A 57,671-nucleotide genomic window follows, 5' to 3' on the forward strand; every position below is an offset into this window, starting at 1 on the left:
GTCACCGCGATTCCGCTGAGCGCTCCGGCCATCGGTCCGCCCGCACCCTGCGTCGTAGCGGCTGTGCTGTCGGCTTCGGATTCCGGTGCCTGCGGCCACAACTGCTCGGTTGTCGGCTCGCTGCGGTCACGTCCGAAAGCATCGGAGTCGACGTCGTCGAGTTCGGCCGGTAGTTCCGGCGGCGAGGAGAACAGGGCACGAAAGAGCGGACATCGCGCTTCCAGTTCGTCCACGGTTCCGGAGTCGATGATCCGTCCGCCGTCGAGAACCGCGACCCGGTCTGCGAGCGTCAGGGTGGACCGCCGGTGAGCGAGGATGAGCGTGGTCTGGCGCCGTCTGGCCCGGAACGAGTCGAAGATCGCGGCTTCGGTAGCCGCATCGACTGCGGAGGTCGCGTCGTCGAGGACCAGGATCCGTGGGTCGACGAGCAGTGCCCTGGCAAGTGCGATGCGCTGACGCTGGCCGCCCGACAGCGTCAGACCTCGTTCACCGACAACGGTGTCGTATCCGTCCGGGAGTGCCTCGATGAACGAATCTGCCTGTGCCAGTGCTGCTGCGTCGCGGATGTCCTCGTCGGAGGCGTCCTCGCGACCCAGTGCGATGTTGGCGGCAATGGTGTCCGAGAACAGGAAAGGTTCGTCGAAGACCAGGCTGACGGCGGCACGAAGCTGCTCACTGCGCAGTTCGCCGATGGGGAACGTCTCGCCCGCGGTATCGACGGTCACTACACCCGAAGTCGGGGCGTAGAACCGGGGGAGAAGCAAGGACAACGCGGTCTTGCCCGACGCGGCCGGCCCCACGACGGCGACGGTCTCGCCCGGTTCTATGCGGAGGTTCAGCCCGGTCAGGACGTCGCGTTCGGTGTCGAACCCGAATGCGACGTCTTCGAAAGTGACGCCGAGCGGACCGTCGGGCAGGTCCACCGGATGGTCAGGATCGGCGATGTCCGGCTGAGCGTTGATGACGTCGTAGACACGCTCGACAGCGGCGCGCGCAAGCTGCGCCATGACGATGACCGACGACAGAGTTCGGGTGACGCCGGTCATCGTCACGATGTAGGTGGCGAACGCGAGAAACGTTCCCACGGTGATCTTGTCGTGCAGTGCGAGATACCCGCCGAGGGCGATCACTCCCACCTGCCCCAGCTGGGGCAAGGCGGCCATGGTCGGCGCGAATTTCGCGTTCAACCACGCGGCGCGAAGACGCTCCGAATACAGCGTGCGGCTGTGCTTTTCGAGTTGGTCGACGGCTCGTTTTTCCTGCCCGAATCCCTTGACGACGCGCACGCCCGTGACGGTTTCCTCGACATGTTGGGCGAGGTCGGCGGCCCGCTGCTGCGCGGACCATGTTGCGGCGAAGAGCATCGGTCGCATCAGGAACACCACCAGCCCTACTGCGGGGATGACGGCGACAGCGACGAGAGTCAACAGCGGCGAGAGCCACGCCATGATGCCGATCGCGAGCACGAATTGCAGGAGCGCACCCGCGGACATGGGCACCATCGCGAGCAAACCCTGGACGAGTTGTAGATCGGTGATGGACCGGGATACCACCTGGCCTGTGCGGATCTGATCCTGCCCGCGTCCGTCGAGGCGTTGCAGCGAGCCGAGCAGGGCGAGCCGCAAGTCGTGTTGAACATCGAGCGAGAGTCGGCCGGCAAGCATCCGTCGGCCGTACTGGCACGCGAAGCGCACGACCGCGAGCAGCGCGATCGCCAGCGCGGCGAACCCGATCACCTTGCCTGGGTTCTCCTGGCTTGCGGCGTCGAGCGCATAGCGGGTCAGAAGAGGAAACGAGATGTCGATCGCCGAAGCGATGACGGTCACCAGAAGCGCGCCGATGGCAACTCTTCGGTGCAACCAGCATGCGTGCGCCAAGCGGCGGATCCAGCCCGGAGCTCGATCGTCCTCTCCAGCTACCGGACTGTCCGTGTTGATCGTGTTCATCGAGATCCACGGTAGACCCGGCCCCAGACAGCCTTTTCAGGTGATGTCGCGGGTCCTGGTCCGCAGCCAACCGAGCCCGCAGAACAGAACCACCCAAGCTGCCAGCATCATCGGGCCGCTCGGCCAGGACGCAAACGCGTCGACGTCGATCGACGGGGCCGCATTGATGATCGTGCCGATCGTGGCCGACACCGGAAGCGCGGCCCCGACCCCGCCGAGATCCATCGCGAGCAGCACTGCGCGGACGATCCATTCACCGAAGACGAACCACAGGATGACCGAGAGGGCACCGGCCATCGACGAACCGGTGAGCAGTGCCACCCCGGCGCCGAGCAGTGCCCACAGAGCGCACGCCAGAATGCCTGCGGCGCAGATGGCGAAGAGATCGGTGGTGAAGCTGAAGTCCCGGCCGAAGAGCAACATCGCGCCGATGCTGACTACTTCGACCGCCAATGCGTAGCCGACGGCGAATACCGCGACGACGGCAAGTTTTGCGCCGAGAACTCCGTCACGGCCGCGAGCTGTGAGGAACGTCGTGGTGAGAGTTTTGTAGCCGAATTCGGATCCGGCGGTGAGTGCTCCGAAGACAGCCGCGAACACCAGGACAAGCGTGTTGGAGACACCGAGGCTGACGCCGGTGGACACGACATCGACGTCGAAGGTGGTGTCAGCCGAATCGGCCACGACTTCGACGAACGTCCGAGTCGAGGCAGCAATCAGCACGGCCACGACGACCGGTGCGATGGCCAGTGCCCACCAGTAGCGCAGGGTGAGAACTTTGAGTGTCTCCGCGCGCACGAGCGTGGTCATCGGTGTCCTCCGGAAGGTCCGTATGCGGCAGGGCCGTAATAGCCCGGTCCGGAACCGGGACCGGGTGGGCGGTGGTATCCGACCTGGGGGACGGCATATTGCGGCGTTGTCATGGCCAGGAACAGTTGCTCGAGATCTGCGCCTTCGGTTGCGACACCGAAGATCGTGACTCCGGCGGCGGATGCCACCGGTGGCAGTACCGACGTGTCGGTGCCGCCCACGGCGAGCCGTCCGTCCTGGGTGATCTGGGCGTCGATGATTCCGCGAGCGGCCAATGCCGTGGCGAGGAGCGCTGGGTTGGAACACGAGACGAGCAGTCGACTGCGCTGCGAGCGGCGAAGTTCGTCCATGGTCCCTTGGTAGACGAGTGAGCCGGCGCTGACGATGACCACGCTGTCGACGGTCGCTTCCACTTCACGAAGCGCGTGACTCGAGATCAGAACCGTTCGGCCGGAACCGGCGAAGGTCTGCAGGAACTGACGAAGCCACGCCATGCCCTCGGGGTCGAGTCCGTTCGCGGGTTCGTCGAGCACGAGGATCTCGGGATCACCGAGCATCGCGGTGGCAAGGATCAGGCGTTGGCGCATCCCGAGCGAGAAGGTGCCGGTCTTGTGGGCTCCGACCGATCTCAGACCGACCATGTCCAGCACCTGCGCCGCGCGCTGAGTCGGCATGCCGATAGCGGCCGCGTAGATCTCGAGGTGTCCGAGGGCCGTTCGTTTCGGATGGAGACTGCCGACGTCGAGTACTGCGCCGACGGTCCGAGCCGGGTTGGGCAGCAAACGCATCGGGGTGCCGTTGATCGTGGCCGATCCCGACGTCGGTGACACCAGTCCGAGGAGCATCCGCAACGTGGTCGTCTTGCCCGAACCGTTCGGACCGAGAAACCCGGTGATCGAGCCCGCCTGAACGTCGAAGCTCAGGTCGTTGACCGCGCGCGCCGCCTTGAACGTCTTCGTCAACCCACGAATCTCGATGGGGGCAGAGAAGGATCCCATTGCGGTGTTCGTCAATGCTGCTCCCGGGTCGGCGGCGAATACGTGATGCGAGCCTACGGCCCGGACAGCTATCTGCGGATGGCCCGGCGTGTCTCCGTCTGGGGAAGCACTGCGGCATCGTCGGCAGGCATCACGATCAGGTGGTCGGTCCACCTGGCCGGTGCCGGTCCGAAGGCTTCGCGCGCATTCTTGACGACGCCCTTGCCGATTGCACGGTTGCCCGCACCGCCGATGACCGCACCGATTCCGGCCGGAACGAGCTTGCCGAGGATCAGTGCGCTGCGCTTCGCGGCGTACTTGGTCACGAATTTCCGCACGAGGGTGCTGTTCATTCCCCTCATCGTGGGTCCGGGAATCTTGCTCGTGATTGCCGTTCCCCAATTCTTGGCTGTGATTCCGGTGGCCTTCTGCACGATCTCCATACCGGATTCGCCGAGGGCGACTGCCAGGACCAGGGCACGTCGTTGCTGGTGATCCTGTACGGAGATTCCATGCACTGACGCAATTGCCAACGTCAGCAGCGCTGACGCCTCGAGGAAGAAAGCCGATTCCGCACCGACGGCAGCGATGGACGCGACCGTTCCGACGCCCGGCACGGCGGCGGTGGCGCCGACGGCACTGCCGCTTCCGGTCACGGCGAGAATGAACATCTTCTCCATCCGCTCGACGATCTGAGCAGGTGACTCGTCGGGGTGGGCCTTACGGACATGGTTGACGTATTTGGCCACTGCGGGCGCTTGCAGGCGGCTTCCGTTGTCGAGAACGGAAACGAGGACCTTCTCGATACGCCCGCTGTCGTTGTTCGTCGACTTGCTCATTGCTGCCCCTCCACAGTTGTCCTCCTCTGAAGCGAGGTGGACCGTATTTCGAGAATAGGTGAAGTTTTCGCTGGCGGCGGTGATCACCGGGGCCATAGGCTCGTACGAGACTCGGTTTTCTTCGTGAGTTTTCCCAGGCAGGAGTTCGAGTGTTATGACCGCCACTTCGGAATCTCGTTCGACGACCATCTGGCCGACGCTGCGCTACCTCGACGCCCGTGCGGCAATCCACTTTCTGGTGAGCACCTTCGGTTTCGTGGAGAAGGCCGTCTACGGAGAGGGAGACGTGGTGGACCACGCCCAACTCGACTGGCCGGGCGGTGGCGGCATCATGTTGGGTTCGCCGCGCACCGATTCGGCGATCGCCGGCCTGCCGCCTGGAATCGGTTCGGTGTACATCGTCGTGGACGACGCGGACGCCGCCGATGCACTCCACGAACGCGCTGTCGCGGCGGGCGCCACGATCACGCAGGGATTGCGCGACGAGGACTACGGTTCGCGGGGGTTCACCTGCCGTGATCCCGAAGGTGTGTACTGGAGTTTCGGCACGTACGCAGGGGAGTAGCCCCCCGCGACCTACCTGGTGGCCCAGTGCTCTGCCGGAACCACTTCCGACGGGATGGGCGGATGAGGTGGTGTGCCGTCCCCGAACGGTCGGCCACCCAACTGTTCGCGTCCGTGGGGTTCGAGCCAGTGTGTCAATTCCGGTCCCTTGGGCACGATTCCGGAGGGATTGATCTCGGAATGCACGATGTAGTAGTGCGCTTTGATCTGTGTGAAGTCGATGGTGTCACCGAATCCGGGGGTTTGGAACAGATCGCGCGCGTAGTCCCACAGCACCGGCATCTCGCTGAGTTTGCTTCTGTTGCACTTGAAGTGGCCGTGATAGACGGGATCGAACCGCGCCAGCGTGGTGAACAGGCGCACATCGGCTTCGGTGATGGTGTCGCCCACCAGGAAACGTTGCCGGGCAAGACGTTCGGTGAGCCAGTCGAGGCGGGCGAACAGCGTGTCGTATGCCTCGTCGTACGCCTGCTGTGAACCGGCGAAACCGCAGCGGTAGACGCCGTTGTTGACGTCGCGAAAAACGTACTCGGCCACTTCGTCGATTTCGTTTCGCAGAGGCTCCGGGTACAGATCCGGTGCGCCTTCGCGGTGGTACTTCTTCCATTGCGTCGAGAAGTCGAGGGTGATCTGTGGGTAGTCGTTCGTGATCACCTTGCCCGTGGCGATCTCCACCATGGCGGGCACCGTGATTCCCCTGGGGTAGTGGGGATCTCGGGCGAAGTATGCGTCCTGCAGTCGCGGGATCTTCAGTACGGGATCGACGCCGCCCGGGTCGAGATCGAAAGTCCAGCTTCGCTTGTCGTGAACCGGACCGCAGATGCCCATCGACAGTACGTCTTCGAGGCCGAGTAGGCGGCGGACGATGATGGCGCGGTTTGCCCACGGGCAGGCACGTGCCACGATCAACCGGTATCGCCCGGGTTCGACGGGGTAACCGTCGCGGCCGTCCTCGGTGATCCGGGTCGGGATGTAGTTGGTGTCGCGTTTGAATTCACGACCCTCTTCGACGAATGTCGGTTCGCTCGCGCCGTCTTCCGTACTCATCTGCGGTCCCTCTCGTTCGAGTGTCAACTGGGCAGGTGCACGTGTACCCGAGCGTATGCCCCCAGAACGTCGAATTTGGCTTTACGTGGAAGCGTCGCGCCGATCGCACTGCCGCGACTTGTGCGTAGCTGCGGGATCAAGCCGGAATCGAGAGCGTCCTCCGCAGCGAGAAGCGTTACTGCGCAGCCGATTCCGTGACGGCGATGCGCTGGAGCAGTCAGGGTCGTGAGATCTGCCACGAATCCCTGAAATTCGGAGTACGCCGCGCATCCGAGCACCTCGGTGGAATCGGTGAGGGCGGTGAACCACCGCGTCCGGTTCCCGAGGTCGGCTGTGGTGCTGTCGTCGGGTGGGCACAGCGCAGCGACGGCGAGGGCGTCGTCGATGTCGTGGGAAATCAGTAGTTGCTCGTCGGGTGGCGCGTCCGTGTAGTCGCCGAGGAAAGCGAGATCGACGGGGCCGGTGATTCGGCCGCCGTGATCGCCGGCGATCTCGAGCAGGCGCGCCGGTTGCAGCAGGGCGTCGACGGAGATGTCCTCGGTGCGCTCGATGAACCACTGCGGCCCGACGATTGCACCTGAGCCTGCCAGATCGAGAACGTGGATGTTGTCGCCGACGACACGGGCCGTGTGTGCCGGCCGAAGTGCCGAGTCGCCGAGGCCCAGTTCACGTGCCCAAGCGAGTCGGATGATGTCGAGGTGATGTTCGTCCACTCGCTACAGGCTAGTCCGATTCGAACGGGTTGATCGAGATGGACAGAGGTCGTATATTCCATGTGGACTATTTCAGGTGGAATAGTCAAGAAATAGTCAATTGCGGCTTGTCAGGGAGGGGGACTCATGGGTGACGTGTCACTGACGCCTCTGGGAATCACCGTTCTGGGCCTGCTGTCCGAGCGTTCGATGCATCCGTACGAGATGTATCAACTTGCCTCGGTTCGCCGGGGCGATCAGTTGGTGAAGATCAAGCCGGGATCGCTCTATCACACGGTTTCCCGGCTGGAGAAGCAGGAACTTCTGGCTTCGATCGGGACCGATCGTGAGGGCAACCGGCCCGAACGGACCACGTACGAGATCACCGCCCGGGGCCGTGAGGCCCTCGAGCATCAACTACGTGAGATGTTGGCGGTTCCGGTGCGGGAGTATCCGCGGTTGCCGCTCGCGCTCGCCGAAATGCACAACCTCTCCGCGTCCACCGCGTGTCAGATGCTTCGAATTCGTCTCGCGCACCTCGACAAGACGATCGCGAAATTCGAGGCCGACTACGAAGCGCTGAAGGCGGCGGAAAAACCACGAATCTTCACGGTGGGCGCGGACTACGCCCACGCACTGACCGTCGCCGAAAGAGAGTGGATCGGCGCGTTGGTGACAGACATCGAGAGCGGCGAAATGCCCTGGCTCTCACAAGAACTTCTCGACCGGCTGGCCGGCTCCGCAGGCTCGTCCGCACTACCTAAGGACTGAAGATGGAAAAGCAGGTCAATCCCTGGCACGCGCTGTGGGCGCTGTGTATCGGGTTCTTCATGATTCTGGTGGACAGCACCATCGTCGCTGTCGCCAACCCTGCGATCATGGAGGACCTCGGCACCGACATCAACAAGGTCGTCTGGGTCACCAGCGCGTACCTGCTGGCGTACGCGGTGCCGCTGCTCGTCACCGGCCGGCTCGGTGACAGGTTCGGACCGAAGAACCTGTACATGATCGGCCTCGTACTGTTCACCGGCGCTTCACTGTGGTGTGGTCTGTCCGGCAGCGTCGAGATGCTCATCGTGGCAAGGGCTTTCCAGGGTCTGGGCGCCGCAATGATGACGCCTCAGACGATGGCCGTCATCACACGCACGTTCGCGCCGAACAAGCGTGGCGCCGCAATGGGCCTGTGGGGCGCGGTTGCCGGTGTTGCGACGCTGGTCGGTCCGCTTGCCGGTGGTGTGTTGGTCGACAATCTCGGCTGGGAATGGATCTTCATCGTCAACGTCCCGGTCGGTGTCATCGCCTTCCTCCTCGCGTGGAAGCTTGTTCCGTCGTTGCCGACCAGCGAGCACAAGTTCGACATCCCCGGCGTGATTCTCAGCGCCGCAGGCATGTTCCTGCTCGTGTTCGGAATCCAGGAAGGCAGTTCGTACGACTGGAACGGATTCGTCTGGAGCCTGATCGGCGCCGGTGTGGTGTTGCTCGCGGTGTTCGTGTTCTACCAGTCGCGCAACAAGAACGAGCCCTTGCTCCCACTCGAACTCTTCAAGGACCGCAACTTCTCGCTCGCCAACGTCGCGATCACCGCGATGGGCTTCGCGATCACGTCGATGGTCCTTCCGCTGATGTTCTACACCCAGGCAGTTCGCGGACTCTCCCCGACGCAGTCGGCGCTCCTCCTCGTTCCGATGGCCGTGCTGACCGGCATTTTTGCGCCGATCATCGGCAAGCTCGTCGACAAGACGCATCCGCGCTACATCGCGGGCACCGGCTTCCTGCTGTTCGCGATCGCCCTGGGCTGGCTGGCATTGGTGATGTCTCCCGACGTCGCGATCTGGGAACTGCTCCTGCCGATCGGCCTGATCGGCTTCGCCAACGCATGCATCTGGTCGCCGCTCGCGGCCACCGCCACACACAACCTGCCTCCGATGCAGGCCGGCGCCGGGGCGGGCGTCTACAACACCACCCGGCAGGTGGGTGCGGTTCTCGGCAGTGCCGCGATCGGAGCACTGATCACCGCACGATTGGCGGCACAGGGTCTGACCGGCGGCAGTTCCGAAGCCGGAGTGGGTCACCTACCCGAGTTCGTCCGTGAACCGTTCAGCACGGCGATGTCGGAGTCGATCTGGCTGCCCGCAGGCGTGCTGCTCATCGGCTTCGTCGCTTCGGTGTGCTTCGCTCGGCCTCTGCGCGGCGACGCACACGACGACGCGATGGCCGTCAGTGCCGAAGCGCGTCGGGAAACATCACTGCACGATTGAGATAGTCGCTCGGGTCCAGGGCTCGCTTGATCGCCCACATCGTGGCTATGTCCTCCGCAGAGAGGGCCAGGTTCAGATAGTTGCGTTTGAGCGAGCCCACCCCGTGCTCGGAACTGACGTTTCCGCCGTGATCGCGAACCAGTTCGAGGACGCTGCGGTACACGGTGTCGGCGTTCGGGCAGTTCAGGACGTTGAGGTGGATGTTTCCCTCGGCGACATGTCCGAAGAGGATCGGAATTGCCTCGGGGGCACGACTCGCGATCACCGCCGCGGCGTCCTCGGCGAAGGTGGCAAGCGAGTCCAGCGGCAGCGCCGCGTCGAATTTCAGTGGGGGACCGAACAGTCCGACCACTTCGGCGAAACACTCCCGCGCCGCCCACAAACGCGTCGAGCCGGGATCGTCGACCGCCACTGCCGGGGTCTGCGGTGGGTCGATGCGTTCGAGCAGCTCGGCCAGGTCTTCCAGCGGATCGTGGGCCGCGGACACCTCGGCGAGCAGGTACCACGGTCGCCCCGTCGGCACCGCGGCGTTCAAATGGCGTGCGGCCAATTCGAGTCCACGGCCGTCCACCAACTCCAATGCGTCGACCCCGTCGAGAGTGCGCAACGTGCGCCCCGCGTCCACGACGTCTTGCAGTCGGTCGAAACCGGTCAGCGTCGTGACCCGGTGACTCGGTACCCGTCGTAGTTTCAGATCGACTGCCGTGACCACACCAAGAGTTCCCTCGCTGCCCACCCACAGTGCGGGCAGGTTGTATCCGGAATTGTCGGACAACACTTTCGGTGACCGACGCACCGTGGTCCCGCCGGGGAGCACCACCTCGAGGCCGAGCACCTGTTCGGCCATGTTCCCGTATCGAACCGTGTGCAGCCCACCGGCATTGGTGGAGACCATGCCGCCGATCGTCGCCGTATCCCGTGAAGCTATGTCCACGCCGAATTTCAGGCGGGCGGCGGCGGCCGCCGAATGTACCTGCGCGAGTGCCACTCCCGCACCGACGGTGATCCGACCGGCGGCAACATCGACTTCGCCGATCGCCTCGAGGCGTTCGGTGGAGAGCAGGACGTCGTCGTGCTCGGGCACCGTCCCGGCGACCAGACCGGTTCGCCCGCCCTGAATGGTGACCGGTACGCCGCGCGAGCGGCACACGTTCAGCACTGCCGAGACTTCGGCGGTATTTCCGGGTCGGACCAGAGCGCTGGCGCGCCCGCTGTAGCGCCCTGTCTGGTCGGTGGAACGGGTCGCCAACACGTCGGCGTCGTCGACGACGAACCGGTGTCCCACAACGTCCGCGAGTGCATTTCTCAGACCGTCCACCCGACGATCGTAGGCCGGTTCGATGTGGCAGTGTGGCGGCATGACTGCTCCCGAATCGCATCCCACCCGTCTCGAGCGCTTCACCACCGATGGTGGTGCCGAGGTGGCTGTCCTGACGTTCGCGCACGGACCACTCAATCTGTTCGATCAGGCCATGTTCGACGCCGTCATCGCCGATGTTGCAGCGCTGACCGAAAACCCACCGCGCGCTGTGCTTCTGCGCGCCGAGGGCAAGGTCAACTCGGCCGGCGTCGACGTCCATGTGTTCGACGGACTGAACCCGGAGCAGGGAGCGGAATTGTGGCGCGAACTGTTCGCCCAGATCTGCCATCCGCTCGAGGCGTTGCCGTGCCCGGTCATCTACGCGGCGCACGGGCTGACGCTGACTGCTGCCTTCGAGATCTCCTTGGCCTGCGACATCATCCTCGCGGCGCCGAAGGCGAAGTTCGGACTGGTCGAGACAGTGGTCGGTCTGACGCCGTCCATGGGTGGACCGCAGCGTTTGGCCGAGCGCGCCGGTTCCGGACGGGCTCGGGAGTTGGTCATGACCGGCGATCTCTACGACGCCGCAACTCTGCACTCGTGGGGCGTCGTCAATGCCGTTCACGACGATGTCGATGCTGCGGCGCGTGCCCTGGCGGCCCGGTTGGCGGACGGGCCCACGCGAGCCCACGACGCCACCAAGCAGATCGTGGCGGCCTGGCGTTCCGGCGGGATCGCCCACGCTGATTCGGTGACTCCCGGGGTGTCCGGTGCGCTGTTCGCCACCGATGACCTACGCGGCGCTGTCCGCAGTTTCCTCGAGGTCGGACCGGGCAAAGCGGTCTACTCCGGAAAGTAAGTTTGCGACGATTATCGCCAGAGACCTCCACGAACTGTGATCCACGTCATATAGTCGAATGGCCGGTGGGTTGTCAGTGACGTGGAGGTATCGATGCGGTCGACGCTTGTGGAATACCCGTGTTCGACTCAGCTCCTCGCCGACGCCCGTGTCACCCGTGCGGGTGACGGGGTGCTTCGGTACAGCCAACTCGACCCGTCGCTGTCCGAACTCCTCGATATCGCCGTTCATCGATTCTCCTCACGCATCGCGGTGGAGGAGGTCGACGGCGAGCAGGTCACCTTCGCGGAGTTGTGGGCCGAGGCGTCGCGGGTCGCAGGCGGGCTGAAGTCGCGAGGCGTCGAGATCGGTGACCGTGTGGCCATTCGCGTCGCCGCCGGGGTGAGGTGGATGGAGGCGTGCCTCGGCGTCATTCTCGCCGGCGGTGTTCCGGTCTCCGTGGGTGTTCATCTGAGCGACGACGCGGCGGACTTCGTCATCGCGGACAGTGGCTCGGTGTTGGTGCTCGACGGGGAACTCCCACACGGTGTTCCGTTCATCGACGACGGTGCCGCCCCGGAGGAGATGGCGATCCTCGCGTACACCGCCGATTCTTCGGGCGAAATGCTGGGCGTCGAGTTGAGCAACGAGAACGTGCTCTCCGCCATCGTCGGCATTCTGCACTCGCGCGATTACGGCGTCGAAGGTGTGCGAAATCTGTTGGTGGACAATGACTTCAAGTCGGTGCGGCAATTCGTGCACGTGCTCGCGACGTTGGTGGTCGGTGGAACGGTGGTCCTCGCCGGCGACTTCTGGCGTGAGAGTGTGCATACCGTCGACATCGTGACCGGGCGGCCCGAGGACCTGCTCGAGCCACGGTTGCTCACCCTTGGACCGGCGGCGCGTGCCGGTTCGAGGTCGGTTCAGTGGATCGATTGCAGCGGGTCGCCGATCACGGCCGAACAGGAATCCAAGCTGCTGACCCTGTTCCCGGCCGCTCGGCATGTGATCGGGTGGGGCAAAACCGAGACCTGTGGGGCTGGTCTCATTCTGCCAACCGAGTCGGCGCCCACCCACCTCGGAAGCGTCGGAATCGCTTTCGGTGGAATGGAAGTGGCGTTGTACGGCCCGGACGCTCCAGGTGGTTTCGGTGAGTTGCTGTGCCGTGGACCGAGTGTCACGCGTCGGTATTGGAACTCGCCGCAAGCGACCTCGACGAGGTTCACCCAGGGGTGGTTCTGCACTCACGACACCGCGCAGATCGACCCCGATGGCTTCGTCCGTATTGTCGAACGCAACGTCGCGTAGTCACGCGAGCGTGGTCGACAAACGAGAGGGACATCATGGCGGACGAGGTTCTCACCGAGCGGCGCGGGCGGACACTGATCATCACCATCAACCGGCCCGAGGCGCGTAACGCCATCAACTCGGCGGTCAGTCACGCATTGGCCGCTGCGGTCGAAGAGCTCGATGCGGACGACGATCTGTCCTTGGCGGTGCTGACAGGAGCCGGCGGAAACTTCTGTGCCGGTATGGATCTGAAGGCATTCGTGGCCGGCGAGAACGTACTCGTGCCGGGACGCGGTCTCGGATTCACGGAAGGGCCGCCGCGTAAGCCGATCATTTCGGCGGTCGAGGGCTTCGCGTTGGCAGGCGGCACGGAACTCGTGCTTGCCACCGACCTGGTGGTCGCGTCGTCCGAAGCGAAGTTCGGTATCCCGGAGGTCAAGCGAGGGCTGGTCGCAGGTGGAGGCGGATTGTTGCGCCTGCCCAAGCGGATTCCGTACCAGAAGGCATTGGAACTGGCCCTGACCGGTGACAGTTTCACAGCCGAGGAGGCCTACCGCTACGGCTTCGTGAACACGTTGACCGAGCCGGGTAAGGCGCTCGAAGGCGCGCTGGAGCTGGCTGATCGCATCACCCGCAACGGACCGCTCGCGGTTGCGGTCACCAAGGAGATCATCGTCAAGGCCGGCGGTTGGTCCGACGACGAAGCTTTCGCGAAGCAGTTGCAGGTCATGGCGCCGGTGTTCGCGTCCGAAGATGCACGCGAGGGCGCGACGGCGTTCGCCGAGAAGCGCGCCCCGGTCTGGAAGGGGCGGTAACACCGACATGGCTACACCTGTCGCAGAGCTGCACATGCACATCGAGGGTTCTCTGGAACCCGAACAGATTTACCGACTTGCCGAGCGCAATCGAATGGACTTGCCGTACAAGGACATCGACGATCTGAAGTCGAGGTACGAGTTCACCGATCTGCAGTCGTTCCTCGATCTCTACTTCGCCAACATGGCCGTCCTGCGCACCGCGGAGGATTTTGCCGACCTGACGCGAGCGTACTTCCGCCGCGCGGCTGCCGCCGGCGTCGCGCATGCCGAGTTCTTCTTCAATCCACAGGCGCACGTGGTCCGTGGTGTTCCGCTGACCGAGGTCCTGGACGGGATCATGGATGCGGTGGCATCGAGTGAGCGCGAGTTCGGGCTCAGCAGCGCGGCAATCGCCGCCATCCTCCGAGATCAGCCCGTCAAGGACGCCGAGGAGATCTTCTCCGAGATAATTCGCCTGCAGGCTCCGATCGTCGGGCTCGGACTCGACTCCGCGGAGGTCGGCAACCCGCCGTCACTGTTCGAGGACGTGTTCGCCCGCGCGCGTGCCGAGGGTTTGCACGTTGTGGCTCACGCCGGTGAAGAGGGACCGCCCGAGTACATCTGGCAGGCGCTCGACATTCTCGGCGCCGAGCGGATCGACCACGGAGTCCGGGCACTCGAGGATCCTGCCCTGATCGAGCGTCTGGTCGACGAGGAGATTCCACTGACGGTCTGCCCGTTGTCGAACGTTCGTCTGCGGGTGTTCGATTCGCTGTCGGATCATCCGCTTCGATCGATGCTCGAGATGGGTTTGATCGTCACGGTCAACTCCGACGACCCGGCCTACTTCGGGGGATATGTCGACGACAATTTCACCGAACTGGGCCGAGCCCTGGGTCTGACGGAGGCCGAGCGAGACACCCTCGCCCGGAACTCGATCAAGGCCTCGTTTGCGAGCGATGCGCGAAAAGCGGAACTACTGCGGCACTGACCGTCAGTCGCCGAGCACCTGACGCAAGTATTCGTTGTCGAACACACGATTCGCGTCGTACTTGTCTCGAACGGCGACAAAGTCGTCGAGTCGGTCGTACGTCGGACGCAGGTCGTCGACGGTCCGGTTGTGCATTTTTCCCCAATGCGGCCGGCCGTCGACGGCGCGCGCGATGGCTTCCACCGCGGCGAAGTACTCCGTTTCGGGTCGGCGGTGGTACTGGTGTACCGCGATGTATGCGGTGTCGCGTCCGTGAGCAGTGGAGAGCCAGAGGTCGTCGGCGGCAGCGAAACGTACTTCGACGGGGAAAGCGACGTTGGTTCCGGACTTCTTCATCCAGCGATCGATTTCGTGAAGTGTCTCGGTGACGTGTTCGCGGGGAATCGCGTATTCCATCTCCTTGAACTTCACCCGGCGCGAAGACGCGAATACCCGGTAGCTGCGATCTATGAACTCGCGGGCGCCGAGCAATCGGGACGACACGTTGTTGATTCTCGGGATCGCGGCCGGTGCCAGGGTGGCAACGCGGTTGACACCTTCGAAGAGTGTGTTCGAGAGGAGTTCGTCGTCGACGAACGCGCGGACCTTGCCCACCGGATCGGGTTCGGTATCTCCGGGGAGTCGCGTATTGCTCTTCGTCAGGACACGATCGGTGTGCGGGAACCAGTAGAACTCGAAGTGATCCAGGCCCAGGCGATCGCCCTCGAGGGTGTCCAGTATGTGAGACAGCGTGTCGGGTTCCTCGATTGCGCGAAGTGTGAATCGCGGAACGCAGGCGAGAGTGATCTTCGAAATGATGCCGATTGCGCCCAATCCGAGGCGGCCCGCTTCGAACAGCTCGACGTTTTCGTCGGCGCTTGCGGTAACGACGGATCCGTCGGCGAGAACGATCTCGATTCCGCGAATCTGTGTGGCGATACCGCCGAATCGTGCGCCGGTGCCGTGCGTGCCGGTGGACGTCGCGCCGGCCAGTGACTGGACGTCTATGTCACCGAGATTTGCCATCGCATATCCGCGTTGCCACAAGGCGTCGTTGAGAGCATGAAGGCGAGTGCCTGCAAAAACAGTGACCAGCGCACCGTCGTCGGTCGGTGTGATCGAGTCGATTCCGCTCAAGTTGTCCAGGCTGACGAGGACACCGTCAGTGACCGCGACACCGGTGAACGAGTGGCCGGCGCCGACGGCCTTCACACGTTGGCCACGCGAGGCGGCCTCGGCGACCAACGACGAAAGTTCACGGGTATTTGTCGGCGTCGCAAAGCGACGCGGCGCGGCGCTTTGAGTGCCCGCCCAGTTCTGCCAAGTGTCCGAAGCCATTACGCAATAATGTACTTGGACGGTCGTCCAGGCAAGTATTGCGCGAAGATTTTGTCATTTGCGTTCTACGATCATTGGATGCTGAACAGGCTCCCGGCGGACGAACGCCGCACACAATTGGTCGAGTCCGCCTTGTCTATTGCGGAACAGCGCGGTGTCAGTTCTGTGACGGTAAGGGCGGTGGCAGAGGAGGCCGGGGTATCGCTCGGCGTCGTTCATTACTGCTTCGAGAGCAAGGAAGCGCTGATCGCGGCAATGGGTGAAACGCTCATTCTGCAGCTCAGTGCGTCGATGCAGTATGCGTTCGCGCAGGTCCGCCATGCGCCGGATCTCAGTGGCGTGCAGGGGCTCAGGGAATTGCTGCACATCGGCCTGACCGGAATGTGGCCGACCATCGAGGCAACCCCGGATCGCCAGTTGTTGACCTACGAAATTACCGCGCAAGCACTGCGTAGTCGCAATCTCGGAGCCGAACGTGCTGGGGCGGTTGCATTTGAGCAGTACCGAATCATGGATGAGCTCGCGGTGTCGTTTCTCGAAGAGTGCGCCAAGATATCGGGCACGGTGTGGACGGAGCCGTTGAGTTCGATTGCGCGACTGAGTCTTGCAATGATCGACGGCCTTGTTCTGCGATGGCTGGTCGATCGTGACTCCGACGCGACTATTGCCGAGTTCGGAGAAATGGTTCAGGTAATCGCCAACAAAGCCGTGGTCGCGCCTCAGTAGAACCGCCATCCTGGACATACGTCCAGGATTGGTGATTGACTGGTCGCACGCCGCGACGATTGGATCATCTGTGACCAGGACCCTTGATCGACTCACTGCTGCCACGCGAGAACTCGACCCGCCTCTGGCTGCTCTGGATCTGACCACACTGCGCAGTAATGCAGCCGACCTGGTGCGCCGCGCCGGTGGAACCCCGGTGCGAGTGGCGAGCAAATCGGTTCGTTGTCGGACGGTTCTGGCTGAAACTCTCGGCGACACACTGACCGCGTCCGGCGGATTCCGCGGAATCATGGCGTACTCACTGCGCGAGGCTCTGTGGCTGGTCGGGCTGGGCGCACGGGACATCCTGATGGGTTACCCGACCGCCGATCGTGGCGCCATCGCGGATCTCGCTGCCGATGACACAGCACTCGCATCGATCACCTTGATGGTCGACGACGATGCGCAGTTGGACCTCATTCGTTCGGCGTCGACGGGGGATGCGCCTGTCCGGGTGTGTCTCGATGTCGATGCGTCGCTTCGGATCGGTCCGATCCATCTGGGCGTACGACGCTCGCCGCTGCGCGAACCTGCCGCGGTCGCCGCACTCGCGGCGCGTGCGCGCCAACGCGGATTCTCCGTCGTCGGAGTGATGTTCTACGAAGCCCAGATCGCCGGCCTCCCGGACACCAGCGCTCCGATCGGTTGGGTCAAGAAGGCCTCTGCCCGCGAATTGGCGTCCAGAAGGGGCGCTGTGGTCGCGGCCGTCACCGATGCCGTGGGTGCACTCGAGATCGTCAACAGCGGCGGTACGGGGTCGCTGGAGGTCAGCTCGGCCGATCCTGTGGTGACCGAGGTAACAGCAGGCTCCGGACTGTACGTACCGACCCTGTTCGACCGCTACCGTGCCTTCCGTCCCGATCCGGCGCTGTTCTTCGCGCTGTCGGCCGTGCGCAAACCGACGCCGTCGGTCACGACCCTTTTCGGCGGCGGATACATCGCGTCGGGACCTGCCGGAGCCACCCGCGTTCCGTCACCGGTCTGGCCCGCTGGTCTCAAACTGCTCCGCAACGAAGGAGCCGGCGAAGTCCAGACGCCGGTCACCGGGAAGGAAGCCGGAAACATCGCGATCGGCGACCGCGTGTGGTTCCGTCACGCCAAGGCCGGCGAGCTGTGCGAGCGCTTCGACCGCGTGTACGTGGTCGAAGCCGACGGCACCCGAACCTCGGTTCCCACCTATCGCGGCGAAGGGCAGTGCTTCGGGTAGGGCAGTGCTTCAGGTAAGACAGGCTTCGGCTAGCTCGTCAGCCTCATGAATGCACCCAGTTCGACCAATCCCGCAGGCGTACTGGGCATGTACTGCGTCAACGCGTGCGATCGAACGATGATCGCGCACCACTTGCCGCGTGAGACAGCAACATTGAGACGGTTTCGCGACAGCAGGAACGACATCCCTCGCGGGACGTCCTCGACGGCAGATGCGGCCATCGACACGATTGCCACCGCAGCCTCGCGGCCCTGGAACTTGTCGACGGTCCCGACCTCGACCTCCGTGAGACCGGCCTCGGTGAGATCGCGCTCGACGGTGCCCACCTGGGCGTTGTACGCCGCGACCACGAGAATGTCCGACTGATCCAGCGGCCTGGTTCCCTCGAACTCGCTCGGGTCGGTCCAAGGCGTACCGAGAAGGCCCTGGATCTGGCGAACGATTTCCTGGGACTCTTCCGGGGAGTAGGTGGAATTGCCGCGGTGATCGACGAACACCGTGTGTACTCCGGCAGCGAGTCCGTCGAGTTTTCTTGCCGCACTCACGGTTTCCTGGGAATGCAGCTTGCCCTCGTACGACAATGCGGACACGGGCGCACACAGATCCGGGTGCATCCGCCACGTTTTCTCGAGGAAGTAGCCGAGTTCGGGTGGCAGTGCGCCGTGTCCCTCGGCGAGCCAACCGAGTGCCGATTCGTCGACCGGTTCGGGGTGAGTACCTTGGCTCACCTGCGGCAACTGCTGCGGATCGCCCAGCAGCAACAGGTTTCGCGCGGAAATCGCGACGGCAATGGTGTTCGCCAGCGCGAATTGGCCTGCTTCGTCCACGACGAGCAAGTCCAAGCTGCCCGCTGGAACACGATCGGTGTTCGAGAAGTCCCACGCAGTGCCGCCGATGACACAGCCGACGCCTTCGGCCTCGGCGATGAATCCCGCATATTCTTCGGATGCGATGTCCTGCCATTCTGCGGTCTTGCTCCGGCTGCCCTTCTTCGCGACCAGTGCAGGGTCCACGCCGGCTTTCAGAATGCCGCCGAGCATGTTCTCGACCACCGAATGTGATTGTGCCACCACGCCGATTCGCCACTGATGTTGTTCGATCAGTGTCTTGACGACACGAGCGCCCGTGTAGGTCTTGCCCGTACCAGGGGGACCCTGTACTGCCACGTAGGAATCATCGAGGTCGAGAAGTGCGGCGGTGATGGCGTCGGCGTAGTTGTTGTCGGTGCCGACAGGTGGCAGCGGTGAACCCGAGAGGGTTCTCGGGGTGCTGCGCCGGAGAATGTCGACTGCCGCGATGTGTGGCAGTTCGGGCAGGCTCTCGCTGGCGTCGGATGCGGCAGCGGCGATCGACTTCTCCATACGTCCCGTGGGAATCGGACGACCAGGTGCCAATGCGACTGGGGTATCGAGGTATTCGTGACCGCCGAGCAGTTCTTCCACGGTGACCACGTCGAGCCCTTCGGACTTGACCACGGCGGTGACCTTGACGCTGCTGGTGCCGCGTTGGGTGGGGTTCTCGCTTGCAACGGCATCGGGGGAGGGGGTTGCGTAGAGCGCGAAAAGATCACTGCCCGGGCTCAAAGACGTTCCGGTGCCGAAACTTCCGGTCAACTGGATGTGGCGACGAAACTTCTTCTGCCGCGCGGTGCTCTTGTGCCAGTCCGTTTCGATTTCGGACTGCTCGACCACCATGACGTCGCGGATGTCCACGAGGTCTTCGATCGGTGTGACCAATCGGTCGAAGTGGGCCCACCAGTACGGCTTCCGCTCGCGATTGTGGTAACCGACTGCTGCGGCCAATAGAGCAGCAGCCTGCTGATCGGGGGTGCGTGTCGAACCGGCCTTGTGGCCGGCGAAGTCGCGGAGTGCGATTTCCGATTCGGTGAGTTCTTCGAGTGGAATCTTGATCTGTCCGGTCGGCTCTCGAAGTTCGACACCATGTTCTGCGGCGCGCTCGGCGAGCCAATCGCGCAGGCGGAGAGTGGATTCGCAGTCGTACTCGTTGTAGTCGGAGATGCCCTGAAGAAGTTCCCGGGCCTGGTCGGCTTGTCCGCCGTCGCGCAATTCGCAGTAGTCGGCATAGGCGACGACCGAGGCGGCGGCGTTGGTCACGTCACCGTCACGGCCGTGCTCACCCATGTAGAGCGGCTCGAGTTTCTTGATGCTGTACGAGCGTTGTCCGATCCGCAGGCACGCGCGGACGATCGGGTACAGGTCGACGAGCACGTTCTCGCTGAGCAGGGTGTCCACGGTCTGCTCGCCGACACCGTGACGTGCGGCCAAGCGCAACAGCGCCGATTTCTCGTACGCGGCGTAGTGGTAGATGTGCATGCCTGGATGAGCTTCTCGACGCGCGGTGACGTAATCGAGGAAGTCGAGGAGCGCCTGGCGCTCACCCTCGCGATCGTGTGCCCAGAACGGCTTGAACACGTAGTCGTCCGCAGGCCCTTCGACCACACCGAACAGATACTCCAACCCCCAATCGGTGGACCCGTCCTCGGCCCAGAGCGGATCGCCCTCGAAGTCGAAGAAGATGTCGCCGTCGTCGGGGATGGGGAGTCCGCCGAGCGCCGAGGGTTCGTAGACCTCGAATTCGGCGTCGCCGGACAGTTCCTGGCGTAGTTGAACCGCTGCCTGTGCACGGAGCTTGTCGAGTGTTTCCCGGCGGATTCCCTCGACTGGGCCGGTGCTCGCGGCGAGTTCGTCAATTGTCGTGATCCCCGAGACGATCAGCTGTTCACGCTGATTGCCGCGGACACCCGCAACCAGCAGCAGGTCTCGATGGCTTTCGACCTCGACGCTGCAGGTGTCGCATCGACCACAACGCAGGTACCGATCGTCGAGCCACTGTGTCGGTTTCCCCTCGGCGCGGTGCTCGTCGAGGACTCGTTCGAGTTCAGCTCTACGTGCCGCGAATACCGGCGCGATGTCTCCGATGTCGTGCGACGACGTGCTGCCGTCGCCTAGCAGTAGATGAACTTGATCGGAGGCGGCAATTGCATTGCGCTCCAACGCATCCGCGTATGCGGCGAGTTGTAGAAGTGCCGACACCTTGGCGTGCCGGGAGAGCTTGCTGTCGTAGACCGCGTAGGTGTCGCCTTCGCGGACGAGGAAATCGCAGAACCCGAGGAATCGGCCGTCGAAAAAGGTTCCCTGATAAATGACCGGCGCGCCCGATCGTGCTGCCTCGACGGTGGCCAACGTGGCAGCGGTCAGGCCTGCGCGTGAGTGTTCCGGTCGCGGCATGACGACGACGCCGTCTCCGTGCTGATCGATGAACTTCTGAAGCTGTTCGCGCTCGTGCGAGTCGCCGAGGCTCGACGTCCGTTCGAGCATCGGATCCGCCTCGGCGGCCTCGGCCGCGATCAGACCGGTTCGGGCGTCGAGTTGCCGCAGCAGTGCGAACTCGCACGAGGCCGCAGCCGAGAGGTCGCTGGCGCTGTAGACGATCTGATCATCGAGTAGGAACACAGGGCGATTGTGCCATCGCTCACCGACAAGGCAACCCACCAGTAATCGCTCACGAGCCGCGGATATCGGTAGCGGCGTGCAGAATGACGATCATGCCTTTCTTCGACGGACGAACCGGTCAGGTGCACTTTCGGCATTGGCCGGCGGCAGGGGGTGCGGTGCCCACGGTGTCACTGGTCTTTCTGCACGGTCTCGGCCAGCACAGCGGCCAGTATCACCGCTTCGCGGGCGCAATGACGGCGTCGGGGATCGACGTGTGGGCGATCGATCACACCGGGCACGGTTTGTCAGAGGGTGATCCGGGAGTCGGGGCTCCGCTCTCCGATCTTGCTGCCGATGCAGCCGCGCTCGCTGACATCGCTTTGGCGGAACTGCCCGAAGTCCCGCAGGCGGTGATGGGCCATTCCTTGGGTGCGGTGACGGCGCTGACGATGCTGGCTCATCGCGATCACGATTTTGCCTCCGCAGTGCTGTGCGGCATTCCGCGCAGTGCGGTCGAGCAACACGGGTGGGCGGAACTCTCCGACGCGGGCATCCCAGTCCTGGTCGTTCACGGTACCGACGACCGGATCGCCCCGGTCGATCCCGTCCGGGACTGGGCGCGGACGCTGCGCAACGTCGAGATGCGCGAGTTCGAGGACGCCGGTCACGACCTGCTGCACGAGAAGGTTCACGCCAGTGTCACCAACGTCAGCCGTGAATTCCTTCTCGCGCATTCCAGGTAGTCCTCTCAGGAGAGCGCGCCGAGCACCTCTTTCGACGTGACGGGGTGCGAGAACATCGGGTAGTCGTAGGTGATCGCGTTCTCGTGTTCGGCGACCGAAGTTCCGGCTACACAATCGGTGAGTGTGATGACCCGGTAGCCGTTCTCGTATCCGGTGCGCATGGTCGATTCGACGCAGCAGTTGGTCAGGAAACCGCCGAGAAGTATCGTGCGAATTCCTTTGCTACGCAGAATGAAATCGAGGTTGGTGCTGGCAAAAGTGTCGAGTCCACGCTTGCCCTCGATGACGATGTCGCCGTCTTTCGGAGTGAGGTCGTCGACGATCGCAGCTCCCCAGGAACCCTTCACGAAGGCCTTTCCGTCGACGACGCCCTTGAGGATTCCGTACGGATGCGAGGTGATTTCGTTGTACCCCTCGGCGAAGGTGATCGGTGCGTGCATCACGGTGACACCCGCCGCACGGGCCGCATCGACCAGCGCGGCGGTGTTCGCGAGGAGTCCGTTCGATTCCATGACTGGTGCGACGGCCTCGTGAAGAACACCGCCCTCGGTGGTGAAGTCGTTCTGGTACTCGATGAGCACGACGGCGGTGGTCGCGGGATCCAATTCGAGCTTGTCGGTCATGGTCGGCACCTTCTCTGTTGTGGTCCGGGTCACGAATCTCCTCAATTAAACAGTTTGTCAGACAAGCAGGCAAGGGGTGGTAGCGTCGCGGCATGGATACGACTCCGTTGTCGCGCATGCCGCTCAGCCTTGCCGTGTCGGGACGAATCCGCGCTGCCATTCTCGACGGTTCACTCCCGGTCGGTGAGGCATTGCCCACCGAACAGGAACTTGCACAGACGTTCTCGGTGGGTCGATCGACGGTCCGTGAGGCCCTTCGGGTCCTGCAAGCGCAGGGATTGTTGACCGGCGCGGACACCACTTCTACTGCCAGGCCTCGGGTGACGCACGAGCATACGGCCGATTCCGCGGCCACAGCTCTCAGCACGGCGTTGCAGGTGGGTGCAGTTCCATTGGGCGATCTTGTCGAATTGCGAGTGCTGCTCGAAGCTGCTGCGCTGCGCACTGTCGTCGCGGTGCCGAACGGCGCCCGGGATGCGATCGAGCGGATGCGCGTCGCAACCCTTGCCGACGACTCGGTCGCATTCCACGACGCCGATGTCGACTTTCACGTTGCGCTGGCCGGAGCCGGCGGGAACAAGGCGTTCGGGTTGGTCATGACGGTTCTCCGCGACAGCATCGCCGGCTACCTGCTGAGTGAACTCGACTCGCGCGAGAACTCGGCGGCCACGCTCGGCGCACTGCTGGCAGAGCACGAGGGTATCGCCGACGCGATCGAGCGCGGTGCAGTTGACGAGGCTGCCGTTTTGGTCGAGCGCCATGTGCGCGGATTCTACGAAGGACGAACACAATGACCACGAGTATCGATCTGTTGGGCGAGCGTCTGCAGAAAGCGGTGGGGGACAGGGCGACAACCGATCCCGACCGAATGGGTGCGTACGTCCGGGATCAATCACTGCTCACCGCAGCCGGAAGGCCCGCCGCGCTGGTCAAGGCGAAGACGGTCGACGACGTCGTTGCGGTCATGGCGGTGGCCCACGAACTCGCCGTTCCGGTGGTGACACGAGGGGCAGGTACCGGGTTGGCCGGCGCCGCCAACGCACTTGACGGATGCATCGTCTTGAGCGTCGCGGGCATGGATCGAATTCTCGAGATCGATCCTGCCGCGCGCACCGCCACGGTGGAGCCCGGAGTGATCAACGGTGACCTGGCGGAAGCTGCTGCACAGCAGGGTCTTTGGTACGTACCGGATCCGGGAAGCCGGTCCATCTCGAGTATCGGCGGCAATCTGGCGACAAATGCAGGCGGCATCTGTTGCGCCAAGTACGGCGTCACCGGTGATCACGTTGCGGCCCTGACGGCGGTACTCGCCGACGGGCGTGTGATCCGTACCGGTGCACGGACGCGCAAAAATGTTGCGGGGCTGGACCTGACACATCTGCTCGTCGGGTCGGAGGGCACTCTCGCGGTCATCGTCGAAGCCACGATGCGGTTGCGTACGGCGCCCACTGCCGCGACCACTGTGGTCGCCTTCTTCGATTCCGCGGAGTCCGCGATCGATGCCGTCCTCGCCGTGTCGGCAGTGGCCGAACCGTGTCAGATGGAGTTGATGGACGACGTCACCATCGGCGCCGTCAATCGGCTGACCAAGATGGGGCTGGACGAATCGGCCGGGGCGATGCTGCTCATCCAGTGCGACGGTAGGTCGGCGGCCGCCGAGGCAGCGGACTGCGCCGCGGCGTGCGAAAGTGCCGGGGCCCGAGAGGTTTTCCACACCGACGATCCGGTGGAAGGTGAAGAGTTCACCGCCGCGCGCCGCATGGCCTTGCCGGCTCTCGAGGCGTTGGGCACGGTACTTCTCGACGACGTCGCGGTGCCGGTGCCGGCGTTGCCGTCCATGTTGGAATGCATTCGTGAAGCGGCCGATCGCCACGGCGTCACGATCGGAACCTTCGGTCACGCCGCCGACGGCAATCTCCACCCGACCATCGTGTTCGACGCTGCCGAATCGGGTGCGCAGGATCGTGCGCGCGGAGCTTTCGACGACATCGTTGCCGGCGCACTGGCGTTGGGCGGAACGATCAGCGGTGAACACGGTATCGGGGTTCTCAAAGCGCCGTACATGGCGGACATGGTCGGCCAGACCGAACGCGAAATGATGCTTGCAGTCAAGGCCGCATTCGATCCGAAGAACATTCTCAATCCCGGACGAGGTATCTGAGCGGTTCGTTCGTGCCTCAGTCGCCGGAAATTGCGCTACCAGACGAACGTGTTGCCGCACGACGCTTTTCAAGTGACGATGGCCCTCATGAAGCTGTTGATGCTCGGAGGAACACGGTTCCTCGGCCACGCTCTCGTCGATGACGCTTTGGTCCGGGGCTGGGAGGTGACAGTGCTCCATCGTGGGCTCACCGGAGCGCCACCACCTACAGCGGAGGTCCTGTTCGCGGATCGCACCGATCAGCGTGCGATGGTTGATGCGCTCGGTGATCGTCGATGGGATCTTGTCGTCGACACCTGGTCGGGTAGCCCCCGAGTGATCGGGGAAAATGCGCGCGTCTTACTCGGTCACGTCGACCGGTACGCATACATCTCCAGTGGATCCGTCTACCAATGGGGCTTGCACGTAGACGAGACCTCACCAGTGGTGGCCGCATCTGCAACCTCCGATGACTACAGCGATTACGCGTCCGCCAAACGCGGGGCCGAACTCGCTGTCCTGGAATCCTTCCCGGACGCGTTACTCGCGAGGGCAGGGTTGATCCTCGGCCCGCGCGAGGACATCGGGCGGTTGCCGTGGTGGCTGCAGCGTATCGCGGCGGGCGGACGTGTCGTTGCTCCCGGAGTGCCGACCAGACCGTTGCAGTACGTCGATGCCCGCGACATCGCAACCTTTGTCCTGGCCGGACTGGCCGCCGGGATCAGCGGGGCATACGACGTCATCAGCCCGTCCGGCCACACCACTACCTCCGGACTCCTCCAGGCGTGCGTGGTTGCCACCGGTTCGGACGCTGAACTCGTGTGGATCGACGAGGACAGGCTGGCGGCCGCTGGAGCGCAGCCGTGGACACAACTTCCGTGTTGGGTGCCGCAGGAGGGTGAGTTCGCGGGCTTCCTCGAAGCCGACACCGCCAAGGCGGGGCAAGCAGGGCTGCGGTGCCGGCCCGTCGAAGACACCGTGCGCGATACCTGGGAGTGGATGCAGCGGGAAACTCTGCCGACTCAGCGGGAGGATCGTGCGGTGCACGGCCTTCCATCCGAGATCGAAAAGGAACTACTCTCCGCCAGACCCGTGAAAGACGATCGATCAGGCGTACAGGTCGCTGATCTTGGTCTTGTGAGCTTCGTGAATGATGTTGCGCTTGAGCTTGAGCGTCGGCGTCAATTCACCGGTCTCCTGGGTGAAGTCGACCTCGAGGATCGTGTACTTCTTGATCTGCTCGGGGTTGGAGACCTTCTTGTTCGCGTCGGCAACGGCCGAGTCGATCTCGGCGATCAGGTCGGCGTTCTTCACCAGATCGGCAATCGGGGTGCCGGCGGGCAGGCCGTTGCGCTCGACCCAACCGGGCAGAGTCTCCGGATCGAGGGTGATCAGTGCACCGATGAACGGCTGACCGTCGCCGACGACGAGGCACTGGCTGATCAGAGCGTGCGCGCGCAGGGAATCTTCGAGGCCTGCCGGTGCGACGTTCTTGCCGCCCGCGGTGACGATGATTTCCTTCTTGCGTCCGGTGATGGAGACGTAGCCCTCGTTGTCGATCGAGCCGAGGTCGCCGGTGTGGAACCAGCCGTCGACGATGGATTCGGCAGTGGCCTTCTCGTTGTGCCAGTAGCCGGCGAACACGACCGGGCCCTGCAGGAGGAGTTCGCCGTCCTCGGCGATCCGTGCTGCATGGCCGTTGATCGGCTTGCCGACGGTGCCGACGCGCTGCGCACTCGAGGTGTTGACGGTGATTGCGGCGCTGGTCTCCGTGAGTCCGTAGCCCTCGTAGATCGGGATGCCGACGCCGCGGAAGTAGTGGCCGAGACGCGCGCCGAGGGCTGCGCCACCGGAGACTGCACGCTCGCACTCGCCACCCAGAGCTGCGCGCAACTTCGAGTAGACGAGCTTGTCGAATACCGCGTGCTTGAGCTTGAGTGCCAGGCCGGGGCCACCCTTTTCGAGGGATTCGCTGTATTCGATGGCGGTGGCAGCAGCCTTGTCGAAGATGCTGCCCCTACCGCCGTCGACTGCCTTCTGGCGAGCCGAGTTGTACACCTTCTCGAACACGCGGGGCACCGAGAGGATGAAGTTGGGCTTGAAGCCGGCGAACTGCTCGAGCAGCGTCGTCAGGTCCGACGTGTGGGCGACGGTGACCTTGGCGTCGAAAGCGCCGAAGGAGATCGCCCGCGCGAATACGTGGGCAAGCGGCAGGAACATCAGAGTCTTCTTGCCGGGGACCATCGACTCCGGCATCGCCAGGCGGCAGGCGTTGGACTCGGCGTAGAAGTTGGAGTGCGTCAGCTGGACGCCCTTGGGGCGTCCGGTGGTCCCGGAGGTGTAGATCAGGGTCGCGGGCGAGGCAGCGGTGACCTGGTGACGACGAGTGTGCAGTTCTTCGTCGGTGATTGCCGAACCGCGACTGGACAGCTCGTCGATCGCACCCGACTCGATGACAAGAACCTCGCGGAGGGCTTCTGCGCCGTCGGCGACTTCCTTGTGAGTCTCCGCGTGCTTGGCCGTTTCGACGACCAGAAGTGTCGTCGCTGAATCCTCGAGGATCCACTGCGCCTGATCAGGGGAGGAGGTCTCGTAGATCGCGACGGTGCATCCGCCTGCAGTCCAGATGGCGTAGTCGAGAACGACCCACTCGTAGCGAGTCGCTGACAGGATAGCGACGCGGTCGCCGAGCTCGACGCCCGAAGCGATCAGGCCCTTGGCAACTGAGGAGACCTGCTTCGCGAATTCAGCTGCAGTGACGTCGACCCATCCACCGTTCGACGGCCTCTTGAACGGCACGAATGTGGGGTCTTCTTCGGCGTGACGGAACACGGAGTCGGCCATGGATACGTTCTCCGGAATTGAGAACGACTGTGGAACTGAGAACTCGCGCACTATTGACCCCTCCAGTGACTACTGACATTTCTGATGTGCATTGCATCACATTAGTCGTCATTTTGCACTGTCGTTACTATTCGGTAGAACTGGTCGGGCGCTGACCTGCAGTTTAGTGTGACCGCCTGTTTACAGGTACTCAGGCGACGTGTTGGAGCGTGCGACCGTGCACGGACAGCCACCGCCGAATTGCGTAGTCCAATCGGTCCGGATCCACTCCGAGTTGCTCTGCAGTAGCTGCAAGGATCTCCGAGGTGTCTCCCGGCAACTCGGTGGTGCCGAGTGTCGCGCTGATGAAGGTGTCGGCAGCGGTCCCCAGATCGGTGTGCGGAATTCCGGCCAACATCAACAGGTGGGCCCAGGTCACTTCGGAACCGTCTCCGCACGCGTCCACCCAGGCGTGGTGAACGGCTTCGAGAGCGTTGTCGGAATCGGCGGCCGACAGCAGGTCCTCGACGCTGTTGATCCGCAAGTGATGGAGTTTCTCGGCGACCTGTTGGATGTGCCGTGCCTCGATCGGGACACCCGTCGCCGTGTAGCGACGCTTGTACGAGCCGATCTTGCCTGCCCACTGGTCCGAACTGCCGGCTTCCTCGAAGGTGCGGAGTAGTTCACGTGCGCCATCCGTGACGGGTTTGTCCTCGCGGGCTTTCCGGTACGCCAGGTAGCGATCGACGACGGTCACTTCGCTGTGACCCGACGTGGACTGAACGGATTCGATGATGCACAGGGCGAGGCTCTGTCGATAAGCGTCTGACGCAACCCAGGCGGAAGGGTCGCCCAGGCGGTCACGGCACGCAGCTGCGACGGCGTCGACGGTATCGGTCGAGATGGTCACGGTTCCTCCAGAAAGCCGAATTCTTTTTGTTCCATTTGGGCTATCGGCACCGAGGAGCGAAATGTTGCACACATCACAAATTCACAGAGATCTCTTGGACTGTGCTCAGGCTGGAGAGGTGTGCACTCAGGCGAGGAAGGACAGCACTTCGTCGTCGCTGAGTTGATGAAAGTCCTCGAATGCAGCACCGACGCCGCCTAACAGGGCAGGAACGAAGGGGCAGACGACCCGATCGGCGGAGCACGCGATCACTCTCATGGCTTCGGGGGAGGCTACTGGGACCGCGACGATCACGGCGGCAGCACCCGCGGTGCGCGCGCATCGGCAGGCAACCGCGGCACTCGCGCCCGTAGCCATTCCGTCGTCGACGATCACCGCAGTGCGTCCGTGGAGGGAAACCGGGGTCCGCCCCTCGCGCAGGAGATGCGCCCGCCGTTCCAATTCGGTTCGCTCGTCGCGTTCGACGGCGACGAGTTCTCTTTTCGAGACGCGAACCGCTGCGATGACGTCGTGATTGAGGACCCGCACGCCGCCCTCACCGATGGCGCCCATCGCCAGTTCCGGGTTGTACGGACTGCCGAGCTTGCGCACCACCACGATGTCGAGCGGAGCGTTCAATGCCGCAGCCACCTCGGCTGCGACCGGAACTCCGCCGCGCGGGAGTCCGAGAACGACGGGCTTGTCGATACGCAAGGTCTCGAGCCGCCCGGCCAGAAATTTGCCGGCGGAAGATCGATCCCGATACTGGGTCACTGCGTTGTCCTCGAGAAGCTCGAACCCCGACCAGTTCGACGCTACTCGCTGCAGGTCACCGCGACGAGACTGTGAACCTCCGCAGCGCGAGAGCGGGATTCTTCTCGCGTACCTCGGCGATGCGAGCAGCCGAAACGAGTGCGGTGGCGACCCCGACCTGCTCGCCAAGTGAACACATCACGACGCCCATCGGGTCGACGATCATGCTGGCACCCGCGCCGCCGCGCGCGCTCTGATCTGCCGCTGCGATGTACATCGTGTTCTCGATGGCCCGGGCGCGCACGAGAGTGGTCCAGTGGTCTTCCTTGAGCGGCCCCGGCACCCACTGGGCGGGCAGGAGCAGGATGTCTGCGCCGACGTCGACGATGCGCCGGGTGACTTCCGGGAAGCGCAGGTCGTAGCAGGTCTGGAGGCCGAAGGTCAGGCCGTCGCACCCGAAAGTCTGCGGTTCGGTGATCTCGCCCGCGCGGATCACGGCTGACTCCTGGTAACCGAAAGCGTCGTAAAGATGCAGTTTCCGGTAGGTCGCCACCAGTTCGCCGTTCGGGTCCATCGCGACGAGGGTGTTGGAGATTCTGCTCACGTCGTCGATCCGCTCGTTCATTCCTGCCACGAGGAAGATTCCGAACTCCGCGGCGACCGACGCCAGCGCCGAACCGAATTCGCCGTCCAGGTCCTCCGCGGACTCGATCAAACGCTCATCCGTCTTCGGTGCGGTGAACATCGAGTATTCCGGCGCCACGACAACTTTCGCGCCGCGTGCTGCTGCATCGGAAGCCAGTGATCGCAGTGATTCGAGGTTGGCTTTCTTGTCCGTCCCCGGGGCGAATTGGGCAATCGCGACAACGGTCTGGGAGGGGGTGGCTGCGGTGGCTTCGGTCATGCTTCCTACGCTAGGCGAAACCCGCTGGGAGGGTGGATCTGTCGTAAAAGCACCCCCGGTATGTCGTCGTGTCTATACTCTATCCGCTAAACTGCTGGTCAAATGAGTGATATTGAGCGTGACCCCGAACCCCCAACATTTGCCGACCTCGACATCGATGATCGGGTACTGAAGGCACTGTCAGACGTGGGCTACGAGTCGCCCTCGCCCATTCAGGCTGCCACCATTCCGCCGCTGCTCGAAGGCAAGGACGTCGTCGGTCTCGCACAGACCGGTACCGGCAAGACCGCAGCCTTCGCAGTTCCAGTCCTGTCGCGGATCGACACGTCGATCAAGCAGACCCAGGCGCTGGTGCTTGCTCCCACGCGTGAGCTGGCGCTTCAGGTTGCCGAGGCATTCGGCAAGTACTCCGCGCACATCCCCGGACTCAACGTGCTGCCGATCTACGGTGGCCAGAGCTACGGCGTCCAGCTGTCGGGCCTGCGCCGCGGCGCACACGTCGTCGTCGGTACCCCGGGTCGTGTCATCGACCATCTCGAAAAGGGCACCCTGGATCTGACCAATCTCAAGTACCTCGTTCTCGACGAGGCCGACGAGATGCTCAAGATGGGGTTCCAGGAGGACGTCGAGCGCATCCTCCGCGACACCCCCGGCGACAAGCAGGTCGCTCTGTTCTCGGCAACGATGCCCGGCTCGATTCGCCGGATCTCGAAGCAGTACCTGAACAATCCGGTCGAGATCACCGTCAAGTCCAAGACGTCGACCGCCTCGAACATCACGCAGCGCTACATTCAGGTTGCTCATCAGCGCAAGCTCGATGCACTGACCCGAGTCCTCGAGGTCGAGGCATTCGAGGCGATGATCATCTTCGTCCGTACCAAGCAGGCCACCGAAGACCTGGCGGAGAAGCTGCGGGCCCGCGGGCACTCGGCTGCCGCGATCAACGGCGACATCGTCCAGGCACAGCGTGAGCGGACCATCGGTCAGCTCAAGAACGGCGCCCTCGACATCCTCGTCGCGACCGACGTTGCCGCTCGAGGCCTCGACGTGGATCGAATCTCCCACGTCGTCAACTACGACATCCCGCATGACACGGAGTCGTACGTCCACCGCATCGGTCGTACCGGCCGCGCCGGTCGTCAGGGTGACGCGTTGCTGTTCGTCGCCCCGCGTGAGCGTCATCTGCTCAAGTCCATCGAGAAGGCGACCCGTCAGCCGCTTGCGGAGATGCAGCTTCCCAGTGTCGACGACGTCAACGCCCAGCGCGTGGCCAAGTTCGGTGACTCCATCACCGAGAGCCTGGCCTCGGAGAATCTCGCGATGTTCCGCAAGATGATCGAGGACTACGACCAGGAACACGACGTTCCGCTCATCGACATCGCTGCCGCTCTGGCGTTGCAGTCGCGCGACGGCGAAGCATTCTTGCTTTCTCCCGAGCCGCCGGCACCGCCGCGTCGTGAGCGCGAGCCTCGTGAACCACGTCCTCCCCGTCGTTTCGACGATGGCCCGGCCCCGCGCTCGCGTGGGCCCGAGGGCCAGGAGCTGGCCGCGTACCGCATTGCAGTCGGAAAGCGTCACCGCGTCGTTCCGGGTGCCATCGTCGGTGCCATCGCCAACGAGGGTGGGCTTCGTCGAAGCGACTTCGGGCACATCAGCATTCGCCCGGATCACAGCATCGTCGAGCTGCCGGCCGACCTCTCCAACGAGACTCTCGAAGCTTTGCGTCGCACACGTATCTCCGGCGTCCTGATCCAGCTGCAGCCTGATTTCGGGCCGCCGCAGGGACGTCCGAGTGGCCGTGGCGACCGTGGTGGCCGGGACGATCGTGGTGGACGTGACGACCGCCGCGGTGGCGGACGCGATCGCTACAACGACTGACCTACAGTTTCAACGACTGTCATGAAGACTGAAACAGGCGCTGCCCTCCGCGAGGAGGACAGCGCCTGTTTTCTGTGTGGGGGCAAGGCGCTGCGCGGTATCAGATCGGCGTCGGTGCGAGGGCGCCGTTCTTCCGGGCGTTGGTGTCGAACTGCGTGCGGTACAACTCGGCGTAGCGGCCGCCGCGCGCGAGCAGTTCCTCATGGTTGCCGCGCTCGACGATCTGGCCTGCCTCGACGACAAGGATCAGGTCCGCGGAACGGATCGTCGACAATCGGTGAGCGATCACCACCGCAGTCCGCCCGGCGAGTGCTTCGCCGAGTGCTTCCTGAACCGCAGCTTCCGACGTCGAGTCGAGATGCGCGGTGGCCTCGTCCAAGATGACGACGCGAGGTTGGGCCAGGAGCAGGCGTGCGATGGTCAGGCGTTGACGCTCGCCGCCCGAGAGGCGGTAACCGCGTTCACCCACCACCGTCTCCAATCCGTCGGGCAGCGACGCAACCAGGTCGGTGAGCCGTGCGCGCTCCAGAACCTCACGCAGATCTTCTTCGGTGGCATCCGGTCGCGCAAGGAGCAGGTTGGATCGAAGGCTCTCGTGGAACAGGTGCCCGTCCTGCGTGACCATGCCGACGGTCTCCCGGATGGAATCGGCACTGAGGTCGCGGACGTCGACGCCGCCCAACTCGACCGAACCGGAGTCGATGTCGTAGAGGCGCGGAATCATCTGCGCCACGGTCGACTTTCCGGCACCGGACGTGCCGACCAAGGCGACCATCTGTCCTGCTTCGGTGCGGAACGACAGGTCGTGCAACACGTCCTCGCCGCCGCGGGTGTCGAGGATCGCGACTTCCTCCAGGGACGCGAGAGACACCTTGTCCGCGGATGGGTAAGCAAAAGTGACGTTCTTGAACTCGACGGACACCGGGCCCTGCGGCACCGTGCGTGCATCGGGCTTCTCGGTGATGAGCGGCGCCAGATCGAGAATCTCGAATACCCGCTCGAAGCTGACCAGGGCGCTCATGACGTCCACCCGGGCGCTGGCCAGTGCGGTCAACGGCGAGTACAGCCGCGTCAACAACAATGCCATCGCCACGACGGCGCCTGCGTCCAACTGTCCGCGCAGCGCGTAGAAACCGCCGAGTCCGTAGACGAGGGCAAGAGCAAGGGCCGAGACCAGCGTCAGCGCTGTGACGAAGACGGACTGCAGCATTGCGGTCCGGACTCCGATGTTGCGCACACGCCTGGCGCGAACCGCGAACTCCGCAGATTCTTGCGACGGGCGGCCGAACAGCTTGACCAGAGTCGCGCCGGGAGCGGAGAACCGCTCCGTCATCTGGGTGCTCATGAGCGAATTATGGTTGGCTGCTTCACGATTGAGTGCTGCAAGTTTTGCGCCCATGCGCCGTGCGGGGATGACGAAGATCGGGAGAAGTAGCAGCGCGAGGACGGTGATCTGCCAGGAGATCCCGAGCATGACGATCAGCGTGATCACCAGGGTGACCAGATTGCTGACCACTCCGGACAAGGTGTCGCTGAAGGCGCGCTGAGCGCCGATGACGTCGTTGTTGAGACGGCTGACCAGTGCTCCGGTTCGAGTTCTGGTGAAGAACGCGATGGGCATCTTCTGGACGTGATCGAAGACGGTGGTGCGCAGATGCAGGATCAGGTCTTCGCCGATGCTGGCCGAGAGCCACCGGGTCAACAGTCCCAGAGCGGCTTCGAGAAGTGCAACCAGTGCGATCAGGGCGGCAAGTTTGACGACCACGTCGACGGCGTCGCCGCCGACTATCGCGTTGACCACGCGCCCGGCCAGGACAGGTGTTGCCACGGCAAGCGCAGCAGTGACGACACTCAGTACGAGGTACCTGCTGAGGTTGCGTTTCTGTGGAACTGCGAACGTCGCGATCCGCTTCAGTGTCGCCTTCGAGAACGGGCGCCGATCTTCTTGCGCGTGCATCGCGTTGTACATCGCGTTCCACGCGGTGACTTCCATACTCATGACTTCGCCCCTCCGGTCGCCGGCCACGAAGATTACGTGGCCGGTACGACACGAAGGTAGAACCTCAACCAAACTTCAGGTCAAGTGCGGCCTCAGCGGGCCACGTCGACCACCACGCGAGGAGGGTCGCTGAGCGTCGTGACCGTGAACGGCTGCTTCTCGGTCACGCCGATGAACGACTGCGTGACTCCCTCGAAGACGTTGGACCCGTTGACCTCGGTCACGACTCCGCCGACGCCGGGGACCGGGTTGGGGCCGGAGTACTGCTCGACTCCGCTGTCGAAGGGATATGCGGAACCGTCGATCAGGACCTGGATCACTGCGGCACCCTTGATGTCCACGGGCTTACCGCTGCCTTCCTGCGTCGCCGCGTCGACGTACTTGACGCGCCAACCGGGTGTGCCGGTTCCGCCCATTTCGTAGACGACACGATCGAATCCGTCGTGCTCGCCCACTCGGATGTCGACGACGGTGAGCTTGGATTCGGTGCCCGCAGCCGACGTCTTGTCGGAGCTGTCCGTCGGGACTGGTTCTGTGGTCGACGCTGCTGCACTCGAGGTCGAGGTCGAGGTGACGGCCGAGGTGGCTGCCGTGGGAGTGGTCTCCGCGTCCTGCGAACAGGCAGTCAGGCTCACGCCCACTGCGATGGCAGCGACAGCGGCAAATGATCTCGTCCGGTTCGTTGTCATGACTCGATCGTAGGGCTCGCGTTATCGGGATCCGCGGCGGCGGTGCCCGGAGTTACCTAACCGATATCGCCGTCGACATAGAGCCACTTACCCTCTGTTCGCGCAAATCGACTGCGTTCGTGGAGCATTCCCCGCTCGCGTCCGAATGTGTAGTGAGCGCGAAATTCCACGACGCCGTCGGAATCGAACAGCCCGCCCCGTTCGGTGTCCAGGATCTCCAACCGGAGCCATTTCTGGTCGGGGTCGAGATCGAGTTGGGCTGGGCGATGGTCGGGATGCCAAGTCTGCGTGAGATATTCGACGTCCATCACAGCGAAAGCCGTGTAACGCGAACGCATCAGGGTTTCGGCGGTCGGTGCGTGCGCTACTCCGCTGATGTACTTGCCGCAGCATTCGGCCAACGCGTTGCCGCTGCCGCACGGGCACGGATCGGTCGGATTGGGTGTGGTGGGGCGGCGCGAAGTCACCGCCCCATTACAGCACGCGAACTCAGACCAGTTTGTGTTCGCGGTTGTCCCAGTACGGTTTGCGGAGGTCGCGTTTGAGGATCTTTCCGGTGGGATTGCGGGGAAGAATCTCGACGACGTCGATACTGGTCGGGCACTTGAACTTTGCGAGGCGTTCCTGTGTATAGGTGATCAGTTCGGCTTCGTCGATCTGCGCTTCGGCAGTGAGAACCACGACAGCCTTGACGGTTTCACCCCAACGGTCGTCGGGAACGCCGATGACCGCGACCTCGGCGATTGCCGGATGCTCCACCAGTACTCGTTCGATCTCGGGGGAGTAGACGTTCTCGCCGCCGGTGATGATCATGTCCTTGAGGCGGTCCTCGATGAAGACGAAGCCGCCGGAGTCGGCGCGGCCCATGTCGCCGCTACGTAGCCACCCGTCTGCGGTAATCGTTTCGGCCGTCGCCTCAGGCTTGCCCAGGTATCCGGGTGTGCACTGTTCGGATCGCCACCACAGTTCACCGGTCGTTCCGGTGGGCACGTCCGCGAGCGTGACGGGGTCCACCACGCGCATCTCGACGCCGGGGATCGCCGTACCTGCTGATGCCATGCGCTCGACCTGCGACTCGTCGCGGTGAACGTCCGGCATCAACGCGGTAATGACGCCTGCCATTTCGGTCATGCCGTAGACCTGCACGAATTCGGTGTCCGGCCACGCTGCGAGTGCCGCGCGCAACAGTGGGAGCGGCATGGGGGCGGCGCCGTAGGTGATGCGTTTGAATGCTTTGAAGGCGGCGACCGCCTGCTCGCCTGCGGCCAGGACTCCGGCAATGACCGGTGGGACGAGAAAGGCGATGTTGGCTCCGGCGGCGAGACCGGCGAAGATCGACGGTCCGTCGGCTTCTCTCGTGAAGTAACAGCGGCCACCGGTGTGAATTGCCATGATGGCGTAGCACGTTCCGCCGACGTGGAACATCGGCATCGCGATCAAGAATCGGTGATCCTCGTGGGCCGGCAGGATTTCGAGGACATTGTTGCTGTGCGCGAACAGGTTTCGATGCGTGAGCTGGACACCTTTGGGGCGACCGGTCGTCCCGGAACTGTAGAGAACCAGAGCGGTGGCATCGGGGCTCACCTCGGGGCGGGAGTGCAGCGGTGTGACCTCGTCGATCCACGGCTCGAATTCGTCGTGTTCACCGCCGACGGCGAAGATCGATTCGACGGCCGTCAAGCGGTCTCGCATGGCGACGACCTGGGGGAGTAGTTCGCTGCCGACGAACAGAATGCGAGCGCCACAGTCCGCGAGGACGTAATCCAGCTCTTCGCTCGAAAGTCGCCAGTTGGGAACGACATTCGCGGCGCCGAGCAGTGAGGCGGCGTAGGTGACTTCGAGACAGGACAGATGATTCTTGTCGACGAACGCGACAGTGTCGCCGGCACCGATGCCTGATTCGGCGAGGGCGGCGGCGATACGCAAGATGCGGTCCCGCCACTGAGCCCACGTGAATTCGGTCCCTTGGAAGGTCATCGCTGCTTGATCAGGCTTGACCGTCGCCCAGTGCTCTAGCCGATCGAAAATGATTCCAGCGGTGGCGTCGGACATTCGGCCGCCTCTCTCGTGTGATTGGTGTCACAAGGTTAATGTGCGCCCGGTCTTCGTATCGCTGTTTCCAGTCAATGCGCACAAGCAGGAGGGGTCGCATTCCCCCGACCCTGACCGGCTCGGCCGCAGATATCAGGGTGGTCCCCGATGGCGGGCGCGCCCGCCACCCGACAGGATGGAACCAACCATTGCGGGCGTCCGGGTTTTCACGGGCGCCCGTCACGCCCGCAAAGTAGCACCGAAGTGAACAGGAAAGGCGATCATGAGTTCGCACGCCCAGGATGTCGCGGCCCGCGCAGTCGGCCTGTCCAAGACCTACGGCACCGGAGATACCCAGGTGCACGCCCTCAGTTCGGTGTCCGCAGATTTCGCCCGCGGTGAGTTCACGGCGATCATGGGGCCGTCCGGTTCCGGTAAGTCGACGCTGATGCATTGCCTCGCCGGTCTGGATTCCGCCAGTTCGGGTTCCGTTCTCATCGGTGACACGGAACTCACGACGCTTTCCGACAAACAGATGACCCAATTGCGACGCGATCGCATCGGTTTCGTTTTCCAGGCGTTCAACCTGGTGCCGACCCTGACGGCGCTCGAGAACATCACGTTGCCGCTCGACATCGCGGGACGCAAAGCGGACCCGACCTGGCTGAACAGCGTCCTGACCAAGCTGGGTCTCGGGGATCGCCTCGATCACCGGCCGGGAGAGCTCTCGGGTGGTCAGCAGCAGCGTGTGGCGTGTGCGCGTGCGCTGGCGGGTCAGCCGGAGATCATCTTCGGCGACGAGCCGACCGGAAACCTCGATTCGAAGTCCTCCGGGGAGGTGCTCTCGATCCTGCGGGCGGCCGTGGACGAGTTCAACCAGACCGTGGTGATCGTGACGCACGATCCGCGGGCAGCGGCGTACGCCGATCGAGTCGTGTTCCTCGCGGACGGCAAGATCGTCGACGAATTGCGTGAGCCGACGGCGGATTCGGTCCTTGATCGTATGAAGCGGCTCGACGCTCCGCAGGCGGTCGTGAACGTGGAAGCCGGGGCTTGAGCACATGGCTTCGGTAAGTAACTCGCCGATGCGCAAGGTTTCCCTGCGCAACCTGGCGGCACACAAGGTGCGACTTGCGCTGACGGTTCTCTCCGTGGTGCTCGGCACGGCTTTTGTCGCGGGGTCGTTCGTTTTCACCGACACCCTCCAGAAGACTTTCGATTCGATCTTCGAGAACACCGCCCAGGGCGTCGACGTCCGGGTATCGATGGAAGAGCGCAACACCAGTGGCGTTCCGGTCGAGGATGTCGACAAACTTGCCGCAGTCGACGGTGTCCGAGCGGTAGCCCCGGCCGTCAGTGGACAGATCGTCCTGATCAACGCAGACGGCGGCGCTGTTCAGACCGGCGGCGCGCCGAGTATCGGTCAGTCCTACCTACCGCCGGGCCAGGCGATTGCCGAACCCGACACCTTCGTCGAGGGCGCGCCTCCGACGCAGACCGGTCAGGTCGCGCTGAACACCAGCGCCGCCGAGCGAGCCGGACTGAAGGTGGGGGACTCCGCCAAGGTTCTGGCACCGGCCCGCGGAATCGTGGACGTGACGTTGTCCGGTATCTACGAGGGGGCGGGCAGTGACACCGGCGGGTTCATCGGCGCGCTCTTCACCGACGAGCAGGCCCGTGGACTCTTCACCGACGGCCAACACGTCGAGTACATCGACGTCGCCGGCGACGGGGTGTCGCAGACGGAACTGCAGCAACGCGTCGAGCAGGTTTTCCCCGATCTCAAGGTGCAGACCGGCGACCAGGTTCGTGAGGAGACCAAGGCCGAGGTCGACTCGGCGCTGAGCTTCATCAACTACTTCCTGTTGGCGTTCGGCGCGATTGCTCTGCTCGTCGGAACGTTCATCATCTACAACACCTTCTCGATGATCGTGGCGCAGCGTCTTCGTGAGCTGGCGCTGCTGCGTGCGATCGGTGCGAGCCGAGCGCAGGTCGGCCGTTCGGTGGTCACCGAGGCGCTCGTGGTCGGACTCATCGGCAGCATCATCGGTCTGCTCGGCGGTATCGGTCTCGCCTACGGATTGCGCAGTCTGCTCAACACATTCGACGTCGGTCTGCCGGAAGGCCCGCTCCAGGTGGGTGCCCGCACGATCATCGTCGCGTTGGTGGTCGGCGTCGTCGTCACGACGCTCAGCGCCTACGCCCCGGCTCGTCGTGCGTCGAAGATCCCGCCGGTGGCGGCCATGCGTGAGGAGTTCGCCTCCACCGGCGACTCACTGCGAGTGCGGACGTTGATCGGTGCGATTCTCGGCGTGATCGGTGTGGCACTGCTCGTGTTCGGCTCTCGCGGTACCGGCGGCGGCGCGGCGCTGATCGTAGGCCTCGGTGCGTTCTCGTTGATCATCGCGGTGCTTCTCGGGGCTCCCGCGCTGTCGCGGCCGATCGTCGGCGCGCTCGGTGCCGTGTTCGCCAAGCCGTTCGGTGCCATCGGGCGATTGGCTCGTACCAATGCGGTGCGCAATCCCCGTCGCACGGCCGCAACGGCATTCGCGTTGACTCTCGGTCTGATGCTGGTGACGGTCATCGGAGTGTTCGGTTCCTCGGCCAAGGCGAGCATCAATGCTCTTGTCGACGTGGGTGTTTCGGCCGACTACATCCTGACCGGTCCCAACGCGATCGGCGTGCCGCGAGGTGCGGCCGACGCGGTCCGACAAGTGCCCGATGTGCAGAGCGCGACGTCGTTGCACGGAGTGCGTGCGAAGGTCGACGGTGAGGACGAGCAGGGCGCTTCGTTCGACGGCCCGATCGAAGGCGTGCTCGAGTACAAGATCCTCGAGGGCACGGTCGATCTGACCGGCAACAACATGCTCGTCTCGAAGTCGACTGCGGATGACAAGGGCTGGACTGTGGGCTCGACCCAGACGTTGACCGGTCCTGGCGGCGTCGAGTACCAGACCGTTGTCGCGGGAGTGTTCGAGGACAACCAGCTGATCGGCTCGTGGATCGTCTCGGACGAGGCGTACAGGAAGCTGATGCCGGCCGAGAGTCTGCCGGACTTCGTGGTGCTGGTGAAGGCGAAGCCTGGCGCGGATCTGACAACGCTGCGATCCGAGCTCGAAACGGCCACGGAGAAGTACGTCGTCGTCCAGGTGCAGGATCGTGAGGAGTTCAAGGGAACTCAGGGCCAGCAGATCAACACGTTGTTGGCGATCCTCTACGGACTGCTTGCACTCGCGGTCGTGATCGCAATCCTGGGCATCATCAACACCCTGGCACTCTCGGTGGTCGAGCGGCGACGAGAAATCGGAATGCTGCGAGCTGTCGGCATGCAGCGAGGACAGATGCGACGCACGATCTACCTCGAGTCGGTCCTCATCGCGGTGTACGGCGCGGCGGTCGGAGTTGTTCTCGGCATCGCGTTCGGTTGGGCCTTCGTGAGCACTCTCGCGGATCAGGGCCTCGACAAGATCACGATCCCGTGGGGTCAGGTGGTCGGAATGCTGATCGGCTCGGGTGTGGTGGGTGTCTTGGCGGCGCTGTGGCCGGCCAACCGAGCGGCCAAGACGAAGCCGCTCGAGGCGATTGCAGACATGTAGGGCCTTCGGCCCCCGTGCGCACTTTTGGTAGCGGAAGCAGCCGAAAGTGCGCACGGTACCGTTGCCACATGAGCACCCTTCAAGAAGTCGGCGAACGTGAATCCTGGCGCTGCTGGCTGTGTGACGAACCGGTCGATCCCGACATGTCCGTCAATGATCCGCGCGGCCCGAGTATCGACAGCATCAACACCGCAAAAAAGGGTGGCAAGACCAAAGGTGGCGTCGAACGCTTGGCGCACCGCGCATGCAACACCAAGAAGGGTGCGGTCAAACCTGTTGTGGAATGGCCGGATCGGCTGTTCGTCGTGGATCCCGCTCCGATCGTCGGGGTCGTGGAGCAGCTCGAGCGAAAGGGTGGCCGCGTCGCCGTCGCTCGCTGCCCCGGCAAGGACGACGCCCAGGAAGCGTCGGATTGGTTGATCGATCGGTTGTCGCGTCTGGCTCCCGCGTTGAATGTCGAAACAAGTATCGACGCCGCGGGCGGGGGTTACCTGTTGGTCCTGAAAACCGTGTAGGAGGTCGGCCCTGAGTGCCGTCTTTTGCGGTACCTGTTCCGCCTCCATAGCTGTCGGGGTACGGTCGAACCGAACATGAATCCGGTTTCGAGTGCGAAGGAATCCCGATGAACCTGGCATTGACCGACGAGGAACTAGCGTTCCGCGACGAGATGCGGACGTTCTTCCGTACGCAAATCCCCGCGGACATCAGGGAGGCGTACGCCCACGGCGAGGAGTTGGGGCGCGACCGTATGGTCGAGGCGCAGCAGATCCTCAACGCTCACGGTCTGGCGGTACCGCACTGGCCGGTCGAGTGGGGCGGCAAGGACTGGACCCCGGTCCAGCACAACATCTGGCTCGACGAACTGCAGCTTGCGTCGGTTCCCGAACCTTTGGCGTTCAACGCCAACATGGTCGGTCCGGTCATCGCGGCCTTCGGCTCGCAGGAGCAGAAGGAGAAGTTCCTTCCGGCGACTGCGAACCTCGACATCTGGTGGTGCCAGGGATTCTCCGAACCCGAGGCCGGTTCCGATCTCGCTTCGCTCAAGACCCGTGCGGTCCGCGACGGCGACGACTGGGTCATCAATGGTCAGAAGACCTGGACGACGCTGGGACAGTACGCCGACTGGATCTTCTGCCTGGTGCGCACCAATCCCGATGCGCCCAAGCGTCAGGCCGGCATCTCGTTCATCCTTGTCGATCTGAAGACGCCTGGCGTCACGGTCCGCCCGATCAAGCTGATCGACGGCGGCTACGAGGTCAACGAAGTGTTCTTCGAGGACGTCCGCGTTCCGGGAGAGAACCTGGTCGGTGAAGAGAACCAGGGCTGGGGCTACGCCAAGTTCCTGCTCGGCAACGAGCGAACCGGTGTCACCCGCGTCGGGTTCTCGAAGGTTCGTCTGGCCCAGGCCAAGGCCCGCGCTGCCGAGGTCAAGGTCGGCAACGGAACACTGCTCGAAGATCCGCTCTTCGCTGCTCGCCTCGCCGAACTCGAAAACGAATTGCTTGCCCTCGAGCTCACTCAGCTCCGGGTGGTAGCCAGTTCCGCTGACGGCCAGCCGAACCCGGCGTCGTCGCTGCTCAAGCTTCGTGGCTCCGAATTGCAGCAGGCGAGCGTCGAACTGCTGATGGACGTGGCCGGCCCTGATTCACTGCCGTACGACGCGGGCAGCGACATCGCCTCCGCGAGCTGGGCGCAGCACACTGCCCCGACGTACCTGAACTACCGCAAGGTATCCATCTACAGCGGATCGAGCGAAGTGCAGCGCAGCATCATCGCCTCCTCGATCCTCGGATTGTGAGGCGTGGCATGGACTTCGAACTCAACGACGAACAAAAACTTCTCCGCGACACCACCAAGGATCTCCTCGCGCGTAGCTACGACGCCGAGAAGCGCAACACGATCATCGACTCCGATCCCGGGTGGAGCCCGCAGGTCTGGAAGCAGTTGGCCGAGGTCGGCTTGCTCGGCCTGACATTCTCCGAGGACGACGGCGGCATGGACGCCGGCCCAGTGGAAATCGGCGCGGTCATGACCGAGATCGGTCGACGCTTGGCACCCGAGCCACTACTCGACGCGGTCGTGACGCCGGGCGGCCTCATCTCCGAAGGTGGCAGTGCAGAGCAGCGTTCGTCGATTCTTCCCGGAGTGGCCGAGGGCACCACGTTCCTCGCGTTCGCCGACCAGGAACCCGGAATCCGTTGGCCGGCAACCGAACGGGCCACCGCGGCGGCCCAGGTCGACGGCGGCTGGACCATCACCGGTATCAAGAATCCCGTCGGCCACGGCGCGACGGCGGACATCTTGGTCGTGAGCGCTGCGCTCCCCGGCGGTGGCGTCGGACTGTTCCTCGTCAAGAGCGATGCCTCCGGTTTGGTACGCAAGTCCTACGCCACTCACGACGGGTTGCGCGGGGCGCAGATCGAGTTCACCGATACGCCGGCCGAAGCACTCGGTGAGGGCGGTGACGCTACTGCTCTGATCCAGGCCGCGCAGATCCGTGAGCAGGCCGCGCTGTGCGCCGAGGCTGTCGGAGCGATGGAAGAGGCGCTACGCCTGACCACCGAATACCTCAAGACGCGTAAGCAATTCGGGGTTCCCCTCGCAAAGTTCCAGACACTGACACACCGCGCCGCCGACCTGTACGTCTCGCTCGAGTTGGCACGCAGCATGAGTCTGTACGCAACGATGTCCCTTGCCGACGGCGTCGTCGATCCAGTGATCGCTTCGCGGGTGAAGTTGCAGATCGGGCGTTCGGCTCGGCTCATCGGCCAGGAGGCGATCCAGATGCATGGTGGTATCGGTATGACCGCAGAGTACCCGGTGGGGCACTACGTGAGCCGACTCGTCGCCATCGAGCACACCCTCGGCAGCACCGAAGATCACCTTCGGGTGTTGGCCGCCGGTGTGGCTGATCACGAGATGGTCAGCGTGGTCTGATCTTTCACGAACGACGAAGGGGCCGCATTCCGTTCCAAGGATGCGGCCCCTTCGTCGTTCAGCGGTGATTGCGCAGGACGTCCAAGCGGAGTCGGCGCTGCTCGATGTTGACGGCGCTGTCGGTGAATGCGTGTTGCCACCCGGGGTCACTCGTTCGGGCCGCCGCGTCCTGCAGAAGCGGTACGGCGTCGAAAGGGAAGCGCGCCTGCACGCTTCGCAGGGTGGAAAAGTGACTGTGACGCGAGTGGATGCCCAAGTCCTCACCCGTCACAGCATGCTCCATCGCTTCGTTCTCCAAGGCATTCAACAACTTTTCGGCGACGGCCAGGGGCCATGGGCGGTCGATGCCGTCGAGTAGTGCGCTGCCGTCGACGCCCAGAAGGTACTCGTCCGCGTGGCCGGCAACGATGTACTCGACGCGCTCGCGTGGGTCCGCGATGGCGACGATTCTCCGGTCGGTCGTGCGCCCGTCCCGCTCCAGAAATGCCGACGCCCACGCGGTGTTCTTCTGGAGAACGGTTGCGGCAATCCATGATTCGATCATCACCGCGCGCCATTGCTTCTCGATGGGGATGGTGAGGGCCTCGCGTGGCGAACCGGCCATAGATTCCCACAGCGTCAGCGGAGTGGCGGTCACGACTTGCCGTAACCACCAGCGCCGGATGCCCTTGTTCTTGTAGTGGACGTCTTCGATGCCGTCACGAAATGCGAGGTCGTCGAGCGAGCCGGGCAATCGGACGGCAAGGCGCGGCCGCAAGGGCTTCGTCTCGAGCCGCACCCAGGACCGAGCCCGAGTGACCATTCGAGAGGCAAACGGAGATCGGGGGAGTTGCCGTAGTAGTTGAATTGCACGCTCACGGACCCGCACGGCTGGATCGTCGAGTGCACGCTCGAGGAGCGCGTAGTCGTGTTCACCCAGCCCGACGTCGAGATGGTCGAGGAAGTGCAGCCGGCTTGCCGTGGCCTCGTCGTCCCAAGCGATCTCGAGCTCTTCGCTCGCCAGTTCCGGGTCGACCGTACGTATGTAATCGAACCAGGCCGTACGGTCGTCCGGATCGGGCGAAAGCCACAGCTCGTCCCGGCGTGATCCGATTCGTCGTAGCTGGGCCCAATCCGGGTTCTGCTCCGCCAGGTACTGCCCGCGTCGACCGGCGAGGCGAAGTAGCGCCTCGCGGTGCTCGGGATACTTCAGCGCGGCTTCCATGAAGAGCGGGACACTGGCCGCGGGCGCGAGGAATCCGCGTTGGTCGGCCATCGCGAACCATTCCGCGAGAGTCCATGAACGTACTTGCAACAAGGACTGAAGTTGTTCGATCGCGAGGTCGGGAAGCAGCGGTTGAACTGCTGGATCAGTCTTCGATGCGCGCGAGTTACCTGCGTGCGCGTCTGATCGCAGGGAGGTCACCCGCCTACGGTATGGCAGGGGTGCGTCGAGCTGGGTCGCAGGGGTCGGGCGCGTGTCGGCAGATTCTGGAACAGTGGTAACCGGCACCCAGCAGGAGGCGTGAGATGACGGATGGCCGTGAGATGAGAGACGGAACTGACGACGTCTTTGTCGTGGCATCGGTGACCGAACGGCGAACGCTCATCTCCACCCGAGTGAGGGAGTGGTGTGCGGCGGGAACCGTCGAGTCGAACCGGCCGGAGTTGTCCGATGATGTCGCGCTGCTGATTGCCGGGGGGTATGGGGACGAGTCGACGCGATCGATCCTGGCGAACCGGCGCAGTGTCGGACGTTCGTTCCCGGAGATCGGCGGCTTCTCGGAGTTGCGGTATCTCACCGACGAGCTGGCCCGCACCAGACGTCGACTGCTCGCGACTCGCATCGGTCCTGTTCAGGTTGTCCTCGAACGACGGGTGCAGGCGCTCGAGAAGCGCGTTCAGTCGATGCGATCGGCGATCGTGCATTCCAATCGTCACTTCGCGAGCAGTGTCCGTGCCATCCGCAAGGACCGGCGCGACGGCCTGCATCTCGACGTCGAGCAACGCGAGGCTCTCGTTGCCGGGCTCACCCGTACACCGGTTCCAGCCAAGCTGCCGGTGGGGCTCGGTGTCGTGGCCAGCAGTGGAAACGCAGCACTCGACAAACTCGCCGCCCAGTTCGGGAAGGTCCAGGGAACCGGTGTCATCGCCGATGCCGGAAGGCGCATCGCGGAAGTCCTCGACGGACTGGTCGATTCAGAACCCGAGGGACGCGCCGGTGAGTACGACGCCTTGCTTTACCTCGCCGGGAATCTGTTCGACCGGATCGAAAGCTCCAGCGCGTGGCATTCCGACCACTTCGTCATTCAACGTAACCAACTCGACCTGGCCGACGAGATCACCCAGATCGCGGTCGACACCGTCGCGCTGCGTTCGATTCTTGCGGAGTTGGACGACGCGGCTGCACTGGCACGCGACGAGGGAACCCGAGCCGGAATCGCTTCGCGCAGGGAAGCGCTCGGCGCGGTCTGGGACCAGCTGGTCGAGCGCGTCGCGGCCCTCGCGCGGATCGGTGACCTGGTCGCACGGGCCGAGGATCAGTTGAGTTCGCAGCGCGCGGTTGCGCATGCAGCGAGCCTCGACAGCCGGATCGACGACCTACTTGCGCGCTCGGGATCACGTGAACTTTCGGCTGCAAACACGCACTACGTCGGGGATCAATTCGACGGTGTGGAAGAGCTGATGTTCGCTCACCGGGCGGCGCTTTACGGGGACATTGCACTGCTGACCTCTGGGAACGAGCGTCGGGCGCCGTAGTCAGGCCGTCGCCGGAGCTGTAAGGTCGGGGGTACTGACCGGCCACACGATCGAAGTAAAGGCCGGGATTTCGCTCAATGCTCGACCCCGATGCCGATCCGGTGATGCGGGCGTACCCGCTCGAGACAGGTCGATCATGGAAGACACCGCAAGCCGCGGCATCAATGCGTTCATTTCCGAAGCTACGCAGCGTGGGGGCAAGGCTGTCCGTCTCACGCACTCACGTCGTAATCCCGTCGAGGTGACGGGCGCTGACGGTGTCAGCCGAATCGTCCGCGTGCGGTCCAAGCTCGACGGTGACTGGCAGGCCAGGCGTCAGGACGAGTCGCTCGAGAGTGACGACACCCGCTCCGAGTTCTGGGTGTTCGTCGACCTGGCAGCAGATCCGCACGAGTTCTACATGTTGCCCTCCAACGAGGTCGCCGACGACATCCGCGCCGAGGTCGACCTGTGGATCATGGACAGCCCCGGACGTAATCGCACCGGCCATCACGCGATTCCGCGTGGGCGCGTCGTGCACGGTCACGATCGTTGGGATGCGCTGGGCTTGGCCGCGGTCAAGGATCCGAGCATTTACGTCGAGACCCCGGTTGCGACCAAGCGTAAGACGTCGCCAGTCGCCGCGAAGAAGCGTCGCGCCAGCGGTGTCGAGGAGATCGAAGTCGTCGACAATCGCCTCGAGATGACAGCCGATTGCCACGGATATCGCTGGGTCGGGCGCTTCGACGAAACCACCGAGGTCGTCGAGATCATGCGCGGACCGATGGAAGGCCGCCGATTCCCAGATCCGACCGCGGCCGCAAATGCCGTCACCGGTCACATCTCAGGCGACACCGAGAGCCATGACGGTTGGTCGTTCTGGACGATCAACAACACGGCCCTCGGCGCTCATCTCAAAACTGCCTGATCTCAGGCTCCGACTGCCGCCGACACCCGTTCGAGAGTGTCCAGTTCATTCGACGAGAGCACCAGATTCGGGGCGTCCAGTAGCGCCGGGAGCTGCTCGGGCCGGCTGACGCTCGCGATCGGTGCGGTGATGCCCGGTCGAGTCAGCAGCCAGGCCAGCGCGACGGTCGAGATCTCGCTGTCGTGTGCCTGCGCGATTGTCGCCAGTTCCGCGACGACGTCGAGTCCGGCGTCGCTGAAGTATCCGGCCGTCAGTCGTTCGCGGGAGCTGCCTTCGATGTCCGCGCGGGTCTTGTATTTTCCGGTCAGGAAGCCGGAAGCGAGAGCGAAGTACGGGAAGACGCTGATGTTGTTGTCGGTGGCGATCTGGGCAAGTTCGGGTTCGTACGACTTGCGGTGAACCAGGTTGTAGTGCGGTTGCAGCGCGATGGGCGCGGCGTAACCGTTCTCCTCGGTGATCCGCAGCCACTCCCGGACGCGGTCGGGGCTGTAGTTGGAGATTCCGAGATAGCGAACCTTGCCCGCGACGACCAACGCATTGAAGGCTTCGAGAGTTTCCTCGAGCGGAGTCTGCGGGTCGTCGAAATGCGCGTAGTACAGATCGATGCAGTCCGTCTGCAGGCGCTGCAGCGACGCCTCAGCTGCGGCCGCGATGTTGTCGGCCTTCAGGCCCTTGAAATCGGGATGGCTACCCACCTTGGTGGCGACGACGATGTCGTTCTGCAGTCCCCGATCGGTGATCCATTTCCCGATGATCGTTTCGGATTCCCCGCCGGAATTGCCGGGAGCCGACGCTGTGTACGAGTCGGAGGTGTCGATGAAGTTTGCACCGGCTTCGGCGAACGAGTCGAGGATCTCGAAGGACGTCTTCTCGTCTGCTGTCCATCCGAAAGGGTTGCCGCCCAAGCTAAGTCGGAAGATGTCGAGGTCCGAATTTCCGATGATCGCCACTGTGTGGAACTCCCGTCGATGAAGGTGGTCGCTGCATCCCGCACCGTACCCTCTCACGGCGCTGGCGATGGCGCGCCCTCGCCAGGTTCGCCGAAAAATGTATCGGATCGTGATTGCCGCCGTCAGCGTTGGGTATGGCCTCAAATACTGAATTCTTCGATGGACTGCTGATAGGAGCGTCCGATGATGATTGTGGACGAAGCCACCCGCGTCGTTCGTGGGGTGGCAGACGCAACGACGACGGTGGCCGGAGCCGTCGGTGGTGGAGTGATCGGTGGAGTGACGGGCGGGATACGCGGATCGGCGGAGGGTGTCCGAGACGGAATTCGTGCGGGTAGTTCCTCGACGCCGACGGCGGTTCTCACGATGGCGGCCGTGGGTGCGGCGGGATTGGTGGAATGGCCGGTGATCTTGGCAGTCGGCGGCACGGCCCTGGTACTCCACGAATGGGATCGCAAGAGCGGTCGGACGGATCGCGAGGTCAAGGCGGTTGGCCGCACGAGCAAGCCAGAACAGGTAAAGAAGGAATCGAGCGGAAACTCCCACAAGGCGGCCGGCCGGTCACAGGATCGAACTCACAGTTCTTCGCACACTCGATCCACTCACTGATGTTCTCAGCGATGGCCCGGCGTGCGGTGTCGGTGGCAACTTTGCCGCCGCGCCTGGCGTTGTCGGGACTCGCGTTGGTGGGCGGTTCGACGATTCCGCGAACCGCTGTCAGTGACGTGGCGTTGCGGACCGGCCCCCTCGCGTTGGCGGGTGTGGGGATGATTCCTGCAGCAGCGGGATCGATATTCGGTGCCCCGCGAATCCCAGGTTCCGCCTATGTCTCGGCGGCCGCGTCGGCGATCAATTATCAACCCCGGGTGCGTCGGCGAATCGAACAGCGCCTTGGCCGTTCGCTCACCGACTTCGCATTGGAGTCGGCGACGTCGTTCGCGGACGTTCTGACCTATGCGCCTGCGTCATTGGGCGTGGATTTCGGGCTGCGGACGATGCTGCTACGCGAAACTCTGGCGGCGCGACACTCTCGGCGGGTGTGGTCATTCGAACCTGGCGGTCGCGGTGCTTCCACGAGGCCTGAACCGAGTGGCTCAGGTGAGCGTTACGCAGACAGGATCGCTGGGGTTCAGCTGGCGGCCGGAGCTGCACTGGCTACCGTCTCTGCCGGCGGTGACACCGTCGCGACGAGTATCAAGGTTTCGGCGCCGCGACCGCTTCGGATGTCGCGCGAATCATTCGCTGCTGGTTTGTCATACGGTCTGTGGCGGACGCACCACGTCGCCGTTTCGGACCCCGCGGCTCTACGCATGCTCGATCGTGTCGATACCGTCCTCGTCGATCCGAGTGTCCTTTTCGACGACGCGCTCCGGGTTTCCGACATACGAGAGGTGTCCGAGTCGGACCGCGTCGTGGTGTGGGCACATGCCAGGGAAGCGCTTGACGCCGGCTCGCTCCCGGTCGGAAGACACCGCATCGACGGCGCCGAAGTTGTCGTAAGACCGGTGCGAAAAGGGTTGGCGGAATCACTGATAGGCGAAATACGCGCGAGCGGGGTCGCAGCCGTCACGATCGACGACGACGGGCTCGGATCACTGCGAAGTGGATTCGACGAGCTCTATCCGGCGCAATCGACTGCCGAAGCCGGCCTGCGCGAGGCTCTCTCGGCGTTGGTGGCCGAGGGTCGGACAGTTGCGATCGTGTCGAGTAGGGCGATATCGGGACAGGCAGTGCTACGCATCGGGATTTCACCACCGAGTGGCGAGCACGTGAGTGCCGACATCCACACCGACTTGGCCGGGGCGTGGCGGGTTGTCCATGCGCTCCCGGCTGCTCGAACAGCGACGAGGCGCGGTGTCGAACTCTCCTCAGGTTCTTCGGCATTGGGTGCCTTGATCATGCTTCCGGGAGTTCGAGGGGCTGGGCCGGGGCCGATCACAGCTGGTTCGGCCGCGGGACTGTGGACCGGATACACCTTGTCCCGATCTGTGATTCAAGCGCCCGTCCCTGTCGGTACTCCGAGCGATACCTGGCATGAAATGGACGGTGATGCTGTCGTTCGCGAACTATCCGAATCCATCCGACATACACCGCACCGTGCGGAAGCTCGTGTGCGAGCGCCCGCACGGTTCAGGTTGATCCGTGACGGATTGTCGGCGTTGCGAACAGAATTGGCGGATCCACTGACGCCTGTGTTGGCGACCGGCTCCGCTGCCAGTGCAGTCCTCGGTTCACCGGTAGACGCCGTCCTGGTCGGCTCGGTCTTGGTCGGCAATGCTGCGATGTCCGCTGTTCAACGGCTTCATTCGGAGCGGGCGGTGCAGCGGCTCTTGCGGACTCAGGAACCGGTAGCTCGGCGAGTAACCAACGACGGCACGGTCGAGACAGCGGCCGACGCGCTCGAACTCGGTGACGTCGTGGCAATCGAGTCCGGGGACATCGTGCCCGCAGATTGTCGCCTGTTGAGCGTCGAATCGCTGGAAGTCGACGAGTCGTCGTTGACGGGAGAGTCCCTGCCCGTCGACAAGCAGACCGACCCGACCCCTGGGATGCCACTGGCCGAGCGACGGTGCATGGCCTACGCAGGGACAACAGTGCTTGCCGGATCCGGTCGTGGCGTGGTCACGGCCCTCGGAGCCCGAACGGTGACCAGGCGTGCCGATGTCGGTGTGTCCCGATCCGGACCTGCTGTGGGCCTGACCAACAGACTTCGCGAACTCACGAGGGCGACCCTGCCGGCCAGTATCGGCGGTGGGGCGTTGGTGACAGTCGCGGGTCTGCTTCGTGGTACCGGTCTGCGCCGCGCCGTCACCGGAGGTGTGGCCGTAGCTGTGGCTGCCGTGCCGGAGGGGCTGCCTCTGGTTGCCACTCTAGCTCAGCAGGCCGCAGCGCGAAGGCTCACTGCAGCAGGAGTGTTGGTTCGTGCGCCACGATCGATAGAAGCGCTCGGTCGTGTCGACGTGGTCTGCTTCGACAAGACCGGAACCCTCAGCGAGAACAAGCTACGGGTGGCCGCGGTCGAACGCGTCGACGGCTGGGACGAAAGCGAGATTCTGGAAGTTGCGGCGCGCAGTGCCCTGGGAAGTCGCGACGATCGCGTGTTTCATTCGACGGATGCCGCCGTCGTCGATGCAGCCCAGCAAGCTCTGGACGATGCTTCGGTTTTCGGTGACGTCGAGGCGAACAACCTCGTTCCGTTCAGGTCGGGGCGGCCGTACTCGGCAGCTTTGCTCGGCAGGCGGATCGCACTCAAAGGTTCGCCGGAATTCGTGACCGAAGCAGGACGAGATCCGAATGCTGTGTCGGCGAAGCACGTTCAAAGCATGGCCGGACGCGGACTGCGGGTGGTTGCCGTCGCCCAGCGCGAGTTGTCGGAACACGACGCGCGACGCGCAGGCGAAGACTCGCAATTTCTCGAACAGTGTTGCTCCGAGGGGTTGGAAGCGGTCGGCCTTCTCGGACTCTCGGACACGCTCAGACCCGAAGCAACGCAACTTGTTCGAGAACTTCGAGGCGACGGACGGCAAGTGCGCGTGCTGACCGGGGATCATCCGACAACAGCGGCCGCGGTCGCCACCGAACTGGGGTTGGACGTCGCACGCGAGGATGTTGTCACCGGTCCTGACTGGGAGAACTTCTCTCGCGCCGAAAGACGGGATGCGGTCCGCGGCAGCAGCGTCTTTGCGCGCGTGACACCCGAGCAGAAGGTCGAGATCGTGCAAGCGTTGGAGACCGACGGGCGGGTGTGCGCCATGGTCGGTGACGGCGCGAACGATGCTGCGGCGATCCGAGTTTCCAGCGTGGGAATCGGGGTGGCGTCGACCGACAGTGATCCGGCGCGCGGCGCCGCAGACATCGTGCTCCTCGACGGCCGTGTCGGCGGACTGACCGACGCATTGGACGAGGGCAGTCAATTGTGGCGGCGGGTCAGATCAGCGGTAGGGGTTTTGCTCGGAGGCAACGCGGGTGAAGTCGCATTCGCGCTGATCGGTTCTGCGTTGTCCGGCGAATCACCGCTCAACGCAAGGCAGTTGCTACTGGTCAATCTGATGACGGACGCCTTGCCCGCTGCTGCGCTTGCGGTGAGCACCCCGTCCGAGAACGGATCCGAGAAGTCCGAACAGATGGACGCTCATGCGTTGTGGCAGACGATCGCTGTCCGCGGCGGTGCCACGGCAATCGGTGCGCTGGCAGCGTGGCTTCTGGCCCGGGCGAGCGGTAGGAGGCGGCGAGCGTCGACGGTGGCGTTGGTTGCCCTGGTGGGCACCCAACTGGGGCAGACGCTGCTCGAATCACGCAGTCCGCTGGTGGTCGCAACCGTTGCCGGATCCGCTGCGGCGCTGGCGACGCTCGTCAGCACACCCGTGGTGAGCCAATTTCTCGGTTGCACGCCGCTTGGTCCCATCGCCTGGGGCCAAGCGGTGGGCTGCGCGTCGGCGGCGACGCTGCTCGCGGCGCTGGCTCCGCGGGTGTTGGAGCGGATTGCCGCAACTGAGGAGAACGCGAACAGTCAATCGACGATTCGCAAGATCCCGACGCGAACGAGCACTGCGTACACCTCCCGAACCGGGGGAGTCAGCGCCCGCGACAGCGTGGAAATCAGCGACGTGGAAATCAAAGAAGCGGAAACCGGTGAATCGGACACGCTTGTGAGCGTCGCTGCTGGAAGTGACACGTCGCCGAACTCCCGGGCGACCCGAGATGAATCCTGAGGAATCGTGACATGTCCCAGAATACCGTCGACCACACGAACCCCGTCGATCACCGCGCGGTAGTCGAATCCGTCCGTTCGGCACGGAGCTTCGAGTTGGAGCTACCGATCGTCGGTGCCATCCCTGTTCCGAGACCCGAGCAGATCGCCTACTTTGCGGTGATGGGACTGATGGTCGCCTTCGAGATCATCGAGTGGCCCGTGGCAGTCACCATTGCAGCGGGGCATCTGCTCGCAACAGAGCAGCACAATCACGTCCTCGAAGAGATCGGAGAGGCGCTCGAGGGCGTCTGACGCAGGCGCTGCCTGGACACAAATCGAGCGGCCCCGCATTTCGCGGGACCGCTCGACGTGCGGAGAAACTTACTGCGCGAGTGCGCGCTTCATGCCGCGTTCGACTGCTGCGATGATCTGCGGACGCAGTTCTGCGGCAGGGACGATCTCATCCACCGAGCCGACCTCTCGGGCCCGCTGGATGTTGTGGATCGCTTCGAATTCGGATGCCACTTCGCCGAGCTTGTCGGAGCGGACGGCGATGCGCTGAGCGTTCAGTTCTACGCGCAGATGTGCTTTCTCCGTGTCATCCTTGGCTGCTGCCAAGTCTGCCTCCAGTTGCTGCACCTTCGGGTCGTTGTTGGTGCGGGTGTTCACCTCACGGGTGAAGACCACTGCGGCGGCGGGGGCGCCGCCGAGTACCGACGCGAACGAGCCTTCGACAGCAAGAACTTCCATGTTGTCGTTGAGCGCACCGGAGAACACGACGAACGCGCCGCCGTGGTAGCGGGAGACGACGCAGAACACGATCGGTCCGTCGAAGTTGACGATGGCGCGGCCGATCTCGGCGCCGTACTCGAGCTGGATGTTGCGCAGCGACTCCGGGGAACCGTCGAAGCCGGACAGGTTGGCCAGCACCACGATCGGACGGTTGCCGCTCGCAGCATTGATCGCGCGAGCAGTCTTCTTCGACGAGTTCGGGAACAGCGTTCCCGACGTCCAGGTGTCGGGACCGTCGGCGGGGAAGTGCCCCTTACGTGGGATCGCGCGGGATTCGATGCCCACCACTGTGACCGGATGTCCGGCGAGGTGCGCGTCCAGAACGACCGACGTGTCGGCGCCGGCCATGTCGGCCCAACGCTCGAGAACAGAGTGGTCCTGGTCGACCACCGAACGCATCACGGTGCGAATGTCGAAGGGCTTCTTGCGATCCGGGTTCTTCGCCGAGGAGAAGATGTCGCCGACCGTCTCGAAGTCGCTCGACGGGTGGGTGTGCGGGAAGCTACGCACGTCGCGATCGACGGGGTCCGTCGTCGCTGCGCGGCGCGGGAACCGTTCGCCGGGAGCGAGGTACGAGTGTGCGTAGTGACGGAACAGGATCTCGCACGCCGCAGTGAGGTCGGGGGCCCAGTACTGCGCCTGGCCGTTGGGGCCCATGACGCGGTCGTAACCACCGATACCGAAGTTGTCCTCGGCCGACACACCACCGGAGTAGTCGAGAGACTGCTTGCCGGTCAGCACCATCGCGCTGTCCGGGGTCATCACCAGAATGCCCTTGGTGTGCATCAACATGGTGGCTTCGGCGTTCCAGTAGGGCTGAGCGCCGACGTTGATTCCCGTGACGACGATATTGATTTCACCGCCGTTCTGGGTGAAGGTGATGATCCGGCGCAGGCCACGGGAGACCCAGTCCATGTTCTCGGTGCCGCTCTCCATCGAGATGGTGGCACCCGAGGACAGTGCAAACCACTCGACCGGGGCGTTCAACTTCTCGGCCAGGTCGATGGCAGCGACCACGCGTGAGCATTCGGCCTCGGCCACGGTACCGAGCGCCTTGGTGGGGTCACCGAAGAGCGCGACACGGGTCATTCCCTCGGGATAGCGCCGCGTCGGAGTGTTCACGAGGCCGACGACGATGCCGGCCTTGTTGAGCCCGTACGGACGCTCGACAGGTGAGAGGACGCCCGCTTCGTCGAAGTCGTGCTCGACGAAGGTGCCCTTGGTGCCGGTCAGGAGTGGAATCAGCTCGTACGGGTACACCGTGCCGCGTGCCCGCGAACTCTGGACCTTCTGGGCGTACGCGTCGAGGGGGAGCAGCGGTTCAGTGGGAGGCGTGGTCTTGTTGATGACCACACCGGCACCTGCGCGGTAGGAGAATCGCAGCGCAACTTCCTTGGGCGCGCCGCCCTTTCGGTCCTTCAGGCGGGTGATGAGTGTGATCTCTTCTAGCCCGGCGCCGACGGTCAGTCGGGCTGCGTTCTGAGCGATCACGGAGAAGCGTTCGCTGGGAACGTCGGCGACCGGCCACACGTACAGCACGACGCGGTTGGCTGCCAGTCGACGCTTGTCTCCGCGCTGGGACTGCGCACGGCGGATGCCGTCGAGGCACGCGGCAAGTGTGCGCTCGATGGCCGGAAGCGCAACCATCTGGCCTTCGTCGTCGAGCTGCGGTGTCACGTCACGGATTTCCGCGAGAGCGATCAGGCGCTCGTCCTTCGGGTTCTCCTTGGCGGAGAGGTGGAACAGGTAGGTGTTCTCCGGAGCCGGCAGACGCTTGCCGTTGAAGTTCTTCAGACGCCACATGTCCAGACGCTGACCCGTGAGCGGATGCATGTCGCGGATGATGTTGTCCTCGACCAGTTCACCGTCGATCGGGCGGAAGGTGACCCAGCGGACCGGATCCCCATTCGGATTGCAGATGATCACAGTCGCGCGGCGAGACCGGGTGATCGTCTCGTTGCGCGAGAGTTCGGTGCGCAGCGTCTCGACGAGCGTGTCGCCGTCGGCGGGCTGATCAGGCCAGTCGAGGTAGATGTCGACTACCAGGCCGCGACCGGATGGAGCATCCTGCGCGATTGTGGCGACATCGTCGAGAGCCGTACCGAGAGCGTCGAATTCGGCCACCGTCGAGACCAGATGTAGCCCGTCGCCCTTGAGGTCGAAGTTACCGGTCACGAAACGGCGGTCGACGTGCTCGAAAACGCGGACGTCTTCGAAGGAGTGAATCTTGTAGTAGCGACGCGTGATGACCTCGAGCAGAGGGCCGCCATCGCGGTTGCCAAGGCCGATCTTTCGACCCAACAGGTCCAGGAGCGGTTCGGGAGTGGCGACGAGATTGGCGATTCGCTCGTCGAAATCTGCAGCGTCCGGCTGCTCTTCGAGGTAGGCGAGGTTGCCGCGTACTCCGTCGTAGACGTCTTCGCGAACCTTGCGGATGCGCGGCTCGTCGAAGAACCGGAAGCGAAGGTTGCGGGCGACGTCGCCGATGACGGGGTAGCGGACCTGCGTCGCGACGATGAGTCGATCGAGAACCTCGTTGAGCTCCTGCGCCGAGCAACCGGGAGCCTTGTCGCCGACGAGCCAGCCTTCGAGAAGTGCTGCAATGACCGGGATCTGGGCTTCCATGCGCTGCAGAGCCAGGAAGAGTCGGTACACCGCTTCCTCGACGGCCTGGCGATCTTCCAGATCGGTGACGTCGTAGTGGCGAAGTGCCCGTTCGAGTCTCGTGCGGAACGACGCCGGCAAACCTTCGCGCTCGGAGTCGAGTGAGTGCAGGAAGGTGTGGAAGTGCTCGCGGGGGCTGTGGACGGACTCGTCCTTCGCGGACTCACTCGAGGTGGGCTTGTTGCGCGAGAGTTCGCAGATGTCGGCGAAGGTGGTCAGCACAGCCAGTTCTGCCTGGACCAGTTCGCGGTCCTCGGATTCGAGTGCGCTGCGAAGTGCGTCGTATTCGGCCAGAACAGCGTTTGCGTGCTTGCCGCTGACGTCGTAGCCACTGATCATCGCGGTCAGTGCTTCCAGCTGTGCCAATGCATCTGCGCGGGTATCGGAACCGGAAGTTGCTGCGGGAAGATCGAATTGGACTCGCGGAGCCTTCTCCGTGACAGCTTCCTCACTGACCTGGTCGACGCGCAGGAGCGGTGCGCCGGCATCGACCTGAGAGTTGACGGTAGCGAGAACCTCACGCACTTTGCCCGCATACGGAGCGCGAACCGCGGTCTCCATCTTCATGGATTCGAGCACGACCAGAGTGGATCCGGCTTCGACGTCGTCGCCGACCGCGACCGGTACTGCTACCACTACGGCGGGAGCCGGCGCGCGGACTACGCCGGCGTCGTCCTGGCTGATCTGGTGGCTGATGCCGTCGACCTCGACGAGATAGCGAGCCGGGCTCACGACGGAAACGACGTGGAAGCGGCGATCACCGATCACCAGCCGTGACTCGAAGTCACCGAGACGATCGACGTCGACCTCGATGTCTCCGGCGTCTCCGTCGACGCGGTAGCGGTGCGGGCCGATACGCCCGACGGTCAGTTTGTATGCCTGACCTTGGTAGTTGAGCTCGACGGTACGGCCGATCGCGTGGTTGGCGCGGGGACGGCCGCCGCGTGCCGAGGCGAGGAAGGCCGCACGCTCGAGGGACTCCTCGGCGTCGTAAGCATCGATGGCGGTGGCGATCAGTGCGACGTCCGCGCGACGAGTGGTGCCGGTCAGGGCGCCTGTGCGGTCGAGCCAGCCGGTATCCGCGGATGCCGAGATGACCTCGTCGCGATCGAGTAGATCGAGGAGGAACGACTTGGTGGTAGTGCCGCCGTCGAGTACGACAGTGGTTTCACGAAGGGCGGTACGCAGGCGCGCAAGTGCCTCGGAGCGGTTGCGGCCCCAGGCGATGACCTTCGCGACCATCGAGTCGTAGTCGGGCGGAATGACGTCCCCGGCAGCGATACCGGTGTCGACCCGGATGCCGGAGCCGAGCGGAAACTTGAGGAGTTGAACGGTGCCGGGTGCCGGCGCGAAATCGTTGTCCGCGTCCTCGGCATTGAGGCGGGCTTCGACGGCGTGGCCGAATGCGGGCGGGCAGTCACCGACCAATTCGTCACCACTGGCGACCAGAATCTGCAGTTTGACGAGATCGATTCCGGTGGTGACCTCGGTGATCGGGTGCTCGACCTGCAGACGGGTGTTGACCTCGAGGAACGTGAAGAGCTTGTTCTCGGGCTGGTAGAGGTATTCGACCGTGCCTGCGCCCTGGTATCCGGCTGCCTTGACCAGTTCGGCGGACACCTTCTTGAGGTGGTCAGACTGTTCTTCGGTCAGGACGGGGGAAGAGGATTCTTCGATGACCTTCTGGTTGCGACGCTGAATCGAGCAGTCGCGAACGCCCGGAGCCCAGACATTGCCGTGGTTGTCGGCGATGACCTGTACCTCGACGTGGCGTGCATCGGTGACGAGGCGTTCGAGGAAGACGACGGGGTCGCCGAAGGACCGCTCT

At 63.9% G+C, this 57,671-nt stretch carries 45 protein-coding genes and 1 pseudogene (2 of these 46 cut by a window edge); 24 read left to right on the top strand and 22 right to left on the bottom strand.

The genetic code is table 11. From position 1 onward, the window contains the following. From G4D79_RS14795 to G4D79_RS14810, 4 genes are all read right to left on the bottom strand, one after another. Positions 1-1,946 carry the 5' portion of an ABC transporter ATP-binding protein gene (locus G4D79_RS14795; RefSeq protein WP_099697859.1) on the bottom strand. Its footprint begins 1,864 nt before the window's first position, so the window shows 1,946 of its 3,810 coding nt (coding positions 1-1,946); its start codon is at positions 1,944-1,946; its stop codon lies off the left edge, out of view. 36 nt (positions 1,947-1,982) lie between these two features. Then, positions 1,983-2,756 (bottom strand): ABC transporter permease, encoded by a 774-nt coding sequence (locus tag G4D79_RS14800; protein ID WP_075833874.1) that lies wholly within the window; start codon positions 2,754-2,756, stop codon positions 1,983-1,985. Then, positions 2,753-3,754: an ABC transporter ATP-binding protein gene (locus G4D79_RS14805; RefSeq protein ID WP_030536929.1), complete on the bottom strand. Its 1,002-nt coding sequence runs from the start codon at positions 3,752-3,754 to the stop codon at positions 2,753-2,755. Before G4D79_RS14805 ends, G4D79_RS14800 begins: the two co-directional genes overlap by 4 nt. Positions 3,755-3,822: 68 nt before the next feature. After that, positions 3,823-4,572, bottom strand: a complete 750-nt coding sequence (locus G4D79_RS14810) for a hypothetical protein (protein ID WP_003945111.1) — start codon at positions 4,570-4,572, stop codon at positions 3,823-3,825. Positions 4,573-4,726: 154 nt separating this feature from the next. Here G4D79_RS14810 and G4D79_RS14815 point away from each other — a divergent pair, with 154 nt between their 5' ends. Then, positions 4,727-5,137 carry a VOC family protein gene (locus G4D79_RS14815; protein WP_003945129.1) on the top strand — a complete coding sequence of 137 codons (411 nt, stop codon included), beginning with the start codon at positions 4,727-4,729 and terminating at the stop codon, positions 5,135-5,137. 11 nt (positions 5,138-5,148) lie between these two features. Here the strand turns inward: G4D79_RS14815 and G4D79_RS14820 are convergent, their stop codons facing one another. Beyond that, positions 5,149-6,183 (bottom strand): glutathione S-transferase family protein, encoded by a 1,035-nt coding sequence (locus tag G4D79_RS14820; protein ID WP_042450363.1) that lies wholly within the window; start codon positions 6,181-6,183, stop codon positions 5,149-5,151. 23 nt (positions 6,184-6,206) lie between these two features. Continuing rightward, a complete protein-coding gene (locus tag G4D79_RS14825; RefSeq protein ID WP_099697860.1) occupies positions 6,207-6,896 on the bottom strand; it encodes a GNAT family acetyltransferase in 690 nt (229 codons plus the stop codon). 126 nt (positions 6,897-7,022) lie between these two features. Here G4D79_RS14825 and G4D79_RS14830 point away from each other — a divergent pair, with 126 nt between their 5' ends. Together G4D79_RS14830 and G4D79_RS14835 are read left to right on the top strand one after the other, a co-directional pair. Then, a complete protein-coding gene (locus G4D79_RS14830; protein WP_007736146.1) occupies positions 7,023-7,646 on the top strand; it encodes a PadR family transcriptional regulator in 624 nt (207 codons plus the stop codon). A 2-nt stretch (positions 7,647-7,648) separates the two neighbouring features. Continuing rightward, positions 7,649-9,133 carry a DHA2 family efflux MFS transporter permease subunit gene (locus G4D79_RS14835; RefSeq protein WP_003945132.1) on the top strand — a complete coding sequence of 495 codons (1,485 nt, stop codon included), beginning with the start codon at positions 7,649-7,651 and terminating at the stop codon, positions 9,131-9,133. Here the strand turns inward: G4D79_RS14835 and G4D79_RS14840 are convergent. Then, entirely contained in the window at positions 9,093-10,493 is a 1,401-nt protein-coding gene (locus G4D79_RS14840; protein WP_099697861.1) for an FAD-binding oxidoreductase, read from the bottom strand. The genes G4D79_RS14835 and G4D79_RS14840 overlap by 41 nt on opposite strands. Here G4D79_RS14840 and G4D79_RS14845 point away from each other — a divergent pair. The 4 genes from G4D79_RS14845 to G4D79_RS14860 all read left to right on the top strand — a co-directional run bounded on the left by G4D79_RS14845 (position 10,492) and on the right by G4D79_RS14860 (position 14,349). After that, the gene (locus G4D79_RS14845) at positions 10,492-11,292 is read left to right on the top strand and encodes an enoyl-CoA hydratase/isomerase family protein (RefSeq protein WP_007736151.1); all 801 of its coding nucleotides are present in this window, start codon (positions 10,492-10,494) and stop codon (positions 11,290-11,292) included. The two genes, G4D79_RS14840 and G4D79_RS14845, sit on opposite strands and share 2 nt — an antisense overlap. Before the next feature lie 93 nt (positions 11,293-11,385). Then, the gene (locus tag G4D79_RS14850) at positions 11,386-12,579 is read left to right on the top strand and encodes a class I adenylate-forming enzyme family protein (protein WP_030536925.1); all 1,194 of its coding nucleotides are present in this window, start codon (positions 11,386-11,388) and stop codon (positions 12,577-12,579) included. A gap of 35 nt (positions 12,580-12,614) precedes the next feature. Further along, positions 12,615-13,376: a crotonase/enoyl-CoA hydratase family protein gene (locus tag G4D79_RS14855; RefSeq protein ID WP_003945127.1), complete on the top strand. Its 762-nt coding sequence runs from the start codon at positions 12,615-12,617 to the stop codon at positions 13,374-13,376. 7 nt (positions 13,377-13,383) lie between these two features. Further along, a complete protein-coding gene (locus G4D79_RS14860) occupies positions 13,384-14,349 on the top strand; it encodes an adenosine deaminase (protein WP_003945144.1) in 966 nt (321 codons plus the stop codon). A gap of 3 nt (positions 14,350-14,352) precedes the next feature. On the opposite strand, the gene G4D79_RS14865 is transcribed toward G4D79_RS14860, so the two are convergent. Further along, positions 14,353-15,666, bottom strand: coding sequence for a D-arabinono-1,4-lactone oxidase (locus G4D79_RS14865; RefSeq protein ID WP_099697862.1), 1,314 nt, complete (start codon positions 15,664-15,666; stop codon positions 14,353-14,355). 78 nt (positions 15,667-15,744) lie between these two features. Between G4D79_RS14865 and G4D79_RS14870 the strand changes: the two genes are divergently transcribed. Next, positions 15,745-16,392, top strand: a complete 648-nt coding sequence (locus tag G4D79_RS14870) for a TetR/AcrR family transcriptional regulator (RefSeq protein WP_020908434.1) — start codon at positions 15,745-15,747, stop codon at positions 16,390-16,392. Positions 16,393-16,462: 70 nt separating this feature from the next. Then, positions 16,463-17,638: an amino acid deaminase/aldolase gene (locus tag G4D79_RS14875; protein ID WP_003945107.1), complete on the top strand. Its 1,176-nt coding sequence runs from the start codon at positions 16,463-16,465 to the stop codon at positions 17,636-17,638. A 29-nt stretch (positions 17,639-17,667) separates the two neighbouring features. On the opposite strand, the gene G4D79_RS14880 is transcribed toward G4D79_RS14875, so the two are convergent. Then, a complete protein-coding gene (locus tag G4D79_RS14880) occupies positions 17,668-21,111 on the bottom strand; it encodes a bifunctional RecB family nuclease/DEAD/DEAH box helicase (protein WP_099697863.1) in 3,444 nt (1,147 codons plus the stop codon). A gap of 83 nt (positions 21,112-21,194) precedes the next feature. Here G4D79_RS14880 and G4D79_RS14885 point away from each other — a divergent pair, with 83 nt between their 5' ends. Further along, positions 21,195-21,836: an alpha/beta hydrolase gene (locus tag G4D79_RS14885; RefSeq protein ID WP_003945142.1), complete on the top strand. Its 642-nt coding sequence runs from the start codon at positions 21,195-21,197 to the stop codon at positions 21,834-21,836. Positions 21,837-21,841: 5 nt separating this feature from the next. Here G4D79_RS14885 and G4D79_RS14890 read toward each other — a convergent pair whose 3' ends face one another. Then, on the bottom strand, positions 21,842-22,459 hold the full coding sequence (locus G4D79_RS14890; RefSeq protein ID WP_030536921.1) for a cysteine hydrolase family protein: 618 nt from the start codon (positions 22,457-22,459) through the stop codon (positions 21,842-21,844). A gap of 92 nt (positions 22,460-22,551) precedes the next feature. Here G4D79_RS14890 and G4D79_RS14895 point away from each other — a divergent pair, with 92 nt between their 5' ends. The 3 genes and pseudogenes from G4D79_RS14895 to G4D79_RS34520 form a co-directional block, all read left to right on the top strand. Continuing rightward, positions 22,552-23,253: a FadR/GntR family transcriptional regulator gene (locus G4D79_RS14895; protein ID WP_030536920.1), complete on the top strand. Its 702-nt coding sequence runs from the start codon at positions 22,552-22,554 to the stop codon at positions 23,251-23,253. Next, a complete protein-coding gene (locus G4D79_RS14900; protein ID WP_099697864.1) occupies positions 23,250-24,620 on the top strand; it encodes an FAD-binding oxidoreductase in 1,371 nt (456 codons plus the stop codon). The genes G4D79_RS14895 and G4D79_RS14900 overlap by 4 nt, the downstream gene beginning before the upstream one ends. A 99-nt stretch (positions 24,621-24,719) precedes the next feature. Then, a pseudogene (locus G4D79_RS34520) lies at positions 24,720-25,256 on the top strand (NAD-dependent epimerase/dehydratase family protein); the annotation flags it as partial. Here the strand turns inward: G4D79_RS34520 and G4D79_RS34525 are convergent. From G4D79_RS34525 to G4D79_RS14925, 5 genes are all read right to left on the bottom strand, one after another. Next, complete coding sequence (locus G4D79_RS34525) at positions 25,140-25,646, bottom strand: hypothetical protein (protein ID WP_235867830.1); 507 nt, start codon at positions 25,644-25,646, stop codon at positions 25,140-25,142. The pseudogene G4D79_RS34520 and the gene G4D79_RS34525 sit on opposite strands and share 117 nt — an antisense overlap. A gap of 60 nt (positions 25,647-25,706) precedes the next feature. Then, the gene (locus tag G4D79_RS14910; RefSeq protein ID WP_099697865.1) at positions 25,707-27,494 is read right to left on the bottom strand and encodes a long-chain fatty acid--CoA ligase; all 1,788 of its coding nucleotides are present in this window, start codon (positions 27,492-27,494) and stop codon (positions 25,707-25,709) included. Between the two features lie 139 nt (positions 27,495-27,633). Continuing rightward, positions 27,634-28,332 carry a hypothetical protein gene (locus tag G4D79_RS14915; RefSeq protein WP_003945151.1) on the bottom strand — a complete coding sequence of 233 codons (699 nt, stop codon included), beginning with the start codon at positions 28,330-28,332 and terminating at the stop codon, positions 27,634-27,636. A 126-nt stretch (positions 28,333-28,458) separates the two neighbouring features. Next, the gene (locus tag G4D79_RS14920) at positions 28,459-29,085 is read right to left on the bottom strand and encodes a phosphoribosyltransferase (protein ID WP_007736162.1); all 627 of its coding nucleotides are present in this window, start codon (positions 29,083-29,085) and stop codon (positions 28,459-28,461) included. 55 nt (positions 29,086-29,140) lie between these two features. Further along, a complete protein-coding gene (locus tag G4D79_RS14925) occupies positions 29,141-29,968 on the bottom strand; it encodes a carbon-nitrogen hydrolase family protein (protein WP_050656184.1) in 828 nt (275 codons plus the stop codon). Positions 29,969-30,070: 102 nt separating this feature from the next. Here G4D79_RS14925 and G4D79_RS14930 point away from each other — a divergent pair, with 102 nt between their 5' ends. Beyond that, positions 30,071-31,846, top strand: a complete 1,776-nt coding sequence (locus G4D79_RS14930; RefSeq protein ID WP_003945121.1) for a DEAD/DEAH box helicase — start codon at positions 30,071-30,073, stop codon at positions 31,844-31,846. 100 nt (positions 31,847-31,946) lie between these two features. Here G4D79_RS14930 and G4D79_RS14935 read toward each other — a convergent pair whose 3' ends face one another. The 4 genes from G4D79_RS14935 to G4D79_RS14950 form a co-directional block, all read right to left on the bottom strand. Continuing rightward, the gene (locus tag G4D79_RS14935) at positions 31,947-33,845 is read right to left on the bottom strand and encodes an ABC transporter ATP-binding protein (RefSeq protein WP_099697866.1); all 1,899 of its coding nucleotides are present in this window, start codon (positions 33,843-33,845) and stop codon (positions 31,947-31,949) included. A 92-nt stretch (positions 33,846-33,937) separates the two neighbouring features. Next, on the bottom strand, positions 33,938-34,534 hold the full coding sequence (locus G4D79_RS14940; protein WP_007736169.1) for a hypothetical protein: 597 nt from the start codon (positions 34,532-34,534) through the stop codon (positions 33,938-33,940). Positions 34,535-34,590: 56 nt separating this feature from the next. Then, the gene (locus tag G4D79_RS14945; RefSeq protein WP_099697867.1) at positions 34,591-35,001 is read right to left on the bottom strand and encodes a YchJ family protein; all 411 of its coding nucleotides are present in this window, start codon (positions 34,999-35,001) and stop codon (positions 34,591-34,593) included. 22 nt (positions 35,002-35,023) lie between these two features. Beyond that, complete coding sequence (locus G4D79_RS14950; RefSeq protein ID WP_099697868.1) at positions 35,024-36,586, bottom strand: long-chain-fatty-acid--CoA ligase; 1,563 nt, start codon at positions 36,584-36,586, stop codon at positions 35,024-35,026. A 262-nt stretch (positions 36,587-36,848) separates the two neighbouring features. Here G4D79_RS14950 and G4D79_RS14955 point away from each other — a divergent pair, with 262 nt between their 5' ends. The 5 genes from G4D79_RS14955 (at position 36,849) to G4D79_RS14975 (ending at position 43,098) form a co-directional block, all read left to right on the top strand. Beyond that, on the top strand, positions 36,849-37,622 hold the full coding sequence (locus tag G4D79_RS14955) for an ABC transporter ATP-binding protein (RefSeq protein WP_003945134.1): 774 nt from the start codon (positions 36,849-36,851) through the stop codon (positions 37,620-37,622). A gap of 4 nt (positions 37,623-37,626) precedes the next feature. Then, positions 37,627-40,161 (top strand): ABC transporter permease, encoded by a 2,535-nt coding sequence (locus tag G4D79_RS14960; RefSeq protein WP_019749299.1) that lies wholly within the window; start codon positions 37,627-37,629, stop codon positions 40,159-40,161. Between the two features lie 68 nt (positions 40,162-40,229). After that, the gene (locus tag G4D79_RS14965) at positions 40,230-40,676 is read left to right on the top strand and encodes a hypothetical protein (RefSeq protein ID WP_030536910.1); all 447 of its coding nucleotides are present in this window, start codon (positions 40,230-40,232) and stop codon (positions 40,674-40,676) included. A gap of 107 nt (positions 40,677-40,783) precedes the next feature. Next, complete coding sequence (locus G4D79_RS14970) at positions 40,784-41,959, top strand: acyl-CoA dehydrogenase family protein (protein ID WP_007736177.1); 1,176 nt, start codon at positions 40,784-40,786, stop codon at positions 41,957-41,959. A gap of 8 nt (positions 41,960-41,967) precedes the next feature. Beyond that, positions 41,968-43,098, top strand: a complete 1,131-nt coding sequence (locus G4D79_RS14975; RefSeq protein ID WP_099697869.1) for an acyl-CoA dehydrogenase family protein — start codon at positions 41,968-41,970, stop codon at positions 43,096-43,098. A 58-nt stretch (positions 43,099-43,156) separates the two neighbouring features. Here G4D79_RS14975 and G4D79_RS14980 read toward each other — a convergent pair whose 3' ends face one another. Then, positions 43,157-44,503: a DUF5691 domain-containing protein gene (locus tag G4D79_RS14980; protein WP_099697870.1), complete on the bottom strand. Its 1,347-nt coding sequence runs from the start codon at positions 44,501-44,503 to the stop codon at positions 43,157-43,159. 104 nt (positions 44,504-44,607) lie between these two features. Here G4D79_RS14980 and G4D79_RS14985 point away from each other — a divergent pair, with 104 nt between their 5' ends. Both G4D79_RS14985 and G4D79_RS14990 read left to right on the top strand, forming a co-directional pair. After that, positions 44,608-45,837 (top strand): hypothetical protein, encoded by a 1,230-nt coding sequence (locus G4D79_RS14985; protein ID WP_099697871.1) that lies wholly within the window; start codon positions 44,608-44,610, stop codon positions 45,835-45,837. A gap of 136 nt (positions 45,838-45,973) precedes the next feature. Next, on the top strand, positions 45,974-46,744 hold the full coding sequence (locus tag G4D79_RS14990; protein WP_003945109.1) for a hypothetical protein: 771 nt from the start codon (positions 45,974-45,976) through the stop codon (positions 46,742-46,744). Between the two features lie 2 nt (positions 46,745-46,746). Here the strand turns inward: G4D79_RS14990 and G4D79_RS14995 are convergent, their stop codons facing one another. Continuing rightward, entirely contained in the window at positions 46,747-47,694 is a 948-nt protein-coding gene (locus G4D79_RS14995) for an aldo/keto reductase (RefSeq protein ID WP_007732210.1), read from the bottom strand. A gap of 183 nt (positions 47,695-47,877) precedes the next feature. Between G4D79_RS14995 and G4D79_RS15000 the strand changes: the two genes are divergently transcribed. From G4D79_RS15000 to G4D79_RS15010, 3 genes are read left to right on the top strand one after another with little or no spacing between them, the layout of a single operon-like run. Beyond that, the gene (locus G4D79_RS15000; protein ID WP_050656660.1) at positions 47,878-48,303 is read left to right on the top strand and encodes a hypothetical protein; all 426 of its coding nucleotides are present in this window, start codon (positions 47,878-47,880) and stop codon (positions 48,301-48,303) included. After that, entirely contained in the window at positions 48,303-52,406 is a 4,104-nt protein-coding gene (locus tag G4D79_RS15005; protein ID WP_099697872.1) for a cation-translocating P-type ATPase, read from the top strand. The genes G4D79_RS15000 and G4D79_RS15005 overlap by 1 nt, the downstream gene beginning before the upstream one ends. A gap of 11 nt (positions 52,407-52,417) precedes the next feature. Next, on the top strand, positions 52,418-52,699 hold the full coding sequence (locus G4D79_RS15010) for a hypothetical protein (protein ID WP_030536904.1): 282 nt from the start codon (positions 52,418-52,420) through the stop codon (positions 52,697-52,699). A 69-nt stretch (positions 52,700-52,768) separates the two neighbouring features. On the opposite strand, the gene G4D79_RS15015 is transcribed toward G4D79_RS15010, so the two are convergent. Next, positions 52,769-57,671, bottom strand: the 3' portion of a protein-coding gene (locus tag G4D79_RS15015; protein ID WP_214514623.1) for a carboxyl transferase domain-containing protein. The gene runs 581 nt beyond the window's last position; the window shows 4,903 of its 5,484 coding nt (coding positions 582-5,484); its start codon lies off the right edge, out of view; it ends in the stop codon at positions 52,769-52,771.

Source organism: Rhodococcus sp. WY5 (assembly GCF_018588185.1).
Classification (GTDB): Bacteria; Actinomycetota; Actinomycetes; order Mycobacteriales; family Mycobacteriaceae; genus Rhodococcus_F; species Rhodococcus_F qingshengii.

Excerpts from the sequence above, each read along its gene's own strand:
- G4D79_RS14800 (WP_075833874.1), bottom strand. The coding sequence starts at position 2,756 with ATGACCACGCTCGTGCGCGCGGAGACACTCAAAGTTCTCACCCTGCGC.
- G4D79_RS14805 (WP_030536929.1), bottom strand. The coding sequence starts at position 3,754 with ATGGGATCCTTCTCTGCCCCCATCGAGATTCGTGGGTTGACGAAGACG.
- G4D79_RS14810 (WP_003945111.1), bottom strand. The coding sequence starts at position 4,572 with ATGAGCAAGTCGACGAACAACGACAGCGGGCGTATCGAGAAGGTCCTC.
- G4D79_RS14815 (WP_003945129.1), top strand. The coding sequence starts at position 4,727 with ATGACCGCCACTTCGGAATCTCGTTCGACGACCATCTGGCCGACGCTG.
- G4D79_RS14820 (WP_042450363.1), bottom strand. The coding sequence starts at position 6,183 with ATGAGTACGGAAGACGGCGCGAGCGAACCGACATTCGTCGAAGAGGGT.
- G4D79_RS14830 (WP_007736146.1), top strand. The coding sequence starts at position 7,023 with ATGGGTGACGTGTCACTGACGCCTCTGGGAATCACCGTTCTGGGCCTG.
- G4D79_RS14835 (WP_003945132.1), top strand. The coding sequence starts at position 7,649 with ATGGAAAAGCAGGTCAATCCCTGGCACGCGCTGTGGGCGCTGTGTATC.
- G4D79_RS14845 (WP_007736151.1), top strand. The coding sequence starts at position 10,492 with ATGACTGCTCCCGAATCGCATCCCACCCGTCTCGAGCGCTTCACCACC.
- G4D79_RS14840 (WP_099697861.1), bottom strand. The coding sequence starts at position 10,493 with ATGCCGCCACACTGCCACATCGAACCGGCCTACGATCGTCGGGTGGAC.
- G4D79_RS14850 (WP_030536925.1), top strand. The coding sequence starts at position 11,386 with ATGCGGTCGACGCTTGTGGAATACCCGTGTTCGACTCAGCTCCTCGCC.
- G4D79_RS14855 (WP_003945127.1), top strand. The coding sequence starts at position 12,615 with ATGGCGGACGAGGTTCTCACCGAGCGGCGCGGGCGGACACTGATCATC.
- G4D79_RS14860 (WP_003945144.1), top strand. The coding sequence starts at position 13,384 with ATGGCTACACCTGTCGCAGAGCTGCACATGCACATCGAGGGTTCTCTG.
- G4D79_RS14865 (WP_099697862.1), bottom strand. The coding sequence starts at position 15,666 with ATGGCTTCGGACACTTGGCAGAACTGGGCGGGCACTCAAAGCGCCGCG.
- G4D79_RS14870 (WP_020908434.1), top strand. The coding sequence starts at position 15,745 with ATGCTGAACAGGCTCCCGGCGGACGAACGCCGCACACAATTGGTCGAG.
- G4D79_RS14885 (WP_003945142.1), top strand. The coding sequence starts at position 21,195 with ATGACGATCATGCCTTTCTTCGACGGACGAACCGGTCAGGTGCACTTT.
- G4D79_RS14890 (WP_030536921.1), bottom strand. The coding sequence starts at position 22,459 with ATGACCGACAAGCTCGAATTGGATCCCGCGACCACCGCCGTCGTGCTC.
- G4D79_RS14895 (WP_030536920.1), top strand. The coding sequence starts at position 22,552 with ATGGATACGACTCCGTTGTCGCGCATGCCGCTCAGCCTTGCCGTGTCG.
- G4D79_RS14900 (WP_099697864.1), top strand. The coding sequence starts at position 23,250 with ATGACCACGAGTATCGATCTGTTGGGCGAGCGTCTGCAGAAAGCGGTG.
- G4D79_RS14925 (WP_050656184.1), bottom strand. The coding sequence starts at position 29,968 with ATGACCGAAGCCACCGCAGCCACCCCCTCCCAGACCGTTGTCGCGATT.
- G4D79_RS14930 (WP_003945121.1), top strand. The coding sequence starts at position 30,071 with ATGAGTGATATTGAGCGTGACCCCGAACCCCCAACATTTGCCGACCTC.
- G4D79_RS14935 (WP_099697866.1), bottom strand. The coding sequence starts at position 33,845 with ATGAGTATGGAAGTCACCGCGTGGAACGCGATGTACAACGCGATGCAC.
- G4D79_RS14940 (WP_007736169.1), bottom strand. The coding sequence starts at position 34,534 with ATGACAACGAACCGGACGAGATCATTTGCCGCTGTCGCTGCCATCGCA.
- G4D79_RS14950 (WP_099697868.1), bottom strand. The coding sequence starts at position 36,586 with ATGTCCGACGCCACCGCTGGAATCATTTTCGATCGGCTAGAGCACTGG.
- G4D79_RS14955 (WP_003945134.1), top strand. The coding sequence starts at position 36,849 with ATGAGTTCGCACGCCCAGGATGTCGCGGCCCGCGCAGTCGGCCTGTCC.
- G4D79_RS14960 (WP_019749299.1), top strand. The coding sequence starts at position 37,627 with ATGGCTTCGGTAAGTAACTCGCCGATGCGCAAGGTTTCCCTGCGCAAC.
- G4D79_RS14965 (WP_030536910.1), top strand. The coding sequence starts at position 40,230 with ATGAGCACCCTTCAAGAAGTCGGCGAACGTGAATCCTGGCGCTGCTGG.
- G4D79_RS14970 (WP_007736177.1), top strand. The coding sequence starts at position 40,784 with ATGAACCTGGCATTGACCGACGAGGAACTAGCGTTCCGCGACGAGATG.
- G4D79_RS14975 (WP_099697869.1), top strand. The coding sequence starts at position 41,968 with ATGGACTTCGAACTCAACGACGAACAAAAACTTCTCCGCGACACCACC.
- G4D79_RS14985 (WP_099697871.1), top strand. The coding sequence starts at position 44,608 with ATGACGGATGGCCGTGAGATGAGAGACGGAACTGACGACGTCTTTGTC.
- G4D79_RS14990 (WP_003945109.1), top strand. The coding sequence starts at position 45,974 with ATGGAAGACACCGCAAGCCGCGGCATCAATGCGTTCATTTCCGAAGCT.
- G4D79_RS15000 (WP_050656660.1), top strand. The coding sequence starts at position 47,878 with ATGATGATTGTGGACGAAGCCACCCGCGTCGTTCGTGGGGTGGCAGAC.
- G4D79_RS15005 (WP_099697872.1), top strand. The coding sequence starts at position 48,303 with ATGTTCTCAGCGATGGCCCGGCGTGCGGTGTCGGTGGCAACTTTGCCG.
- G4D79_RS15010 (WP_030536904.1), top strand. The coding sequence starts at position 52,418 with ATGTCCCAGAATACCGTCGACCACACGAACCCCGTCGATCACCGCGCG.